This window comes from Duganella sp. GW821-FHT01E12, assembly GCF_059422325.1.
Genome location: NZ_JBWKWR010000008.1, coordinates 1 through 57,671, shown reverse-complemented (window position 1 = coordinate 57,671; position 57,671 = coordinate 1). Strand labels below are relative to the sequence as shown.

Genomic DNA, 57,671 nt, shown 5'->3' with positions numbered 1-57,671 from the left:
CCAACCGGGCTCGCGGTCGGCGTTACGCGATGGCGCGGTGGATGCGGGCGCGGCCTGTGGCTCGGGTGACGCCGGCGCCGATGCGACAGGCAGGGGAGGCGCAGCGGTGGGGACGGACATGATCGGAGCGCCCGGCGGGGCGGCAGGCGTTGCCGCGGACGCCTTCGCGGCGGCGATCAGTTCGTCGCGCAGGCGGCGCGCTGATTTGAAGGTCTTGTCGCCCGGGCGGCGAACGTATAAATCCTGCCATGCATTACGTGTCGAACGGGCGAACGACTGCGCGAACTGGTTAGGCGAAACGGCGCGGCCATTGTGGATGATCTGGTCGCCTTCGACGCGCGCGTAGTTGTTTTCACCGTAGCTCCACGATTTCAACACGGTGCCTTCGGGGAGGAACAGGGATTTCCATTGGTAGCCGTGCAGGCCCGACGGGTCCGCGCCCGGCTCGAATCGGGCCGGGTCCGACAGCCAGCATTCGATGGCCTGGGCCATGGCTTGCGACAGGTCTTGCGAGCCGCCACGGCGGCGCAGTTTCTCGATCAGCTTGAGCAGGGTATCGGTGGGCAGTTGCACGCTCATTGTGGTATTCATTCGATTTCCCCCCCTATTTTCTTCGGCCTTTTCATATTTAGACCGGGAAGTCCGGGAATAGTTCAAAGCTTGAAAAAATCGAAGAAAATCGAACAAAAAATCGAAGGTTTGCTAGAAGGAGCGCGGAGGAGCACCCCGAGTACATACTCTCGCGCCTGTGCTTGCTCAAACGCCGCCTGCGCGGGCCCGCCCTTCAAACTTTGCGCTTGCCCTGGCGGCCCAGCAGCTTGTAGAAGCTCTCCAGCTCGCGCCGCACCAGGTCCTGGCCGTTCTCGATCACGAAATCCTGGAACGCCGCCGCCACCTTGGGGATGGGCTGGCCGCTCAGGTGCATGATGTGCCAGTCCGCCTCCACCGGGCTCTCGTGCATCGGCAGCACCGCCAGCAGGCCGGCCTCGAACTCCAGGCCGCAGGCGTGCACCGACAGGAAGCCCAGCCCCAGCCCGGCCGACACCATGCGCTTGATCGCCTCGTTGCTCGACACCTCGGAACCGAATTCCAGCGGATGCCCCGCCTCGCGCAGCAGCTTCTCCACCGCCGTGCGCGTGCCCGAACCGCGCTCGCGCACCAGCAGGTTGGCGGCCATCACGTCGTTGAGCGTGATCTTTTTCTTCTTCATCAGCGGATGCGCGGGGCTGGCCACAAACGCCATCGGATGGCGGGCGAACTTGGCGGCGTTGGTGCGCAGCTCGCGCGGCGGCGTGCCCATGATGGCCAGCTCGATCTCGTGGCGCGCCAGCATCTGCACGATCTCCGCCCGGTTCCCCACCTGCAGCTTGAGGCGCACGTCGGGCCGCTTCATCGTGAACGGCACCAGCAACGGCGGCAGCAGGTGCTCCGCCGTGGTCACCGCGCCGATGCGCAGCGTACCGCTGGTGACGCCCTCCAGCGCGGCCAGTTCGTCGCTGGCCTGCTCCCACAGGCGCAGGATGCGTTCGGAGAACTCCACCATCACCTCCCCGGCCGCAGTCAGCTGGATGTTGCGGCCCACCTTGCGCGTCAGCGGAATGCCGGCGATCTCCTCCAGTGTGCGGATTTGCAACGAAACCGCGGGCTGCGTGACGTGCAGCGCGTCCGCCGCGCGCGACACGCTCTCGTGGCGCGCCACCAGTATCAGCGCCTGCAGCTGGCGAAAGCTGGCTGGATACATAAGCTTTTCCTTATCAATTATCGAATATGTTTAATTTTTCTTTTGTTCATTGTACCCGTATATTCATAATCATCTGACATCGTTTTAAGCGAGACCGACATGAGCATCGACGTGATCTTCCTGGGCCTGGACGGCGTACTGTTCGACACCGAAGCGCTGCACCTTGCAGCCTGCAACGCGGCGTTCGCCAACGCCGGCCTGTCGGTACGCTGGACGCTGCCGGCGCTGCGCGCAGCGGCCGCCACCCACGGCTACGCCCGCGCCATCGGTTCCGCCATCGCCTGCGAGCTGCTCTCGCGCGACAAGGCCCGCGTGGCCGAACTGTTCGCCGACAAGCACCGCCAGTTCCACCAGGCGATCAGCGCCCAGCCGCCCAAGGCCCTGCCGGCCGCGCTGGCCCTGATCGACGACGCGCTCAACGACGGCTGCAAGATCTGCGTGCTGACCGACCTGCCGGCGCCCGCCACCTCGGCGCTGCTGAGCGGCTGCTTCGGCGCCGACGTCAACAGCCTGTTCGCGGTGGTCACCGGCGGCGCCAATTTCGACGGCCCGGCGGGCACCGGCCCGTATGCCCGCGCGCTGAACGCCATGAGCGTGTCGCCGCAGGACGCGATCGCCATCGACACCGCCGTGCCGGGCCTGCGCGCCGCCGGGGAGGCTGGCCTGTGGACCGTCTCGGTGGCCCCGTACGGCAACGACGTGGTGCGGCCACGCCAGTTCATCACCTACGACGCGCTGCGCGAGCTGCGTTCAAGTCCCTACACGCCGGACCAGCGCGCCAAGCACGAACTGGCCGCGTAGGGCGATGCGGCCGCAGAGCCGCAGCACAGATTTCTTAACTATCTGGAGGCGCAATATGGAAACCATCGTCATCGTAGGAGGCGGTGCGGGCGGACTCGAACTCGCAACCCGCTTGGGCGACACGCTCGGCGCCCGCAAGCGCGCCCGCATCCTGCTGGTAGACCGCTATCCCGGCCACTTCTGGAAGCCTTTGCTGCACACGGTCGCTTCCGGCAAATGCGATCCCCGCGTGGAGGAACTATCCTTCCCGGCCCAGGCGGTCGAACATGATTTCGAATTCGTGCAGGGCGAAGTGCTGTGCATGGACCGCGCCCACCAAACGGTCACGCTGGCGCCAAGGGGCGGCTTCAACGCGGACAACGGCGGCGCCGGCGTATGCCGCACCATCGCCTACGACAAGCTGGTGCTGGCCCTGGGCGCCATCACCAATTTCTACAACGTGCCCGGCGCCGCCGAACACGCGCTCACGCTCGACAACGTGGACGACGCCGAGTCCTTCCGCCGCCGCTTCATCGACGCCTGCATCAAGGCCGGCGAGCAGGGAACCCAGGTGAACGTGGTCATCGTCGGCGGCGGCGCCACCGGCGTCGAACTGGCGGCGGAACTGAGCAACAGCGCCCGCGCGCTGGCCGCCTACCGCGTGCACACGCTGAACCCGGAAACCGACATCCGCATCAGCGTCGTCGAACGCGGCCAGCACCTGCTGCCGCAACTGCATCCGCAGCAGGCCAACCGCGCCGCGCGCGAGTTGCGCGCGCTCGGCATCGAGGTGCTGACCGGCACCGCCGTCGCCGAGGTGACGCCGGACGCCGTGATCGACGCCGCCGGCAACGCCCACCGCGCCGACCTGACCCTGTGGGCGGCCGGCGTGGAAGCGCCGCAGCTGTGCGCCACGTTTGGACTGGCCGTCAACAATCTGCGCCAGATTATTGTCGATTCGAGCCTGTGCTCGGCCAACGACAGCCAGGTGTACGCGCTGGGCGACTGCGCCAGCTACGTCTGCCCGATCCGGGGCGCGGCGCCGCCGCGCGCGCAGGTGGCGCACCAGCAGGCGATGTTCCTGGCCGACCTGCTGGCGCGCCGCAACGGCACGCCGCGTCCGGACTTCCGCTACCACGACTACGGCTCGCTCGTTTCGCTGGGGCCGCAGACCGCCGTGGGCGTGCTGACCGGCGCCATCACCGGCAAGAGCATCCGCGTGGCCGGCGCCACGGCGAGCCTGCTGTATCAGCTGCTGTACCAGAAGCACCTGCTTAATCTGCACGGCACCGCGCGCGTCGCCACCCAGGCGCTGGTCGACTGGCTGCGCGCGAAAATTCAGCCGCCGGTGAAGCTGTCGTGAGGAGTTATCGCCGTATAATGCGGTGATGACTACCTTAACCTCGTTAAGCAAAAACAGCCCGGCAGCGCCGCCGCCGGCAGCGGTGGCGCTGCCGGGCATTTCGTCGGCCAACGCAGTCGCCGCCGGCGCCGCGCCGGCCGCCTCGCCGGCCGCGGTGGTGACGCTCAGCGGCGGCGCGCAGAGCGCCGACGGCGCCGCGCGCGCGCCGCTGGTGTGGGAGCGCAGCGGCAAGGACGCCGTCTCCGCCCTCGTCGCCCGCAACTACAACTACCTGCCGGCCACCAGCAGTTTCAAGAACCTGGGCGCGGCCCTGCTGGAGCGCTTCAAGGCCGATGGTTCCGACTTCTCGCAATCGCTGCAGCAAGCGCCGCCTGACGCGCGCGCCGGCACCTACGACGCGCTGCTGTACGCGCAACTGCCGCCGCTGCACCGCGTCGGCGACGACCAGGCCGGCCTGACCGTCACCACCAAAAGCGGCGTCAAGGTCGCCCTGGCGCTGGACAGCTCGGACAAGGGCATCGCCGTGCAGGTGCAAAGCAGCGGCAAGCTCGGTGACGACGAACGCGCGGCGCTGGCCGGCCTGGCGACCGCCTTTCAAAAAGCGATCGACGGCCTGGCCGCCGTGCCGCCGAAAATCGACCTGGCCGGCCTGACCGGATTCGACCCGTCGGTGCTGGCGTCGGTGGACCTGCGCTCGACGCTCAAGCTGAACGAAACCGACACGCAGCAGCTGGACTTCCATGCCGACGCCAAACAGCGCACCGTGCGCTTCAACGGCCCGGCCGGCGAAGCGAAGATCAGCGTGGACCTGAGCCAGCCCGCGGGCTGGGGCAGCAAGGAGCAGCAGGCCAAGGCGCTGGCCAACTACCTGCGCCAGTTCGACCAGGCCAGCATGCGCGGCCACGGCGACGCCGAGCTGGCAGGCCTGTTCAAGGACGCGGTCAGCGAGATGCACAGCAACTACGGCCAGCCGCCGGCCGCGCCGTCGCAGCGGATCACGCTGGCCGACCAGGACCACGCCATGCTCACCGGCCTGGCCGACTTCAGCGCCTCGCTCACGCAGACCGAAACCTCGCCCAATCCGCTGCGTCCCGGCGAGCATGACACCTTCGACTACCAGACCTCGCAAAGCACCAGCGTGCAAGGCCGCACGCAGCTGGACCGTTCGATATCGCAGCAGCAGCAAGCGCAGCTCAAGGCCAGCTTCCACCTGCCCATCAAGCCGGGCGGCATACTGGACCTGATGATCGATCCGGCCACGCAGAACTACAACTACCTGACGGTCGACGACAGCGCCAGCAGCACCGCCGCGCTGGCGTACGACGAGGGCGCGCTGTCCAAGGCCACGCTGGAGCAGTCGGCCAGCCAGTCCACGCGCACCGTCAAATACCTGATGGACAAGGTGGTCGAGGACTACACCGTGCCGTTCAACGCGGCCCACACGCGCGACCTGCTGGCCATGCTGGCGCCGAAGGTCAAGCCCGACGCCGATCAACGCCGCCGCACGCTGGACGCGGTCAACCAGATGATCTTCCTGCAACCGGAACCAGGCTCCATCCCCAAATGACACCAGAATCCACCGTGCTGATGGCGGCCTACAACGCCTCGATGAACCAGAAGATGTACGCCACGGCGGCGCTGCTGCCGCCGGCGGAACTGACGGCCGACCGCAAGGCCTTCTTCGGCTCCATCCTCGGCACCATGAACCACCTGCTGGCCGCCGACACCATCTGGCTGCGCCGCTTCGCCACCCATCCGGCGCGCTTCGCCGCGCTGGCGCCGATGCTGGACGCGCCGCAGCCGTCCGGCCTGACGCACAGCTTCGGCGCCGACCTGCCGTCGCTGCTGGCGCACCGCCAGCGCCTGGACGCCATCGTCACGCAATGGGCGCCGCAGGTGAGCGCGGACCACCTGGCGCACACGATGGAATACCGCAGCACGAAGGGCGACCTGTATCGCAAGCACTTCGGCAGCCTGGTACAGCACTTCTTCAACCACCAGACCCACCATCGCGGCCAGGTCAGCACCCTGCTCACGCAGGCGGGCGTGGACATCGGCGTCACCGATCTGCTGGCGATGGTGCCCGACCTCGAAGCGCCATGAAGATCGCCGTCTACAGCGCCCAGCCCTACGACCGCCGCTTCCTCGACGAGGCGCGCCTGCAACACGCACACGCGGTGGACGCGGCCTACTTCTCCGACCCGCTGACGCTCGACACCGTGCCGCTGGCGCAGGGCTGCGCCGCCGTCTGCGTGTTCGTCAACGACCAGCTGGACGCCGCGGTGCTGCGGGCGCTGCACGCGCTGGGCGTGCGCGCCGTGCTGCTGCGCTGCGCCGGCTTCAACAACGTCGACCTGCGCGCCGCGGCGAGCCTCGGCCTGTTCATGGCGCGGGTGCCGGCCTACGCGCCGGAAGCGGTGGCCGAACACGCGCTGGCGCTGGCGATGACGCTCAACCGCCACACCCACCGCGCCTACGCGCGCGTCCGCGAGGGCAACTTCGCGCTGGACGGCCTGCTCGGCATGACGCTGCACGGCAAGACGGTGGGCATCGTCGGCGCCGGCCAGATCGGCACGGCGGCGGCGCGCATCTTCAAGGGCCTGGGCTGCGCGGTGCTGGTCAGCGATCCGGCGCCGACGCCGCAGCTGGACGGCGTGGCCACGCGCGCCAGCCTGGACGAACTGCTGGCCGCGTCGGACATCATCTCCCTGCATTGCCCGCTGCTGGACGCCACGCGCCACATGATCAACGCCGCCAGCCTGGCACGCATGAAGCCCGGCGCGATGCTGGTCAACACCTCGCGCGGCGCGCTGATCGACACCGCCGCCGTGATCGCCGCGCTCAAGTCGCGCCAACTGGGCGCGCTGGCGATCGACGTCTACGAGCAGGAGGCCAGCCTGTTCTTCCACGACCACTCCAGCGACATCATCGCCGACGACGTGTTCCAGCGCCTGATGACCTTCCCCAACGTGCTGGTCACCGGCCACCAGGGCTTCTTCACCATCGAGGCGATGCGCGAGATCGCCGCCGCCACCTTCGACAACCTGGCCTGCCACATGAACGGCACGCCGTGCGCCAACCTGCTGCCGGTCAGCTCGTGACGGGCAGCGTCAGGATGAAGCGGGTGCCGGCGCCAAGCTCGCTCTCGACGTCGATCTTGCCGCGCAGGACGCCGTACACGATGTTGTAGACGATGTTCAGGCCCAGGCCCGAGCCGCCCTTTCCCAGCTTGGTGGTGAAGAAGGGATCGTAGATGCGGCCCATGTTCTCCGGCGCGATGCCGGAACCGTTGTCGCTGATGACCACCTGCACCCGCTCCGCGTCGAGCATGCGGGCGCTGAGCAGGATCTCGCCCTCGCTGCGGCCCTCGAAGGCGTGCGTCAGCGCGTTGTTGATCAAGTTGATCAGCACCTGCCCGAACGGCCCCGGATAGCTCTTCATCTGTATCGTCGGCGGGATGTCCTGGCGCACCGTGAAGCCGCTCTTCTTGAACGTCGGCAGCAGCAGCAACAGGATCTCGTTGGCCAGGTCGCACAGCAGGAACTCGCGGCACTGCGAGGTGGTGCGGTCCACCGCCACCTGCTTGAAGCTCGACACCAGGTCCACCGCCCGGTGCAGATTGCGCAGCACGATCTCGCCGCCGTTGGCGACGTCGTTGACGAAGGCCTGCAGCGTCGAGCGCTTCATGCCCTCGGCGGTCAGGCGGGTGAAGGCGCGGGTCTGGTCGATCAGCGTGCTGACCGCCAGCAGGCTGTTGCCGATCGGCGTATTGAGCTCGTGCGCCACGCCCGCCACCAGCGACCCCAGCGCCGCCAGCTTCTCGCTGCGCACCAGTTCATCCTGCGCGTGGCGCAGCGTCTCCAGCGATTCGGCCAGCTCCTTGTTGGCCTCCACCATCTGCGCGGTGCGCAGCTGCACCAGCTCCTCGAGCTTGTCGCGGTACTGGATCAGCTCCACCTCGCTCTTCTTGCGGTCGGTGATGTCGGTCGAGATGCCGCCCATGGCCCAGGTCACGCCCTGCTCGTCGCGCAGGCAGAATTTTTCCGAGATATAGGTGCGCACCACGCCCTCGGCATCCGGCACGCCCTCCTCGTAGATGTAGGAATGGGTGGACTCCAGCGCGCGGCGGTCGCCCTCGCGTATCACCTGCACCGTGTCGTCGTCGAAGATGTCGGCGTCCCGGTGGCCGATCGGGTCGGGCGCGCCCGGCGGCAGCACCTGGCGCAGGCGCTGGTTGACCATCAGGTAGCGCCCCTCCAGATCCTTGACGTAGATGACGGCCGAGGACTTGTCGGCGATATTGGTCAGCAGCGACTGGCTCACCCGCAGCGCGGCGTCGCGCGCGGCCACCGTGGCGAGCATGGTGTTGAAGGCGGCCGACAGCCGCCCCACCTCGTCGTTGGAGAAGTGCGGCGCGCGCAGGTCGTAGCGCTGCTCGCGCGTGACCTGGTCGGCCACCTTCGACAGTGCCACCAGCGGCTGCGTCACCAGCCGGCGCAGCCCGACCGCCTGCAGCGCGCCGCCGATCAGCAGCGTCATCATCACCACCGCCAGCACCAGGCCGTACTTGCTCAGGCGCTCGGCCAGCGGCTGCAGCGCGTACTCCACCTGCAGCGAGCCGACCTGCTCGTGCTGGAAGCGCACCGGCGCCAGCATCGACAGGAAGTCGCCGTGGAAGCTGTGGCCCGACGGCGCCATCTCCTCCGGCCAGGCGCAGCGCGCCGCGCCGCGCCGCGCGTAGCTGGCGAAGGGCTGGTGCCGGGCGTCGAACAGGCAGGCGCTGTCGATGTCCGGCGTGCCGCGCAGCGCCGCCAGCGTGCGGGTGGCGGCGCTGCGGTCGCCGAAGTTCAGGTCGACGTCGAGGTTGAGCGAGACCAGGTCCATGCGGCTGGCCAGGTCCTGCACCAGCCGCACCCGCACCACGCTCAGGTCATAGGCGACCAGCGCCGCCAGCGCCACCAGCATGGCCGCCAGCGCCGTCAGCAGCGCGACGATCAGCAGCTTGCGCTGCAAGGCCAGGTCGTGCCAGCGGTGGGGGATCACGCTCACTTGGCGTCTCCGCCGACCACCCGTTCGGCCAGCGCCAGCATGCGGGGATTGAGGCCGACGCCGGAATGCTTGGCCGCCGTCAGGTTCACTTCGAAACGGATGCTGCCGTCCACCAGCAGCATGTTGATCATGCCGCCGTCGGCCAGGAAGGAGGCCGAGTCGCCGATGGTGAGGATGGCCTGCTCGCGCATGCGGGTCAGCCACGCGCTCTGGCGGCTGCGCTCGGGCAGCGCCAGGTAGACCGCGTGACAGGCTTCGGTGTCCTCCACGCGGCTGACGATGCGCAGTTCCAGCGGATGGCTGCCGGCCGCGCGCTTCTGCAGCTGGCGCGCCATGTCGGCCGCGCCGGCGCCCACCATGCACACCACCAGCGGCGCGTGCGGCTCGGCCAGCACCGGCGCCGGCCAGCTGGCGTAGCGGGTGAAGTTGAGGATGTAGGCGGCCTTGACCTGCTGCTCGGGCATGGCCTGCTCGGCACGCACGGAAACGCCGCCCAGGGCCGCCAGCTGGCAGGCCAGAACGGCCAGCATCCGGTATGCCACGGTGCCCTGTCGTTTCATCGTGCCTCCGCCTCAAGTCGCGCCAGCGCGTGTTGCCACGCCTCTCGATTTTATCCGAATAGCTCCTGGGGCAAGTTTTTTTCGCATGGCGGGATGGACTTGTTCTTGAAACACAACGGGTGAGTCCGGCGTCCCACTTGCAGCTTGTGATCGTTTCCGAATTGGTGAATACTTTGTTAAATCGTGCGGCATAGGGGAACACTCTTGAGCGATAGCACACAGCATCGCAGCACCGCGGCCCGGGCCGGGCTGGCGTGCGGGCGCCTGGCCGCACTGGCCGCGCTGCTGCTGCCGCTGGCCGCGGCGGCGGCCGACGGCGCCGGCGGCGACGACACGCTGTTCGACCTCAGCCTCGACCAGCTGCGCAACGTCAAGGTGCTCACCGCCACCAAGACCGCCACCCCGCTGTACGCCACGCCGGCCGTGGTCACGCTGGTCACGGCCGACGACATCGCCCGCTACGGCTACCAGAGCCTGGCCGAGGCGCTGTCCCACGTGGCCGGCTTCGTCGAGAGCGACGACCGCCTCAACCACAACTTCGGCGTGCGCGGCATCAACGCCGGCGCGCAGTCGGCCAGCCGCGCCATCAAGATTTTGCTGGACGGCCAGCCGATCGCCTTCCGCAGCACCCAGCAGCAGCTGACCGGGCTGGAATTCATCCCGATGAGCATGGTCGAGCGCATCGAGATCGTGCGCGGGCCGGTGTCGGTGCTGTACGGCGCCGACGCGCTGCTGGGCGCGGTCAACGTCATCACCCGGCGCGACGGCACGGAGCAGCGCCTGGCGCTGGGCCACGAATGGTCAGGCGGCGGCCGCAGCGCCGACCTGCTGGCCGCCAGCGGCAGCGCGCAGTTCGGCGCCGCGGCCGACGGCGCGCCGTCGCCCTACTGGCTGGCCTGGGGCCTGCAGGCCGCCAGGGCCGACCGCGCCGGCCTGGCGCTGCCGCGCATCTCGCCCGACTATAAACGCTACGCCGCCCTCAGCCCGGCCCCGGCCGACGACGCCGACCCGCGCAGCCTGTACCTGCGCGGCGGCTGGCGCGGCGCGGCCGACGAGCTGCAGGCGGCCGCCTTCTGGCAGCGGCAGGACAGCGACAATGTGTTCGCCAACCTCAATCCGCTGCTGCGCCCGCCCAGCCACGTGGTGCTGGAACAGGGCTTTGTGCACCTGGGCGCCAGCCACCGCTTCAACGAGCGGCACACGCTGCGCGCCAGCGTCAACTACGGCCAGGGCGAACCGGGCAGCGGCGACCGCCTGCGCACCGGCGCCGCCGACTACTACCTGCTGCGCGACTTCGGCTACAAGGCGGTGGACGGCAGCGTCGAATGGCTGTGGCAGGCGGGCCCGCAGACCAGCCTGCTGCTGGGCGCGGACGCGCTGCGCGACCGCGAGGCGCTGGAATCGTTCCGCCGCCACAGCCTGGCCGACGGCAGCGATTTCCAGCTCAGCCAGCCCGGCGAAAAGACGCTGCGCAACACCGGCCTGTACGCGCAGTGGCAGTTCCCGCTGGTCGGCCAGTGGCAGGCCATCCTCGGCGGCCGTCAGGACCGGCACTCGGTCTACGGCAGCCAGAAATCGCTGCGCGCCGGCGTGGTCGGCACGCTGCCGGGCGAGTGGGGCCTGAAGGTGCTGAGCGGCACGGCCTTCCAGGCGCCGTCGGCCGAGCTGCTGTACCGCACCGCCGTGCAGCCGGGCGACATCAAGGGCAACCCCGAGCTGGCGCCGCAGAAGTCGCGCACCGTGGAACTGCAGCTGAGCACGCCGCCGCAGCCGCACTGGAACGGCGCGCTGACCGTCTACCACACCAAGGTCAGCGAGCTGGTCACGCTGGAGCAGGCCTTCTTCAACCTGGTGGCGCGCAACACCAGCGACAGCAAGGTCAACGGCGTGGAGCTGGAGCTGCGCTACCAGCGCGACTGGTTCAACGGCTACGCCAACCTGAGCCGCGCCAACGGCAGCCGCGGCCTCAACCGCTACACGCTGGCGCCGCTGGCCCAGCGCAGCGACGGCGAGCTGTTCCCCACCAACAGCGCCAACGCCGGCGCCAGCGCCAGCCTGATGGGGCAGAAGCTGTTGCTCAGCCTGGACAACCGCTACGTCGGCCCGCGCCCGGCCGCCACCGCCAACGTGCTGCTGGCCAACCAGGCCTACCGCCTGGCCGGCTACGTCGACAGCACGCTGAGCGCGCGCTGGAGCCTGAGCGGGCGCGCCAGCCTGCGGCTGCAGGTGCGCGACCTGTGGAACAGCCGCTACGTCGACCCCGGCGTGGGCGGCATCGACTACCCGTCGCTGGGCCGCCGCTATGGAGTGCAATATGAATACCGCTACTAGCGGCCTGCTGGCCGCCGCCCTGCTCCTGCTGACGTCCTGCGGCGGCGGGAGCGGCGGCGACGCCGGCACGGCGCTGCCGGCCAAGCCGATCCAGGCCATGGTCGATCCGGCCGCCATCAACATCGCCTCGGTGGGCTGGCGCACCTCGACCCGCGACGCCTTCCTGCTGGCGGCCAAGCAGATCAACGACGCCGGCGGCGTGCTGGGCAAGCGGCTGAACGCCATCGCGCTGGTCGCGCGCGACAACGCCGAGGCGCAGGACATGGGCCAGCAGCTGCTGGACGCCGGCGTCATCGCGCTCAACGTCTCCACCTCCACCCGCGTGCTCAACCTGCTGCCGCAGGCGCTGGCCAAGGGCGTGCCCATCCTGACCGAATCGAGCTCCTCGCCCGCGCTGAGCACGGTGGCCGACAACGACCTGGTGTACCGCATCGGCGTCTCCGACGTCGACGCCACGCCGGTGCTGGCCAAGGTGGCGTGGGAAGCGGGCAAGCGGCGCGCCGTGGTGCTGATCAACGCCGGCGACGCCTTCGGCGCCGGCCTGTCCAACCTGTTCACGCCGGCCTTCCAGAAGCTGGGCGGCCAGGTGGTGGCCACGGTCACCATCCCGTTCGGCCTGAAGAACGGCTTCGCCAGCTATCTGCAGCAGGTGTACGACGCCAGGCCGGACGTGATCCTGAACGGCATCCTGGCGGCCGACATCTCGGCCAACGTGCTCAACGAATCGCTGCCGTTCCAGAGCGGCGCCATGTGGCTGCTGCCCGGCACCGCCGCCGGCAACCAGACCTTCCTCGACAACCTGGCCGATCCGAGCAAGCTGATGGGAGGCGCGCGCGGCTCGGCCGCCACCATCGGCGCCTACGGCAACAGTTCCTACCAGAGCTTCCGCACCGGCTACCTGGCCCAGTACGGCAGCGAGCCGCAGGACTTCACCGCGCCCACCTACGACATCGCGATGGTGATGGCGCTGGCCATCGAGCGCGCCGGCCTGGTCAACCACAGCCAGAGCCCCACCGGCCTGATGGTGCGCGACAGCCTGCGCTTCGTGATGAACGCGCCGGGCGAAAAGGTGCGGCCGGAAACCATCGGCGCCGCGCTGGCGCTGGTCAAGGCCGGCAAGGACGTCGACTACGCCGGCGCCTACGCCGACATCGACTGGGACGGCGTGGGCGACATCGTCGGCCAGGTGCCGTTCACCGTATTCCGGCTCGACACGGCGGCGCGCAGCTGGGACGCCAGCGAACAGCTGATCATCGGCCTGCCCCGCTGAGCGGCATCGGCGGCGCACAAAAAGTGATCGCCCGCCCCTCTTTTCCCCGGTAACATCAGCCTGCTGTTGTGCAGCCCTGGCCGGCTGGTTATACTGCACTGCAACATACGCCACTTTACGCAAGTCCGATCGCAGTCCACCCCGGGGAAGGTCATGTCTCTCGCATACCGCGCCAATGCCGATTTCGCCAAGTTGAACCATCCGATGCGGGTGCCGCTGTCGGCGGAAATCCACTCACGCCCCTTCCTGCAGCTGCAAGCGCCGGAGAGCCTGACCCATTTCGCGCTCTATGTGCAGCAGGACCAGCCGTCGCAGAAACAGCACCGCAGCACCCAGCACCAGATCCTGGAACAGCTGTGCCTGCACTACGGCGTGGCCGCGCCCGCCCCGCAGGCGCGCTACTTCTTCCACGACTTCGACCGTTTCCGCCTGAAGTGGGAATGCCACACCGAATTCGCCACCTACACCTTCGTCGAGCGCCAAGACCCGGTGGGGTCAAGTCTGACATTCGGACACGAGGTCGGCAGTAGCGACGACAACGGCAGCGCTCGTGTCCGAATGTCAGACTTGACCCCAGCCTTCGAGCGCATGCCGCTGCGGCATGTGCCGCAGGAGTGGCTGGCCGGATTGCACGGCAAGATCATCGTCGCCGCCCATGTGGTGCTGTGCCAGGGCGCGCCGGACGACAGCGGCGCGGTGGACGCCATCCGCGGCCTGTTCCAGGGCAAGTCGCTGGTGGGCAGCAGCGTCGGCAGCGGCGCCGAGGTGTGGACCGACTTCCTGATCCAGCCCGACGGCTTCAGCCGCTTCGTGGTGCGCGACCTGAGCCTGCGCGAGTTCCAGGCCGGCCGCCTGGTCGGCCGCCTGCTGGAGATCGAGACCTACCGCATGATGGCCCTGCTGGGACTGCCGCAGGCGGAGGCCAGCCAGCCGCTGCTCAACGGCATCGAGAACGAGCTGGCCGACCTGACCGCCACGCTGGTGCAGGGCGACCAGCCGGACGGCTTGGCCGGCGAGGCGCGCGAGGAACAGGCGCTGCTGCACCGGATCACCAGTCTGGCGGCGCGGCTGGAAAAACTGTCGGTCAACAACAGCTACCGCTTCGCGGCGGCGCAGGCCTACTTCAGCCTGGTGCAATCGCGCATCCAGGAGCTGCGCGAGGTGCGCATCGCCGGCATGCCGACGCTGGCCGAGTTCATGGGCCGCCGCCTGGCGCCGGCCATGCACACCTGCACCTCGGTGTCGCAGCGGCAGGAGACGCTGGCCAAGCGCATCGCCCGCAGCAACGACCTGCTGCGCACGCGGGTCGGCATCGAGCAGGAGCGGCAGAACCGCAAGATCCTGCAGTCGCTGGACGCGCGCGCGGCCCAGCAGCTGCGCCTGCAGCAGGCGGTGGAGGGCTTGTCGGCGGTGGCGATCTCGTACTACACGCTGGGCCTGATCGGCTACGCGGGCAAGGCCATGAAGGCGGGCAATGTGCCGATCAACCCGGACATCCTGACCGGCCTGGCCGCGCCGCTGGTGTTCATCGGCGTGTGGATGGGCCTGCGCCGGCTGCACAAGCAGCTCACCGCCAAGCCGGTCAGGATTGCGGCAGGCTGAAGCGGGCGGCCAGGAAGCTGGCGATGCGCTGCTGCGTCGCCTCCAGGTAGGGGATGTTCATGTGGTCGGAGTCGGGCACGATCTCGTCCGCGTGCAGCCGGCCCAGCTTCTCGACCAGCAGGTCGGTGTGCGAATGTGGCACCACGTCGTCGAAGGCGGCGCGCAGCACGTAGGTTGGCGCCGTCAGATGATGGGCGTACTTGACCGACTCGAACTTGTGCCGCAGCACATACTCGACCGGGATGGCCTTGAACTTGCGCTGGGCGAGGGCCAGGATGGAATCGTAGGGCGTGATCAGCACGATGGAATTGGCGTCGCGCTCCATCGCCACCTGCACCGCCACGCCCGAGCCCAGGCTGCGGCCGACCACGGCGATGCGCTTGGAGTCGACGTGATGACGCTCGCTGAGCCAGTCGAACAGCATGCGGCCGTCGTCGACGAAATGCTCCTCGGCCGGATCGCCGTGCGAATCGCCGTAGCCGCGGTAGTTCACCGCCAGCACCGCCATGCCGGGAAACAGCTTGCCGGCGTCGCGCGCCACCCAGGACACCTCCTCCGAGCGGCCGCCGAAATAAATCACGCCCGGATGCGGCCCCGCCACCGGCGGCGTCATCAGCCAGCCGGACAGGCGCGTGCCGTCGTTGGAGCGCACCACGATGGGCCGCGTGCGGTGGCCGCTGCTGTAGGGCTTGAGCACCTCGCGCTTGCTGCCCAGCGGATTGAACAACAGCCGCTTCTGGTTGGCCGCCACCGCGGCGGTCAGCCCCATCCACAGCACGCTGGCGATGCCGGCCAGGCCAGCGACTTTTTTTGTATGTTTCATGGCTCTACTTTACTCCCGTCGCCCGCATCCTCGGTACAAAAAATGAAGTCATTCGTGTTCCAAGCCACAGATGGGGGAACAGTGCCGGTTTCGCAAGTGCCGGTATAATATGCGCTCCGTTTTTTATGCAATGCCAATAATGAAACCTGCCGTCGTACTGCTGCATAGCTCCATGAGTTCCAAGGCCCAGTGGGCCGACCTGATGTCGCAACTCGAAGGCAGCTTCCGCTGCATCGCCGTCGACCTGCTGGGCTACGGCGCCTCGCCCTTCCCGGCCGACGTCGGCGCCGGCTACGTCCACACGCTGGCGCACGAAGTCGACGCCGTCAACGCCGCCATCGCCTCGCGCCTGGAGCCGGGCGAAGCGTTCCACCTGATCGGCCACTCCTTCGGCGGCGCCTCGGCGCTGCACATGGCGCGCCGCATGCCGGCGCGCGTGCTCTCGCTCACGCTGTTCGAGCCGGTGGCCTTCCACCTGCTGCCGGCGCGGCATCCGGCGCGCGCCGAGATCGTCGCCGTGGTGGAGCGCATCAACGCCTGCGGCCCGCAGCAGGACCGCGACGCCACCCGCATCTTCATCGACTACTGGAACCGCGCCGGCGCCTACGACGCCGCGCCGCCGGCGGCGCAGGACAAGATGGCCGCCATGATCGCCAAGGTGCGGCTGGACTTCCAGGCGCTGCTGGGCGAAGCGGCCACGCTGGACGACCTGTCGGCGCTGACCATGCCGTCGCTGGTGATGTCGGGCGCGCACAGCCCGGCCTCCACGCGCCTGCTGGCCGAGGCGCTGGCCGCCGCCCTGCCCGACGCCACCGCGCTGCAAACGCGCGGCGGCCACATGGCGCCGATCACCCACGGCGCAGTGGTCAACCCGGCCATCATCAACTTCCTGGCCGACGCCGAAGTCACCGCCGATTGACAAGGATGGCGGCGGTGTGACACTGTCGGTGCTTCGCCACCAGCCGGAAACGTCACGCATGCGCAGCCCATCCTTGCCGCAGTCCCTGGCCGCCGTACTGGCGGCAGCGTTCACCATCGCCCATGCCGCGCCCACGCAGGCGCCGGTGGAGGCACACGTCCCGCATGCGCCGCAGACAGTGGCCGGCACCGACGGCGTGCGCCGCCTGTACTATGAGCTGGACATCGGCAATTTCTACGCCGATACCGGCGTGCTGAAACTGACCGAGGCCGCCGTCTACGCCGACGGCGACACCCGGCCGCTGGCCACCTTCAGCGGCGTCGCGCTGGCAAGCCTGCTGCGGCCCAACAAGGAACTGGAAGCCGACAACAGCCTCGCCATCGCCGGCGGCACGCACGCGCTGCTGCTGATCGCCGCGCCTTTGCCGGCGGGCCGCAAGCCGCCGCTCACGCTGCGCCACACGCTCACCTTCAAAACCGCCAAGGGCGAAACGCAAACCGCCGGCGACATCCCGGTGCCGGTCGACGCCAGGCCGCCGGTCACGCTGGGCGCTCCGCTGCGCGGCGGCTTGTGGCTGGCCGACGAGGGGCCGGGCCACGCGCAATCGCACCACTGGGGCGGCGTGATCGCGCAGAACGGCCGCCTGACCATCCCGCAGCGCTACGCCATCGACTTCTTCGGATTGGACGCGCAAGGCCACGCCGTCCGCGCGCCGGTGGAAAAGCTGGCCGAGAGCCGCGTCGAAGACTGGGCAGGCTGGAACAGCGACGTGCTGGCCGCCGCCGACGGCGTGGTGCGGGACATGCGGGACGGCGTTGCCGACCGCAAGCCCCTGTCGCCGCAGGAAGAGCCGGCGGAACTGAGCGCCAGCGCCCTGTATGGAAATTTCGTCGTGCTGGAAGTGGCGCCGGGCGTGTTCGTCCACTACGCCCATCTGCGCCAGGGCAGCATTCAAGTCAGGCCGGGCCAGCGCGTCAAGCGCGGCGCGCTGCTGGCGCACCTGGGCCTGACGGGCGGCGCCGGCGCGCCGCACCTGCACTTCCACGTATCGGACAAGGCCAGCTTCGCCGACTCGCAAGGGCTGCCCTTTGTGTTCGACAGCTACACGCCCGCAGGCCACAGCAGCGAAGGCGAGGCGCTGAACAACGCCTCGACGATCAAGGTGTCGCCGCAAGCGCCCAAGCTGCGCCGCCGCATGCCGCTGGACGGCGACATCATCGGCTTCTAGAGGCGCTTCAGTTCCGCCTGCGGGCATTCATTGTTCGTGCAGGTTTCCTGTAACTTCCGCCGCGTGCACAGCAGCGACTCGCGCTGTGCGCCCAGCGTGGCCATCATCTGTTCGATCTCGCCCAGCCGCGCATCGAGGTTGTGCAGCAGGCTGTCGTGGAAGGCCGCGCCTTCGAGCGTGGTCACCGCGCGGATCGCCTCCAGCGTGAAGCCGAGATTCTGGCCGATCTGGATCAGATTCAGGCGCTCCAGCGCCGTCTCCTCATACCTGCGGTAGCCGTTGACGCCGCGCGCCGCCTTGGGCAGCAAGCCCGCCCGCTCGTAATAGCGGATCGCCGACGCCGCGATGCCCGAGCGCTCCGCCAGTTCGCCTATTTTCATATTTCGCTTGACCTTAAAGTGAACTTCAATCTTAGGATACATCATTTTCCACACCACGCCCGGACCCGACATGATGTACACCGCACTGACACTACCGAACGGCAGCCCCCTCCCCAACCGCCTGGCCAAGGCCGCGATGGAGGAAAACATGGCCGACGCCGGCCAGCTTCCCGGCCCCGCGCTAAACCGTTTATATCAAAGCTGGGCCGAAGGCGGCGTGGGCCTGATCATCACCGGCAATGTGATGATCGACCACCGCGCGATGACGGGCCCCGGCGGCGTGGTGCTGGAGGCGGGCACGCCGCTGGAGCCGTTCCGACGCTGGGCGCAGGTCTCGCGCCAGCAAGGCGCGCAGGTATGGATGCAGATTAACCACCCCGGCCGCCAGGTGATGGCCAACATGGGCGGCAACGCCTGGGCGCCGTCGGCGGTGGCGCTGGACATGGGTAAGCACAGCAAGCTGTTTGCGCAGCCGGTCGAGATGAGCACCACGCAGATCGAGGAAGTCATCACCCGCTTCGCCGCCACCGCGCACGCGGCCGAACAGGCGGGCTTCAATGGCGTGCAGATCCACGCCGCGCACGGCTATCTGATCTCGCAGTTCCTGTCGCCGCTGACCAACCGCCGCCGCGACAACTGGGGCGGCAGCCTGGCCAACCGGGCGCGCCTGCTGCTGGAGGTGGTGCGCGCGGTGCGGGCGCGGGTATCGCCCGGCTTCAGCGTGGCCGTCAAACTGAATTCGGCCGACTTCCAGCGCGGCGGCTTCTCCGAGGACGACGCCAGGCAGGTCGTGCTGCTGCTGAACGAACTGCCGGTGGACCTGATCGAGCTGTCCGGCGGCAGCTACGAAAGCCCGGCCATGCAGGGCCGCACCGCCGACGGCCGCACGCTGGCGCGCGAGGCCTACTTCCTGGAGTTCGCCAAGGAGCTTGCCGCCGTGGCGCGCATGCCGGTGATGACCACAGGCGGCATCGCCCGCAAGGCTGTGGCGGAGCAGGTATTGGCGAGCGGCGTGGCCGTGGCGGGCATCGCCACCGCGCTGGCCGAAGTGCCGGACCTGCCGCTGCAATGGCGCGCGGGCCGCGAACCGGCAGCGCTGCCGCCACCGGTGAATTGGAAGGACAAGACGATGGCGTCCGTCGCCTCGATGGCGCTGGTCAAGCGCCGGTTGCGCGCGCTGGGGAACGGCGCCGCGCAGGCGCGCAGCTACTCGCCGCTGGTGACGATGCTGCTCGGCCAGTTCCGCACGTCGCTGCTGACCAGGCGCTATCGGGCCTGGCTCGCCGCCGCAGGCTGATCGCACAGCATCACAGTTGCGCGGCCAGGCGCTTGCTCTCGCCGGCTTTCAGGTTCAATGGAACGACCTTGCCGCCGTAGCGCACCTTGCCAGGGCCGGAGCCCGCCGTGCGGCGTATCGTGGCCGAAGTCAGCTTGCCGCCGGCCCAGGCCACGTCCACCTCGTAGCCGCCGCGCGCGCGCAGGCCCTTGACCGCGCCGGCCGGCCACGCCGACGGCAGCGCCGGCAGCAGATGAATTTCGCCGGTCTGCGACTGCACCAGCATCTCGCAGATCGCCGCCACGGCGCCGAAGTTGCCGTCGATCTGGAACGGCGGATGCGCATCCAGCATATTCGGATAGGTTCCGCCGGCGTTATTGCCCTCGCTGCCCTTGCCACTTTGCTGCGCCGCGCGCGCACCGGGCTTGGCCAGCTGCCCGCGCAGCATCTTGTAGGCGTGGTCGCCGTCCAGCAGCCGCGCCCAATAAGCCGTCTTCCACGCCATCGACCAGCCGGTGCCGGCGTCGCCGCGTCCTTCCAGCGACTTGCGCGCAGCAGCAGCCAGTTCGGGCGTTTGCGTCGGCGATATCTGGCGGCCCGGGTACAGCCCGAACAGGTGCGACACATGGCGATGCGTATCGCCCGGGGTATCGAGCACCGGATCTTTTTTCTCGTCCATCCACTCCAGCAGCTGCCCCCAGCTGCCAACGCGCGGCGCGGCCAGCTTGTCGCGCATGGCGGCGACCTGCGCGCGGAAGGCCTGGTCGTCGCCCAGCGCATCCGCCGCTTCCACGGTGTTGTTGAACAGGTCCCAGATGATCTCCTGGTCGTAGGTGACGCCATCCTCGATCGGTCCATGCTCCGGCGACCAACCCAGCGGCGCGACCAGGCGCCCGTCCGGCAGCTGCTTCAGGTAGTCCTGCCAGAAGTGCACCGCCTCCTTCATCATCGGATAGGCGACGTTGCGCAGGAAGGCCTTGTCCTGCGTGTAGGCGTAGTGCTCCCAGAAGTGCTGCGCATACCACGCGTTGCCGGTCTTGTTCCACACATAGCCCATCGCGCCGAAGGGATTCGATTCGGTGCGCACCGTCCATCCGCGCACTGGCTTACCGGCGCCGCTGACGAAGGTCTCCTCGCGCTGCACGGCCTTGCCGCTCAGGTCAGGCTTGGACATCGGCACCGCCTCGGGATTGGCAAGCGCCCGCGCCGCCGTATCCGCCACCAGCTGGCGATACACCGGCGCCACGCCCTGCACCAGCGCGAAGAACGGCAGCGCGTTCCGCGACAGGTTGGCCGGTTCGGCCGGCCAGTAGTTCATCTGGATGTTGATGTTGGTGTGATAGTCCGACCGCCACGGCGGCGTGGGGTTGTTGTTCCACAGCCCCTGCAGATTGGCCGGCAGCGAATCGCGCGAGCTGGAGATCAGCAGGTAGCGGCCGAACTGGAAGAATTGCGCCTCCAGTCCTGGATCGCCGCCTTCCGAAGTGTAGGTGGCGATGCGCTGGTCCGTCGGCAGCGCGCGGCGTGCCGGCGTGGCCGCGCCGAAGTCCACGCTCATGCGCTTGAACTGCGCATCGAAATCCTTCTGGTGCTCCGCCAGCAGCGTCGCCCACGGACGCGCGGCGGCGCTCACCTGCGCCGTCACGCGCGGCAGCGGATGCTCACCCTGGAATTTTTTAGATGAGTCGAGGACGTAGCTGGTGCCGGCGCCCAGTATCAGGGTCACCGCGTCGCAGCCGGTGAAGGTGATCCGGTTGCCGTCGACCGCGATCGCTCCGCCGTCATTCAGCACCTGTAGTTCGCTAGCGTAGTCCATCGCATTACTGGAGGCGTCCCCCTTGCCGCTCAGCGAACCCGTTGCGACGATCCGGTCGCCCACCACATTGATCTGCGCGTCGTGCATATCGGTCAGCTCTATCGAACCGGTGTACTGCCCGCGCTTGTCGGCGCTCAGGCGCATCGCGATCACCTGCGCCGGAAAGCTGGCGAAGGCCTCGCGCTTGAACCTGACGCCGGCGTGCGTGTAGCTGACACTGTGCAGGCTCTGGCCGATATCCAGCTGGCGCGCGTACGCCGTGGTGGCCCGATCGTGGCCCGGAAGGTTGATGTAGACGTCGCCGAACGGCTGGTAGGAACCCATCACCTTGTCGTCGCCGGTCCACAGCGTGATGTCGTTGAACTGGATACGCTCCCGCGCCAGCTGGCCGAAGATCATCGCACCGATGCGGCCATTCCCGATCGGCAGCGCCTCCTGCTCCCAGCCTTGCGCCGTATCCGGCGCTGGCCGGTCGTAGCGCAGCGCCAGGTCGCGGACCTCCGCTGCGTAGCACAGCTGCGCGGCGAGCAAGCCCGCCGCCACCATCGCGCGTCGAAACATCTTATTTCCTGACCGTGACCGGCTTGCCCTCGTATGCGACCACCTTGTCGGCAGCATCGAAATCATCCGAACTCGATACGCCGCCCTTGATGAAGCGCAGCTTGAACTGGCGCTTGGCCACCATGCCCTTGTACTGTCCCACGCGCTCGCCGATGGTGACCACGCCGGTCTTGTCGTTGTAGCTCAACGGGATACGGCTGAACTCTCCGCGCAGGTAGGCATTGCTCACGCCATCATCCTCATAGAGACTGAACTTGCCGTCGGCGCCGGTGTAGATGTTGAGGGTGATTGGCGCATCCGGCTTCTCATCCACATACTGAGTCACTGGCCCCAATGGCAGTATCGAGCCGGCCTTCACCAGCAGCGGCATGCGGGTCTCCGGCGCCTTGATCGCGGCGGTGCTGCCGCCCTTGTGCACTTCGCCGGTGTAGAAGTCGTACCAGCTCGCGCCCTTGGGCATGTAGACGTTGCGTTCGCGCGCACCGTACACGTACACCGGCGCCACCATCAGGTTATGCCCGAACAGGTACTGGTCCTTGATGTCCTTGACCGCCTCGTCGTTCGGGAAGTCCATCACCAGGCCGCGCATGATCGAGCCGGATTCATAGTGGATATCGGCTGCGGCCGAGTAAATATAAGGCATCATGCGATAGCGCAGCTTGTCGTACCAGACCATCGAATCGCGCATCGGCGAACCTTCCGGTGCGATCTCGTGGATCTCGCGCTTCACCACCTCGCCGTGGGAGCGGAACAGCGGCGAGAATGCGCCGAACTGGAACCAGCGCAGATTCAGCTCGCGCCATTCCTTCATGTCTTCCTCGGTACCCTTGGCCGCGCCGGTGACGCGGTTCTCCTGTGCCGAACCGACCGCGCCGACCTGGTAGCGCGTCTCCTGCGCGTAGCCGCCGATATCGTGCGTCCAGTTCGGAATGCCCGACATCGAAATGCTGACGCCAGCCGAAATCTGATCGTACAGGTTGTTCCAGCGGCTGGCCGTATCGCCGCTCCACACGGCGGTGGCGTTGCGCTGGATGCCGGCGAAACCGGAACGGGACAGGATGAACTGGCGCTTGTCCGGCTGGTCGCGCTTCAGGCCCTGGTAGAAGCCTTCGGTATGCGCCAGACTATACGGATTGAAGGTGATCTCGCCGGCGCCATACACGGTGGGCCCGATCAGCTTCTTGAAGTCCTCCGGACGGGAATTGGACAACACGTCCGCCTCGGTGTTATCCATCCACCAGGCGTCGAAGCCAAGGTCGATCAGCTTCGGCTTCATCTGACGATAGTAGATGTCGCGCGCCTCCTGAGTGTATGGATCGTAGTGGCTGTTCTTGTAGCCTGGGCCTACCCAGTCAAGCGCGCCGTCTTCGACGTTCTTGGTCCACATGTGGCCCTTGGCTGCAAGCTCCTTGTAGTTGTCGGTGTTCGAATAGAACTTGCCCCAGATCGAAATCATCACCCGCGCATGGGCCTTGTGGGCCTCGTCCAGCATCCCCTTCGGATCCGGGAAACGCGCCTTGTCGAAATCGTGCGAGCCCCACTGGTCCTGCGGCCAGTAGAACCAGTCCTGCACCATGTTATCCACCGGCCAGCCCTGCTTGCGGTACTCGCGCAGAACGCCCAGCAGCTGCTCCTGCGTTTCGTAGCGCTGGCGCGACTGCCAGAAGCCGTAGGCCCACTTCGGCATCATAGGCGCCTGGCCGGTCAGGTGGCGGTAGCCGGCGATGACCTTGTCCATGCTGTCGCCGTTGATGACGTAGTAGTTGATGCTCTGCGCGACTTCCGACGAGAAGGTCAGCGAATGGCGTTCCGGCTCGGGCAACGGATCGTTGTGCGTGATGGCGACCATGCCGCCGGACGGCTTCCACTCCAAATGCAGCTTGACCGGCTTGCCGGCCTCGAACTTCACCTCGAAATTGTGATACCACGGATTCCAGCCCTGGCGCCACACGTCCATCACCTGCTTGCCGTCGATCGACAGCGTCGCGTAGTCCGACGAATACAGCTGCATCTTGTGCACGCCCGGCTTATCGGAGCTCAGCGTCGCATCCCAAACCACCTTGACGTCGTTGAGCGTCTTCGGATCGCCCAGTTCCTTCGGCCAGTTCTCGGCCACGTCCTTCAGGTACTGGTAGGCGATGTCCTTCTCGTGGCGCGTCAACGCCAGCTTGCCGCCGACGTAGTAGCGCGCCGTCAGGCCGCCGGCCTTGCCCTCGTCGTCGACCAGTTTCAGGTCGCGCACCATCGGGCCATACGGCTTGGCGTCGCCGAAGCGCGAGATCGAATTGTTATCCCATAAAACGCCGTAGTTCTTGTCCGAGACCACGAACGGCACGGCGATCGCCATGTTGTGCTGCATGAGCAGCACGTCCTCGCCGTTCAGGTTCATCTGCGCGTTCTGGTGCTGGCCCAGGCCGTAGTAGGCGTCCCTGGTGCCGTGGTTGAAGCCTTCCTTGACCGCCATGAACGGCTTGCCGCCGATATCGACCGGCGCCATGTTCTCCGACGCCTGGCTCAGGAAAGCCTTGCCGGCCGCGTTGAAGAACTGGACCTGCCCGGTCGCCAGCGACACCGCCACCGACATCTTCTTCGCCTTCAGCGTGATCTTGTCCTTGCCAGATGCCGCAACGCTGAAGGTACCGCTAACAGGAGCGGCCACCGTCATCAGCGACGGCGTGAGTTCCTTGCCCGACCGGTCGAGCTTCACGACGTGGATGATGTTGTCGGCCATAACCTCAAGGCGCACCTCTTTCGCCGCACCCGAATCGGGCTTGACCACCACGCCGGTGGCGGTCTTCTCAAACGTGCCGGCCAAGGCCTGGCCCGACACCATCACCGCCAGGCACGACGCCGCAGGCACCATCGATTTGAATCGCATTTAATCTCCGTATTTTTAGTAGGTACCCAGTTTGACCTTGAGAACCACCGGATTGCCGGTCAGGTTCAAGCCGTAATCTGTCTGGTCGCCGTTCCAGTTGCGCTCCATGATCCATTTGCCGGACGGGTCGAAGTGTCCCTCTTCCACGCGCGCCAGCATGGACGGCTTGCCATCGCGGCTGGCGAAGCTCACGCGCGCGTGCTGCCCCACCACGATAAATTCGTTGTCGCCGGTCTGCGCGATCGACACGCCGCCGTTGGGTTGCTCTGTGTCCGCCGGCAGATCCTTAACCTTGGCCAGCCAGTCGGCATCGCCGAACTGCCACATGCGGAAGCTGACGGTGGCCGTCCAGTTCTTCATCGCGACGGTCTGCGGCTTGCGGTCATCGCCCTCGGCCACGCCGTAGGTGCGGCCTTCAAACGCCCACTTGGCCCATTGGCGCTCCATCGGCCGGAAGGCTGCGTAGATTTTCCCGAACGGCGCGACCATCGTCTTGTCGGTCGCCTTGGAGCCCAAGGGGAAGTTGCTGTAGTCAGCGTAGTCGATGCCGAACGGCGAGAACGCCAGCGAGCCGCGTCCCAGCACCAGATAGGCGTAGCGCACATACTGCGGCGCGTTGCTCATCTCCGGCACCATCAGCGCATTGTCGGCGCGTTGGAAGCGGTCCAGCGTGGCGTGGAACTTGTTCGACTCCGGCGCGTAGACATCCGGCGCGGCCAGGTCGATATGCGGCGCGGCGGCCTTGTAGATATCGATGACGTCGAAGGTCGGCCCGCCGCTGGAGAAGTTGCCCTTCCACGGCATCACCGGCGACTCCAGCGGATCGCGCAGCGCGTTGTTGACGTACATCGGCAGGTTGTAGACGGCGCGGCCGGCCTTGGCGATTTCCTCGATATAGCTGGCGATGGAATAGGCATGGAAGTATTCGTCGGCGTAATCGCCGTAGACCTGCTTCCAGCTGCCGCTGGCAGCCAGCGCCACCGGCGATTTTTTATGATCCAGCACGGCCTGCGGCACGTTCTGCTCGAACGCGGCCTGCGCCTTGGGCGCGAAGTCGCGCACGAAGCCGTAGGTGCCAACCTCGTTCTCGACCTGCATCATGATGACGGTGCGCTGCGCCGAATCGGCTTTCTTGATGTGCTCCATCAGCGCCACAAAGGCCTTTTTATCGGCCTTCATCGTTTCCTCGCTGTTCGGCGACAGGCAGTAGATAGTCTTGCCGTCCTTGTCCACCATGCGCGGGAAACGCTGGTTATTAAACTTGACCCACTCCGGCGTGTACTGCGGGCCGGTGTTCTTCCAGGTGCCGAACCACAGCAGCACCAGGCGCACCTTGTGCTCGCGCGCCTGCGCCAGCAAGGTGTCGACATAACTGAAATCGAATTTCCCTTCGACCGGCTCGATCTGCTCCCAGGCCACGGGAATCTCGACGGTGTTGGCGTTCATGTCTTTGATGGCTGGCCACACTTTGTTCAGCGCCAGCGGATAATTGCTGGAGTTGTGCACCTGCGCGCCGAACATCACAAACGGCGCGCCATCGACCATCAGGGCGTAGCGGCCGTCCTTCTTCACAAGCTGCGGCAGATCGGCAGCCGCCGCGCCAGTTGCGGCCAGGGCCGCGAAACTCAAAACGGAGAAAAACTGGCGGGCGGTATGCTTCATCTTGTCAAAGCCTTTCGTAGTTTAGAAGTCGTAGCTCAGTTTTGCGACCACACGGCGGCCGGTCTTGAACCATGCACGTCCCATCATACCGGTCGATTGCTGCATCAGCTGCTTGTAGGTCGAATCGGTCAGGTTCTGCGCTTCCAGGCCGAGTTGCACCTTGTCGCTGAATTTGTAGAACACCGACGCATCCAGCTGGCCGTATGAATCCGACCAGGTAGGCAGCGCCCACGCTACATTGGTCTGGCCGTAGGTCGGGCTGGCCGGATTGCTATCCAGGCCATCCCCGCCCTTGGTGCCGTTGACGTTCACGCCTTGCAGCGACTTGGAGCGCCAGTTGTACGCCAGTCGTGCCGACACCGGGCCTTTGTCGTACAACAGCGCCAGATTGTACGATTGACGCGACAGGTTTTCCAGCGGCAGGTTGCCGAAGGTGGTGCCGTTGGTGTCGCAGCCGTTCAGGTTCAGGTTGACGTTGGTGGCGCTGTCGCCGCCGGTGCAGTATTTCGAGTAGACCGGGTTATACAGATCGCGCTTGCTGTCGACGAAGGTGAAGTTGGCTTGCATGCCAAGGCCGGACCATGCGCCAGGCAGCTTGTCGAAGTACTGCTGGAAGGCCAGCTCCACGCCACGCGCATGGCCCTTGGCGCCGTTGATCGGACCAGTCACGGTGAAGTTCTGAGGCTTGCCGCTGGTGTCGGTCAACTGGTAGTTGTACACCTGATTGATGATGATGTCTTTCAGGCTCTTGTTGAACACCGCTGCGGTGAACGAACCAGTCGGCGCGAAGTACCACTCCATCGTCAGGTCGATCTGCTTGGAGGTAGTCGGACGCAGATTGGGGTTGCCCGATCCGGTGCCGCTCTGATTCAAGCTGTTGATGGTGGTGACACCGTTCTTGGTCGTCGAATCGGCCGTCTGCGACAGCGTGGTGTAAGCCTGCAGCTGGCTGAAGTCGGGACGGGACAATGCCGATGCAGCGGCAAAGCGGAACTGCAGCGTATCGGATGCCTTCAAGCGCAGGTTCAGGCTAGGCAGGAAATTGTGATAGCTGTTGTCGAAATCCTGCGCCTTCGAGAACGGAGCGATGACCGGAACCGGCACACCCTGGGTGGCGCCGGTCGGCGCGGTCGAGCTGAACACGGTGTAGCCGTGCGCGGTCGAATCGGTTTGCACGTAACGCAGGCCGATGTTACCGTCCACCGGATATTTCAGGTTGTCCCAGCCGAAGCGCAACTGGCCGTACAGCGCCTTGGTTTTTTCCGTCTGATCGTTGGTGCCGGCGGGATCGGTGCCGAAGCTGGCCGGCGTCCATGGCGAGCAGGTATTGCCCTTCTCCGCGCACAGGATGTCGTGGTAGGTATGCAGCGCGGCGTAGGAACTCGGATAGCCCTGCGCCAGCGAGACGTTCGGGAACACCACCGACGGCACCGACACGCCGCCATTGAAGAAGTTATCGAAGCTGTGCAGATTGGTATTGCCGGCGAAGCGGGGATCGCCAAGGTAGGCCAGGTGCGAAATCTCGCCCTGCCATGGCTGGGTGATCGGCGACCAGTTGTAGTCAGGGTTGGATTTCACCGTCGTCGCCGAACGATCCGTCAGGCGCACGCCGAAGCGCACATCGCGCAGCACCGGATGATCGAAGTCGTATTTGACGTCGGTCTTCCACGCGGTTTCATCGGCCTTGCTGCGGTCCAGGTGTTCCATCGTGAACGCCCAGTAGTAGTTGTTCGGGTTCGCCAGGTAGGCGCGATCCGACGCATCGAAGATCAGCTTGGGCACGCTGCCGGTCAGGTCCAGCTGCTCCTTCGGCATCTGCACACCGGTCGCCACGGTCGAATCGAAGCTGTTGGTCTTGGCCTTGATGTGCTGCAGATCGGTGGTGACGGTCCAGCTGTCATGGCGCCAGCGCAGGTTCCACGACAGGTCGGTGGTGTCGGACTTGCGGTTGGCGGCGCGGGTGTCGTCGCCGAAATTGATGCCGGCGCCGGTGGAATCGGTCAGCGTGCCGGTCATCAGCGCACCGTGCGAATCAAAAGTCGAATTCGGCGAGAGGCGGATGTTGTACGGGCTCGATTGCGCGAAGATCGCCTGCTCGTCCCACTTCATCTCGTACTTCGATTTGAAGTAGGTCAGGGAACTGGACCAGTCGTCCTTCTTCCATTGCAGCGCGCCGTAGGCGCCTTCGCGTTTGCGGTTGAATTCCAGCGTGCGCCATTGCGCGCCCTTCGGTGCGTAGACCGGGTTGCCGCTTGCGTCTTTCAACGGGTAGTATGGCTCGACCTGGAAGGCGTCGGTGCGGGTGGCGCTTTCCGAGTAGGCCAGGTCCAGCAAGGCGCCGATTTCACCGGCCGGGGTTTTCCAGCGGTTGGAGACCAGGCCGGAATACGATGGCGAGGTCTTGCCCTTCTTCAGTTCCGACCAGGTGCGGTCGGCCGAGACGGCGGCCTTGAAGCCCTTGTAATCGAACGGCATCGCGGTGCGCAGGTTAACCAGGCCGCCGACGGCGCCTTCGATCTGCTCGGCCGACGGGTTCTTGTAGATGTCGACGCCGGCCACCAGCTCTGGCGGCACGTCTTCAAAGTTCAGCGAACGGCCGCCGTTGGCGGAGAACGAATCGCGGCCATTGAGCTCGGAACGCACGTAGCTCAAGCCTCGGATCGACACGCCCGAGCCTTCGACCGAGAAGTGCTCCGGGTCGCCCTTGGCCATGGTGCGGTCGATGGTCACGCCCACGATGCGCTGCAACACCTCCGTCACCGAACGATCCGGCAGTTTGCCGATATCGTCGGCGACGATGGAATCGACGATTTCGTCGGAATTCTGCTTGATCTTCTGCGCCGACTGCAGCGCTGCGCGCTGGCCGGTCACGATCACCGTCGCGCCGGTGTCGGTTGCAGGAGCGGTCTGCGCGATCGCCATGGACGCCATCTGGGCCAGGCCCAACGCGATCGCCGTTTTCTTGAACTGTTTCATTTACACTCTCCGGGGTTGTGCGAGTTATTCACGGCTCTTTGGCCATTTACTATTTATGTGTTTAGTGTTTGTAGTGCCGGTTTGAAAAATCGTCAGGCGAACGGGCCCACTGGCGCTGAATAGCGCAGAATTGTGATGTTCATTTGATAGTGTCTCGCTCTTGGTTTTTTATCGTTATGGCTTACTAGCGGGGCGCCAGGTCATACGATGTTATAGAACCATTTTGCAAGTTACGACTGCGAGCCGCAATTGCGAAATTCACCAAGCCGGCGAATGATAATGAGCAAGCGGCGCGGTTCGGCATGGCGAACCGCGCTAGAAAAAACATCAGCGGCGGCCAGAGCGCGTCGCCACATCGACCCACACGGCCAGCGTCAGGATGCAGCCCTTGACGATCATCTGCCAGTAGGTGTCCACGTCCAGCATGGACATGCCGTTATCCAGGCTGGCCATCACCAGCGCGCCGATCAAGGCGCCATAGACGGTGCCTGAGCCGCCGCGCATCGACGTGCCGCCGATGAAGCAGGCCGCGATGGCATCGAGCTCGCCCGAGGTGCCGGCCGAAGGCGATCCCGCCGCCAGCCGCGCCGTGTTGACCAGCCCCGCCAAAGCGCACATCAGGCCCATGATCCCGAAGATCCACAGCTTCACCGCCTGCACGTTCACGCCGGACAGGCGCGTCGCCTCCATATTGCTGCCCACCGCGTAGATGCGGCGGCCGAACACGGTCTGCGTGGCGACGTAGCTGAAGGCGCCCAACAACACCAGCAAAAGCAGCACCGGCAGCGGTATGCCCTCGTAGCTGTTCAGGGTCCGCACGAAGGCAAACAGCACCGCGCCGATGGCGGCCAGGCGCACGCCGTCGCGCCACAGCGGCGGCACCGGCAGGCCGTGGCGGCCCAGGTTCAGGCGCTGCCGCCAGGTCAGCACGGCGGCCAGCGCGAACAGCGCCACGCCCAGCGTCACGCCCAGTTCCGGCGACAGATAGCCCTGCCCCACCTGCACCATCGCCTCCGACACCGGCGCCACCGTCACGCCGTCCGTCACGCCAAGCACGATGCCGCGATAGGCCAGCATGCCACCCAGGCCCACAATGAAGGACGGGATGCCCTTGTATGCCGTCAGGTAGCCGTTGAACAGGCCAAGCAGCAGGCCGCAGGCCAGCACCGCCGCCACCGTCGCGGGCAGCGGCATGTGGTGCGTTACGTCGAGCACCGCCGCCACGCCACCCAAAAGGCCAAGCAGCGAGCCAACCGACAGGTCGATTTCGCCGGAGATGATGACGAAGGCCATGCCGCAGGCCACCACGCCGGTCACCGACATTTGCCGCATCAGGTTCGACAGGTTGCGCGCCGAGATGAAGCCGCCCTCCGTCTTCCAGCTGAAGAAACTCCAGATGATGGCGATGGCGATCAGCAGCGCCAGGATTTTGTACTGGGTGAACAGCTGTTTGAGTTTGTTGGTTTGCATAGGGTTCCAAAAACGCTTCACGAGTGGTCGAGCGCCGCGGACAGCAGCATTTCCTGGGTCAGGTCCCGGTTGACGAAGTCTCCGCGCAGCTGGCCTTCACCCATCACCAGCACGCGGTCGGACACGCCCAGCACCTCGGCCAGCTCGGACGACACCATGATGATGGACACGCCCTGGCTGGCCAGTTCCAGCATCAGCTTGTAGATCTCGTACTTGGCGCCGACGTCCACGCCGCGTGTGGGTTCGTCGAGGATCAGCACCTTGGGCCGCGTCAGCAGCATCTTGGACAGCACCGCCTTCTGCTGGTTGCCGCCAGAGAGCGAGGTAATCGGCAGGAAGGGACTGGCCGTCTTCAGGCCCAGGCGCGCGATCTCCTCGCCGACGGTTTTCAGCTCGGCCTCGCGGTCGATGCGGGTGAAGCGCGCGTAGCGGCCCAGCACCGCCAGCGTGATGTTCTGGCCCACGTCCAGGTCGCGGACGATGCCGTGCTGCTTGCGGTCCTCCGGCACCAGCGCCAGTCCGGCGCGGATGGCCTTGAGCGGCGTGCGGGTATCGATCTTCTCCCCGTTGAGCCATACCTCGGCCTCGCTGCGGCCGGTGTAGGCGCCGAACAGCGCCGACACCAGCTCCGTGCGGCCCGCGCCCACCAGCCCCGCGATGCCAAGGATCTCGCCACGGCGCAGCGTGAAGGAGACGTTGTCCACCTTCCTGCGGTCGGGCTTTTCGGTGTCGTAGCAGATCACGTTGCGGGCTTCGAATATCACCTCGCCCTGCGTGCGTTCCAGCTTGGGATACAGCTGGTTCATCTCGCGCCCCACCATCTGGGAAATGATCTGCCGCACATCCATCTGCTGCATCGGCGTGGTGGCGATATGCTTGCCGTCGCGGATGACGACGATGGTGTCGCAGATCGCCTCCACCTCATCGAGCTTGTGCGAGATGTAGACGCAGGCTACGCCCTTGGCTTTCAGGCCGCGGATGATATCGAGCAGCACCTCGATTTCCGACGCCGTCAGCGACGACGACGGTTCGTCCAGGATCAGCAGGCGCGCGTTCTTGTTGAGCGCCTTGGCGATTTCGATCAGCTGCTGATGGCCGCCGCCGTAGTTCATCACCGGCAGCACCACATTGACGTCGTTGAGTTTGAGTTCCTTGAGCAGCGTCTCGGCGCGCCGGTTCATGGCCGGATAATCCATGCGGCCGCCGGGCAGCGTGATCTCGTTGCCGAGGAATAGATTTTCCGTCACCGACAGTTCGGGCACCAGCATCAGCTCCTGGTGGATGATGACGATGCCCGCCGCCTCGCTCTCGCGTATCGATTGCGCGCGCAGCGGCTGGCCGTCCATCAGGATCTCGCCGTCCCAGGTGCCGTGCGGGTAGACGGCGGACAGCACTTTCATCAGCGTGGATTTGCCTGCGCCGTTCTCGCCGCACAAGCCGATGCACTCGCCGGGGCGGACTTGCAGGTCGATGCCGTCGAGCGCAGGAACGCCGCCGAACTTCTTGACGATGCCCTTCATTTCCAGCAGATAGGCGGACATGCGGTATCTCGCCGCTTACTTGGCCGCGAGCTGCGCTTTGGTGTAGAACCCGTCCGTCACCACCAGATCGATATTCGCCTTGGTCAGCATGGTCGGTTTCAGCAGCAGCGTGCTGACCTGCTTGAAGCCGTTCTGATACTCCGCGTTGTAAGCCGGCTTCTCGTTACGCACCAGCTGAATCGACAACTTGGCCGCCTCGGAAGCGATCAGCTTCAACGGCTTGTAGACCGTCATGGTCTGCGACCCGGCGATCACCCGCCGCACCGCCGCCAGGTCCGCGTCCTGCCCGGACACGGCCACCTTGCCATCGAGCTTTTGCGAAGCCAGCGCCTGGATCGCGCCGCCGGCGGTGGCGTCGTTCGACGCGACCACCGCATCGAGCTTGTTGCCGTTGGCCGTCAGCGCATTCTCGACGATGGACATGGCCTCGGAAGGACTCCAGTCCTTGACCCACTGCTTGCCCACCACCTTGATGTCGCCCTTGTCGATCAGCGGCTGCAGCACCTTCAACTGGCCCTCGCGCAGCATCTTGGCGTTGTTGTCGGTCGGCGCGCCGCCCAGCAGATAGAAATTCCCCTTCGGCTTGACCGCCACCACACCCTGCGCCTGCATCTCGCCGACCAACTTGTTATCGAAGGAGATGTAGGCGTCGATATCGGCGTTGAGGATCAGGCGGTCGTAGGACACCACCTTGATCTTGGCCTTCTTGGCCTCGCGCACCGCGTTGTTGAGCACCGTGGCGTTGTAGGGCACGATCACCAGCACATCGACACCGCGCGAAATCAGGTTCTCGATCTGCGCGATCTGGCGCTGCTCGCTGGCGTCCGCCGACTGCACGAAGACCTTGGCGCCCTGCTGCTCGGCGGCAGCGACGAAGTAATCGCGGTCGCGCGCCCAGCGCTCCAGCCGCAGGTCGTCGATGGAAAAACCGATCTTGGGATTCTTGGCGTCCGCCATGGCGTTCCCGCCGGCGCACACCAGCATGACGGCGACTGCCGCAGCGCTCAGTATTTTCTTCATTCTTGCGGTCTCCTGTTCGTTAGGTGGATCTTTGTCCAACTAGTGATTGTGGCGCGCCTGGTTTTCGGCCACTCCGCGATATGGTACAGCCAGTTCCATGCAAGCGCCGTTTTCCATCTGCCCAACGGTGCTGCGGTAGATTTCCTGCCACGGCGTCTGGCTGGCGGGGATGGGCGGGACGCCGCCCTTCTTGCGCTCCTCCCACTCCGCCTCGCCGACCTGCACATCGCAGCGGCCCGCGTTCAGGTCCACGCGGATACGGTCGCCCGTGCGCAGCCACGCAAGGCCGCCGCCGACCGCGCTCTCCGGCGACGCGTTCAGTATCGACGGGCTGTCCGAGGTGCCGGACTGGCGGCCGTCGCCCAGCGTCGGCAGCGCGTTGATGCCGCGCTTGACCAGCGCGTCGGGCGGCTGCATGTTCACCACCTCGGCCGAACCGGGCCAGCCCACCGGGCCGGCGCCGCGTATCACCAGCATGCAGTCCTCGTCGATGTTCAGCGCCGGATCGTTGATGCGGGCGTGGTAGTCGCCGGAGCCGTCGAACACGATGGCGCGGCATTCGAAGATGTTCTCGCTGCCCGGCGTGCTCAGATAGCGGGCGCGGAAGGCGTCCGAGATCACGCTGGTTTTCATGATGGCGAAATCGAACAGGTTGCCCTTCAGGACGAAGAAACCGGCGTCCTTCTTCAGCGGCTGCTCGAACGGATAGATCACCTCGCGGTCGTGCGTCTCGCGGCCGGCCAGGTTGTCGCGCATGGAGCGGCCGGTGACGGTGGGACGGTCGGAGCGCAGCATGCCCTGCTGCTCCAGCTCCCACATGACGGCCGGCACGCCGCCGGCGCGGTGGAAGCGCTCGCCGAGGAATTTACCGGCCGGCTGCATGTTCAGCAGCAGCGGCACGGCGTGGCCGTATTCCATCCAGTCGCCAGAATGCAGCTCGACGCCGGCGTGGCGCGCCATCGCCATGATGTGCTGCTGCGCGTTGGTGGAGCCGCCGATGGCCGCGTTGACGATGATCGCGTCAAGGAAGGCTTCGCGGCTCAATATGCTGGAAGGCCTGATGTCCAGCCGCGCCATCTCGACGATGCGCCGCCCGGTCTCATACGCCATCTGCCCGCGTTCGCGGTACGGCGCGGGAATCGCCGAGCAGCCGGTCAGCGACATGCCCAGCGCCTCGGCCATCGCGTTCATGGTGGAGGCGGTGCCCATGGTGTTGCAGTGTCCCGCCGACGGCGCCGAGGCGGCGGCGATCTGCAGGAATTTGTCGTTGTCGATCTCGCCGGCGGCCAGCTGGCGCCGGCCCTTCCAGATCGCGGCGCCGGAACCCGCCAGCTCGCCTTCGAACCAGCCGTCCAGCATCGGCCCGCCGGACAGCACGATGGCGGGAATATCCACCGTCGACGCGGCCATCAGCTGCGCGGGCGTGGTCTTGTCGCAGCCGGTGGTCAGCACCACCGCGTCGATCGGATAACCGTGCAGGATTTCCACCAGCCCGAGATAGGCCAGGTTGCGGTCGATGGCGGCGGTCGGGCGGCGGCAGTTTTCAAAGATCGGATGCAGCGGGAATTCCATCGCGATGCCGCCCGCGTCGCGGATGCCGTCGCGCACGCGCTTGGCCAGCTCCAGGTGGATGCGGTTGCACGGGCTGATGTCGCTGCCGCTCTGCGCGATACCGATGACGGGACGCCCGGAGCGCAGCTCCTCCGGCGTGATCCCGTAGTTCATGAAGCGCTCCAGGTAGAGCGCCGTCATGTCGATATGGTCGGGATTATCGAACCAGTCCTGCGAGCGGTAGCGGCGTTGAGTGCTCATGCGCCGTACCAGCCTGCGTCGACGAAGTAATCGCGGCCGGTGCAGCGGCCGGCGTTGTCGGAGGCCAGGAACAGCGCCAGCGCGGCCACGTCGTCCACCTGCACGCGCTGCGGCAGGCACTGGCCGGCCAGGATGCGCGCTTCCTCTTCCGGCGTGTGCCACAACGCCTCCTGGCGCGGCGTGCGCACCGCGCCGGGGATGATGCAATTGACGCGCACATTGTGCGGGCCAAGGTCGCGCGCCAGGCCGCGCGTCATGCCTTCGATGGCCGCTTTCGCCGTCATGTACAAGGTCAGTTCCGGCAGCGCCAGGTGCCACGAGATCGAACCGAAGTTCAGGATCACGCCACCGCCGCGCTGCTGCATGCCTTCCGCGACGGCCTTGGCGCAGAAGTACTGGTGGCGCAGGTTGACGGCCATGCGCTCGTCCCAGTATTCGGGGCTGACGTCGGCCAGCTTGTGGCGGTCGTCGTTGGCCGCGTTGTTGATCAGCACATCGACCGCGCCGATGGCATTGAAGGCCGCCACCACCGCATCGAGATCGGTCAGGTCGCAGCGCACGAACACCGGCGGCGTCGCCAAGGAGCCAAGGCGGCTTTGCAGCGCCAGCGAATCCTTCTCGGCCACGTCGAGGAAGTGCACCAGCGCGCCCTGCTGCGCGAACGCCTCCACCATGCCCGCGCCTATGCCGCTGCCGCCGCCCGTGACCACCACGCGCTTGCCGGCCAGGCTGGGATAGCTCGCCTGCTGCATCTTTGCCTGCACCGGCGGCACTGCGCGCACGGCCGGCGCGCCGCGTACGCGGCCCATCAAGGCGCGCACGCCGAAGGTCCATGGCGCGATGGCGTCGCTGCGCTGCACGTGGTTCACCAGCTTGCCCAGCGACGGCGTCGAGATGCTGACACGGTCGCCCAGGTGGTGCGTGAAACCGCCGCCGGCCGTGTCGCGGTCTTTGATCGGCGAGAACATCGTGCCGAGGAAGAGCATGAAGCCGTCCGGGTATTGGTGGTGGCGCCCGCACACCTGACTCACCAGGTCCAGCGGATCGCGGCTGATCTCGCGCATGCGGCTGGCGCCGGCCAGGTGGAAGTCGTCGTCCAGCCCTTCGATCAGCATGCTCACTTCCGCGTTGCGGATGGTGTCGATGGTGAAGTGTTGGTCGAACAGGCGGATGAACGGGCCGATGGCGCAGGAGCCGTTGTTGTCCTTGGCCTTGCCCAGCAGGAGGGCGCTGCGCCCTTCGATGTCGCGCAGGTTGACGTCGTTGCCCAGGGTGGCGCCCAGCACGCGCGCCTGGCTGTTGACCGCCAGGACGATCTCCGGCTCCGGGTTGTTCCATTTCGAATCGGGATGCAGGCCCACGTCCGCGCCCTGCCCCACCGCCGACATGGGCTGCGACTTGGAGAACACCTCGGCGTCCGGGCCGATGCCCACCTCCATGTAGGGCGACCACAGGCCGCGTTCGATCAGGTCCGCCTTCAACCGCGCCGCTTCCGGCGAACCGGGACGGATGGCCGACAGGTCGGAGCCGATGATGGACTGGATTTCGGCGCGCAGGGCGCTGGCGCGGGAGGCGTCGCCGCCGGCCTGTTCCTCGATCACGCGCTCCAGCAGGCTGACCGCGAAGGTCACGCCGCACGCCTTGATCGCTTGCAGATCGCATGGCGCCAGCAGGCGCGGTGTGCCCACGCTGGCCTTGGCATCCAGCGCATGCGCCATCAGTTGCTGCACGCTGCCCAGCGGTTCGCCGGGCGCGGAGCGCGCCACGTCGAGGGCGTCGTCGCGTTCCAGCAGATCGGACATGGTGGGCGCGTGGCCGGTGATGTCGAACACCTCGCCGTTGCGCACGGCGACCACGCAAGGCCCGTTGATGACGCCATCGCGCCATACACGGCCCACCAGAACCGCCCGTTCGATATCGTCGGGCAGCATCGTATTCATATTATTTTCCAAGGTCTCTCTCTCCAGGCTGGCAAGCAAACTGCGTGGAGGATTTTGACCCTATTCACCCATGTCGGCAATTATGAAACTCACCAATCACGGTCATGTTTTACGCCGTGCGTCCGCTCAGGCGACGCTGCGCAGATCGGCCACGGCGCCGTCGCCGGCCGGCTCGCTCTCGCGCTCCTGCAGCGCGCGGTCCTGGTAGGCGCGCGGCGTGCAGCCCAGCTCCCGCTTGAACACCGCGTGCATGTACTGCACCGACGTGAAGCCGCAGCTGAGCGCCACGTCGGCGATGCTGCGCTCCCCGCGCGCCAGGATCTCGGTGGCGGCGTCCAGCTTGAAGCGCAGGATCACGTCGTGCACGCTGCAATCGAGCTCCTGGCGGAAGTACGATTCCAGCGACGAGCGCGAGATGCCGACATACTCGGCCACCTGGTGCGTTTTGATGCCCTGGCAGGCGTACTGGCGGATGAAGTGGCGCGCCCGCATCACGTGCGGGTGCTTGGGCGCCTCGTGGCGGGTCGAGGTCAGCATGTTGATGCCGACCGGCGGCACCAGGATGCGCGTGCCGCCCAGGCGCACGCCGTGCAGCATCTGGTCCAGCAGGTGGGCGGCGGTGCGCCCCATCTCCTGCGCGCCCTGCATCACGGAACTGAGCGGAATGCGGGTGAGCATGCGCGCCAGCGGATCGTTGTCGATGCCGATCAGCGCCACCTGCTCCGGCACCTCGATGCCGGCCATGATGCAGGCTTGCAGCAGCTGGCGCGCGCGGGCGTCGGTGACGGCGATGATGCCGACCGGCTTGGGCAGGCTGTGCAGCCACTTGATCTGCTGCTCCACCGCCTCGTCCCACGACGGCGCGCTGGTGCCCAGGCCGCGGTAGACGTGCGGCTCCATCTTGTCCTTGCGCATCAGCGTGCGGAAGGCGGTCTCGCGCTCCTGCGCCCAGCGGTTTTCCTGCGCCTCCGGCAGGCTGAACATCGCGAAGTTGCGCAGGCCGGCCTCGATCAGGTGGTCGTGGGCCAGCTTGATCAGCTTGAAATTGTCGGTGGCGACGTAGGGCACGGAATCCGGGTAGCTGCTGTCGTCGGCGTAGGAGCCGCCCACCGCCACCACCGGGATGCGGCTGCGGCTGAGCGCGGCGGCCACGGCGGGATCGTCGAAGTCGGCGATGATGCCGTCGCCCTGCCAGTGCTCGATGCCGGACAGGCGCAGGCGGAAGTCTTCTTCCAGGAACAGATCCCAGGAGGCGCGGGTGCTGCTCAGGTGGGCGGCGATGCCGGAAATGACCTCGCGGTCAAAGATTTTATTCGCGTTGAACAGCAACGCAATACGGTGGGACTTCATCGACATTTTCAACGACCTCAATCTCGGTACAGCACGTCTCGACACATCCTCTGCGGGATGTGCCGGGTATTGTGGCATGTTTCCGATCATACACCGATGAAAAAGGCGAACCCGTCCCTATTTGGCGACAATCGGCTTGCCAGTCGCGATGCCCCGGCCCGCCGTGCTCATGTACACCACGCCATAGGTGTTGGCGTCGCCGATAACGAATTGGGCATCGCCCGGGCCGCCGTATTGATGATTATCGTCATTAATCCGCAGCCAGCTGGCGCCGCTGTCGATGGAGCGGAACAGGCCGCGCACGCCGCCCACCGAGCCCCATATGTACACCGCCGGGTAGTTCGCGCCCGGTGCCGCCTTGCCGAAGCCGACCGCCGCCGCGTAGCCGACATTGGCCAGATTGACGAAGCTGGCGCCGGAATCGGTGGAACGGGCCAGGCCGCCGTCGTACAGCGCGACCCAGACGTCGCCTTCGCGGCCGGGCGCCGCCCGCACCAGCGGCGAGCCCTTGGCGCCGGCCAGGCGGCCGGCCGGCGCGAAGCTGGCGCCGGCGTCGGTGCTGACCAGCATCGTGGCGCCGTTCAGGGCGTAGAACTTGCGGGCGTTGACCGGATCGGCCACCGGCCGCGCGCCGTTCAGGCCCCGGGCCACGCGCCAGCTGCCGCCGCTGTCGTCCGACACATAGCTGGTGGCGGATTTTTCCGGGCTGTGCACGATCACCTTGCCGTCCGCGCTCAGCGCCAGCTGGCCCTGCTTGCCCTGCAGGCTGGCGGTCTTGTTCCAGCTCACGCCCATGTCGCGCGACAGGTACATGGCGCTGCCCACGCGCGCCACCACGCTGGGATTGGCGGCCGCGTAGTCCAGGCCCCAGGTGGTGCCCATGGTCGGCGTGTGGATGGGCGCGTACTGGCTGGTGTCGGTGTGGCGGAAGCCGTCGTAGTCGCCGATGGCGGAAACGGCCGGGCCGCCGGGGATGCTGACCATGTTCAGCGGCACCGACTCCTCCAGCCCCTTGTCCTCGAACTTCCACAGCGCCGGCGCGGCGTGGATGTCGCTGGTCTTGAAGATGCCGTTGCCCGACACGACCATCACGGTGCGGGTGTCGAAGGGATCGAACTCGATGCTGGCGGCCCAGTGCATGAAGCTGCCCGCGATCCAGCTCACGCCGTTGGGATCGATGCGCACGCCCTGGTCGACCACGCTCTTCCAGCTCTTGCCGCCGTCCAGCGTTTCAAAGAACTGGTCGCCCATCGCGCCGGGCTGGCGGTAGTAGTTGATGGTGGAGACGAGCATGCGATCCTGCCGGCCCGGATCGACCGTGATGCCGGCATAGGCGCGGTTCAGCGGCGGCGAGATATTGCTCCACCTGGAAGCGGCGATGTCGTACTTCCACACCTGGCCCTGGTCCATGGGCTCGTCATGCGCCGCGTCGCCGTGCGGTCCCGCGCCGTTAGCGTAGGTCACCACCAGGCTGCCGTTGGCCAGCACCGCGCGCTGCGGCATCAGCGCGGACGGGCCGCCGCGCATCGGCGCGAAGGTCTTGCCGCCGTCGTTGGAGAGATACATATTGTCGCCCACCGAGCCGTAGCGCGACACGCCGGCAAAGATGCGCTGCGTGGCGCCGCCGGCCGCGCTGGCCGGGTCCAGCACCACGAAGCTCACGCCGTTCCGGTTGGGCGTGGCCGCCACCGGCAGGCCATCGACGTGTTGCCAGCTCACGCCTTCGTCCGCGCTCCGGAACATGCCGTCGGCGCGCGTGCCGATGTAAAGTATCTTGCCGTTGGCCGGGTCCACCTGCAACTTCTCGCCGTTGCCGCGACCCATGCCGTTGCCGTGGACCTTGAACTGGCCGCTCACGTCCACCCTGGTGAAGGTCTTGCCGTAGTCGTTGGATTTGAGGATGGCGCTGGCGCCGCCGTTCAGATAGGCGATGCCGGCCGACAGGTACACCTTGGACGGCGCGCCCGGATCGATGGCGATCGACTCCACGCCGAGCAGGCCGGTGTCCTGGTCGGACACCGAGTCGAGCAACGGCATCCAGCGCCGCGCCGCGCCGTCCCAGCGATAGGCGCCGCCGACGTCGGTGCGGATGTAGACCAGGCCCGGCTCGGTCTTGCTGGTGACGATGCCGGAGACGAAACCGCTGCCGCCGATGGCGACGTTGTCCCACGCGTAGGCGTCGCCGCCGGCCATCAGTTCTTTCAGCTTCGGCGCCATGGCCTTGGCCCAGATCTCGTAGCCCTGCTCGTTCGGGTGCAGCAGGTCGGGCATGATGTCGCGCGACAGCGTGCCGTCCGCCGCCAGGAAGGACTGGTTGATGTCGAGGAAGTAGATGCTCCGGTTGTCGGCAAAGCCGGCGACGATGGCGTTGACCTTTTCGTTCAACTGGCGCAGGTAGTCGTCCGGCTTCTCGCCGCGCGGGAAGATCGCCAGCAGCAGTATCTTGGTGTTGGGCAGGCGCTGGCGCAGCTCGTCGATATTGCGCCGGATGCCGGCGGCCGTGGTCCTGGGATCCTCCTGCCGATGGCCGGCGTTATTGGTCCCGAACATCAGCACCGCCACCTTGGGCGCCAGGCCGTCCACTTCGCCGTGCAGCAAGCGCCACAGCACGTTCTCGGTGCGGTCGCCGCCGAAGCCCAGCGCCAGGCCGTGCATCGGCTTGTAGTAGCGCTCCCAGACCGGCGCACCGCTCTTTTCCCAGCCCTCGGTGATGGAATCGCCGATGAACACCACCTCGGCCGACTTGCCCAGCGCCTGCGCCTCGGCCAGCTTCTGCTCGTGACGCGGCGTCCACCACTTGATCGACCAGGGTTCGTTCAGCTTGTCCGGCGTGACCGAAACAGTCCGGGAATCCGGGCAGCTGGCGTTGGGCGTGCCGCTGGCCTGATACTTGATGTTGGCCACCGACACTTCGCCGCTGCCGTTGGCATTGAGCACGAAGGGCTGCGTGACGGCGCCGAAGTCGTCGCCATCGCGCACGAAACAGCTCATCGCAAACACCACGTGCTGCCAGCCCTTGCCGGCGAAGGCGCGCGCCGGCGCCATGTATGGCACGTTGCGCTCGCAGTTCTTGCCGCAGCCGAGCGCGATGCCGATGCCGCCTTCCGCCATGTCCTTGACGTTGATATCCAGCGCCAGCACGCCGTGCGCCAGATAGGGCCGCAGATCGAGCGGCTTGCCGCCTTCCACGCTCAGGCCGGCATACCAGGAATCCTTGAAGCGCAACGTCAGCGCCTTGCCGTCCTGGCTGGCGCTGACGTGGCTCGCCGGTATCGCGGCCGACGGCGGAATCACCGCGCTGGCGCCGTCCATCGGCACGCGCACATCCAGGCCGGTGAGGGTCAGCTGCCATGAGGGCTGCGGGCGGCCGGCATACACCTTCAGGTCGTGGGCCGGCGCCGCGCAGGCGGAGGCGGAGAGCGCAGCCAGGCAAAACGCCAGGCGCCAGTGGGTAAAAGTCATGGGGGGATGTCTCGCCGATAGGTTTTATCGGCACATTCTGCAAGCAAGCCGGGTGGCTAGCAATTACGAAATTCACCAACCGCGCCAATGATATTCACAGCGTGTCAGCCGCCCAGCGACTTTTGCACGCGGTACGACAAGGGCAGCGTCAGCAGCAGCAAGGCCGCCAGCGCCATCAGCGCGTCGGGGACGCCGGCCACGTCGCCAAGCCGGCCGAACAGCACCGGCGCCAGCGCGCCGCCGCCGATGGTGCCGGTATAGAAATGCGCAAACGCCTGCTCGCGCTTGCCCGCCGCCGCCAGCTCCGGCACCGTGCCGTACAGCACCGACGAGGTGCCGTTCAACGCCAGACCCAGCAGCGGCAGCATGGCCATCATGGCCGTCAGCGGCAGCCACACCGACAGCAGGATCAACATCGCCGTGGCGGACTCGGTGATCCACACCGTCTTCATCATGCCGATGCGCGCGCCCAGGTAGCCGCAGGAGAGCTTGCCGAAGGCGCCGCCCACGAACAGCAGCGACAAGGCCAGGCCGATGCCGGCCGTGCCGGCGCCCTTGCTCTGCAACAGAAAGGGCAGGAAAGTCAGGAAGCCCATGCGCACCGCGCTGTCGAGCGTGCCGGTCAGGATCAGCGCGCGCAGGCCGCCGGCCGAGCCCTTGCCGGCCACGGCCCTGGGCGACTGCGCCTGATGCCGGGCCGCTTCCGCCGCGGTCGGCAGCAGCCACCACAGCAGCGCCGCAGCCGCCAGGCCCAGGCAGCCGATCAGCGCCACGCTGGCCTGCCAGCTCACCACCACCAGCAGCAGGCCGACGGCGCCGGGCACCAGCGTCTTGCCGATGTCGCCGGCGAAGTTGTATTGCGCCAGCGCCTCCTTCACGCCGCCGCCCGCCTCGTGCGTGTCGGTGATGATGGACGAGGCCAGCGGATGCTGGGTGCTCGCGCCCAGTCCGCCGAGCAGCAGCGACACCAGCAGCACCGCCAGGCCGCCGGCCATGCCCGCGATCAGGTAGGCGACGCCGGCCAGCGCGGTGCCGCCGATCAGCATGCGCTCGCGGCCCCAGCGCTTCGCCAAGCGGCTCGCCAGCAATTGGAAACCCGCCATCATGCCCGAGTAGGCGCCGCGCAGCAGGCCCACCATCGCCAGGCTGATCGCAAATTGCGCCTGCCACACCGGCAGCAGCACGTAGATCACATCGGTCAGGCCATCGTGGATGGCGTGGGCGCTGCACGCGGCGATCAGGGAACGGCGCCGCACATTGGTGGATTGGGTCATTATTGGCGAGATGTCGATATTGCCCCGATTGTAACGGATTGCAGAAACTGCGCGACATTACCAGCCCGGAGCGCGTACATTGGAAGGGTATCGCCAGCCAACGCGGAGGTAACCGTGCCAACCAAGTACATCGACAACTTTGAAATCGAGTTTTCAGCGGAACGCTTGGAGGGCTGCAAGCAGTGGGGTGCCTATGTCGCGGTGTTCGCGCCGTCCGGTACGCCCATGCATCGATTGAATGTCCGGCGCAAACACCGGGTGGCGGTGGTCCAGCAGTTCGCCGACGCCGAAAGCGCCTGCGCCGCGGCGGAAGCGGCGGCGCAGGATATCGTGGCCTCGATCAAGTCGGGGCCGGCGGGAAGGAGCTGACGGCATCGCTCAGTAACGCACAAACTGCGATTCGTCCGGCGCCTCGGCGTTGATGGCGCGCAGGGCCGCCGGCCGCATGCGGCCGGTGTTGGCCGCGTCCCGGTGGCGCGCCGGACGCGGGCTGGAACCGCTCAGGATGAAGAAGCCCATGGTCTGTTGCAGCTCCTCCGCCTGGCTGCTCATCTGCTCGGCCGTGGCCGCCAGTTCCTCCGAGCCGGAGGCGTTCTGCTGCGTGGTCTGGCTCAGCTGGCTGATCGCCGAATTGATCTGCGCCAGTCCCGACGATTGCTCCTCCGACGCGGCCGTGATCTCCTGCACCAGGTCGGAAGTCTTCTTAATGTTGGGCACCATCGCGCCCAGCATCTGCCCGGCCCGCTCGGCCAGTTCCACGCTGCCGCTGGCCACCTGGCCGATCTCCTGCGCCGCCACCTGGCTGCGTTCGGCGAGCTTGCGCACCTCCGCCGCCACCACCGCGAAGCCCTTGCCATGCTCGCCCGCGCGGGCGGCCTCGATGGCCGCGTTCAAGGCCAGCAGATTGGTCTGGTAGGCGATGTCGTCGATGATCAGGACCTTGGCGGCGATCTGCTTCATGGCCGCGACCGTCGAGCGCACCGCGTCGCCGCCCTCGCTGGCCTCGTTGGCGGCGCGGCTGGCCATGGCGTCGGTGACCTTGGCGTTGTCGGTGTTCTGCGCCACCGAGGCGGTCATCTGCTCGACCGAGGCCGAGGTCTCCTCCACGCTGGAGGCCTGCTCGCTGGCCGCCTGCGCCAGCGACTGCGAGGTCGCGCTGACCTCCTCGGAGGCGGCGGCCAGGCCCTCGGCACTGTTGTTGACTTCGCTGACCACCTGCGCCAGCTTGGCCACCGTGTTGTTGGTGTATTCCTTCAGCTCGCCAAACGCGCCCTCGTAAGGCTTGTCGATGGTCTTGGTCAGGTCGCCCTCGGACATCGCGCCCATCACCCGCACCACGTCGGCGATGCTGGCGCCGGTGGTGATGGCCAACTGGTTCAGGCTCTCGCCCATCTCCTGCTGGAAGCCGGCCATGCCGGCCAGGTCCACGCGCACATCGAAATTGCCGCGGTTGGCGGCGGACACCAGCGCGCGCTGGCCCTCGACCACCCGCCGCAGCTTGGCGATCATTTCGCTGACGGCGTACAGCATGCTGCTGCGGTCGTCGGGCTTGAGGCGCACTTCGCAGCTCAGGTCGCCCTTGGAGACGCGTTCCATCAGGTCGGCCGCATAGACCGGCTCGCCACCGAGGCGCTTGACCAGGTCGCGCGTGATCAGCCACGCGATCACGCTGCCGATCAGCACCGCGGCGATCGACAGCAGGATCACCACCCTGCGCGTTTCCAGATAGGTCGCGTTGGCCGCCTGGGCTTCCGAATCCATCAGGTCGCCCTGCAGCTTGGAAAACGTCTCCAGCGAATTCGCATAGACGTTATTGGCCTCGGCGAAATCGGCCTTGATGAACTCGACCGCTTTCTTCGGGTCGCTCTTGGACAGCGCATACAGCTGGTCATACTTGCCGGTCATCGCCTCGCTCTTGGTGGTGACGTCCTTGAACAACTGGCGCCCCTTTTCGCTGCTGATGAGCTTTTCGATCTTGTCCATCGCCTCGGCAATCTTGCCCCGGTTGATCTCGACCAGCCGGCGGTATTTTTCGCGTTCTTCGTCATTCGTGGCGAGCAGCATGCTGCGCAGCTGGCGGCCGCTGTCTATCGTATAGCGGATGTTATCTTTCGCCATCACCACCTTGGGATAGCGGTCTTCCATGATGCGCCGGAAGCCGTCGTTGACGGCCGCCATCCGCATCGTGCTCACCACCGCCAGGACCAACAGCAAAACCAGCACAGCGCCAAAACCCAGACCCAGACGGGTCGCCACCTTCATATTTGCAAACATCATGTCTCCCTGGTAGGAACGTTATGTCTTGAGAGATGGTTCGGGCGCGCGCCGGCGTGCAGGAGGAGTGGTTGGAATGTGCGCGCTCATCTCGACTTTCTGATCAAAAAGTAAAAGCTGACGTCAGATCAAGTTTGACGCCTTGCCACGTCTGACTTTTTTATGTACGAGTTGCTTGCTGCTGCCGGAGATTGTCCGCCAGCACATTCCTCAGGTCAATCATTTCGATGTCGACCGCGTGGCTAAAATTCACATGCCATCGGGCGCGCGGCGGTGCCGCGCGCCATGACGTGCTAACCGCGCTGGACGCCTATCATCGGGTCCGTGCGACTGGCGCGCCCTGTCTCCACATGGCCCGCTGCGCGGCGCAGCCATTGTGAATCGGCGTCGCTGGTAACACTGAAGTCGTACCAGCCGAAGCTGCCCGACAGGTTGCGCAGAACCGACAAGGTAGCGCCCGCCGCCACGCGGTAGGTGGCCGGCCGCGCGCCGTAGGCATTGTCGGTGATGGTGAAACTGCAGGCATGCAAGCCTTCCTGGTTCGACAGCACCAGCGCGATGCCGCCCTGGCTGCGGTCGTAGCTGGTGTGCACTTCCGGCCGCGCGCCGCCGGCGCCGATGAACGCCCCCTTGAACTGGCGCAGATAGCCATTGGCGCCGCGCACGCTGAGTTCGTAATTGCCGCCGCTCCAGTTCCACACCTCATGCTCGATCCGCTTACCGGCCTCGACCGTGTAGTACCAGGGGCCGTCCGCGCGCAGGCTGGAATACACGATGAAAGCCGCGCCGGCCTTGCCGCTGTTGGCGAAGCTCAGTTCGAACTGGCGGGCGCTGGCCACGCGCCCCTGCGTCGCCAGCTCGTACGGCAGCGCGCACGCCACGCGCGGGCCGGCCGGGTTGACCTCCTGCTGCGGCAGGCTCTGCACCGCCGGCGGCATCGGATACGGCTTGCCGGACACGCGCTGATAGGCCGCCGTCTTCGGCACGCTGGCCGGCCAGTTGCTGTTGGGCGCGCCGAAGTCGAAGGCCGAGGTGAGGTCGCCGCACACGGCGCGGCGCCACGGCGAGATCAGCTCGCACTGGACGCTGGCGCGGTCCTTGCCGAGCCCGGCCACCAGCCACTCCTCCAGGAAGCGCAGCTTGGACGTGTGGTCGAACAGCTGCGAGCAGACGCGCCCGCCTTTGCTCCACGGCGAGATCACCAGCATCGGCACGCGCGGGCCCAGGCCCACCGGCACGCCCTGGTAGCTCTCGTAGGCGCCGATGTCGGCCAGCGTGGTGCGGCCCATGCCGGGGTTGAGCGGCGCCAGGTCGGACGGCACGTGATCGAAGAAGCCGTCGTTTTCGTCGTACATCAACAGGAACACGGTCTTGGACCAGACCTCAGGATTGGCCACCAGCGCCGCCAGCAAGCGCGCCGTGATGTTCTCGCCGGCGTTGGGCGAATTGGGCGCGTGCTCGGTGTAGTCGTTGGGCGAACAGATCCACGAGACCTGCGGCAAGCGCTTGTTGCGCACGTCGTCGGCGAAGGCGTTGACCAGCCAGTCGCCGGTGGTGCCGGTGGAGTTGGCGGCGGTGGAACCGGGCGCCAGCGTGCGGGCCTTGCGGTACAGCGGCGCGTCGACGTCAAGCCGGCTGCCGTCGGGGTTGACGCGGTAGTTGCGGAAGTAGGCCAGGTAGTTGTCGCCATAGTTGTCCCACTCCTGGTAGACCTTCCAGCTGACCTGGTTCGCCTCCAGCACTTCGGCGTAGGTGCGCCAGGTGGGCGCGCTGGCGGTGACGTTGGGCGCGATGTTGTCCAGCGCCGGATCGCCGTTGTAGTAGCCGGCCGCGCTGATGTTGTACAGGCTGCCCATGTCGCCCAGCCAGCCCTGGTTGCTGCCGGTGAGCGAGTACATGCGGTTGGGATCGGTGGCGCCGAACACCGAGCAGTGGTAGGCGTCGCAGATGGTGAAGGCGTCCGCCAGCGCGTAGTAGAACGGCAGGTCGCCGCGGTCGAAGTAGCCCATCGTCTGCGGCGTCTTTTGCTTGACCCACGCGTCCCAGCCCTGCCAGGTGCTCTGCGATCCCTTCCACGTGTGGTTGGTGCCGACCGACAGCGCGCTGGTGTTCTTGGCGTCGAAGTGGAACGGCAGCACGTAGCCGCCGGCGTTGTCGGGCTGGTACCAGACCGGCCGGCCGCCGGGCAGGTCGATGGCGCGCGGATCGCCGAAGCCGCGCACGCCGGACAGCGTGCCGAAGTAATGGTCGAAGGAGCGGTTCTCCTGCATGAAGATGACCACGTGCTCGACGTCGGCCAGCGTGCCGGTGGCGTTGTTGGCGGGGACCGCCAGCGCCTGCCGTATCAGGTCGGGGAACATCGAGGTGGCGCCGGCGCCGGCGGCGTAGCGGAGGAATTTGCGGCGGCTGACGGTCATCGGATGGCTCCCTGGTTCGCGGACCAGAGATCATAGCCGGGAAATATGACGGCGTCGTTGCACGTCCCTGATAAAGATTCACTTTTCGATGGGCTTCAGTTTCTCCGCGTCGTAGTAGTAGCCGTCCCACTGGACCACGATGCGGCCCGGCGCCTTGAGGTAGATATGCGTGCAGCGGGCGTCGATGGCCGTGACCGGATCGGGCAGGCCCAGGTTCGCCGAGCTCACATGGCCCTGCTCGCGGAACGACCTGGGCAGGTCGTCGACGCTGCGTTCGTAGCTGGGGTGCTTGCAGGTCCGGCTGTCGATCACGAAGCGGTCCTGCGCGATGACGACCTGCGTGCCGACCAGCGCCCTCGCCTCGCGCTCCGGCATCGCGGCGATGTCGGCCGAATCGAGCATGCGGGTGAGGCTCCAGCGGCCGTAGATGTCGGCGTTGTCCGACCCGGCGGGCCGGGCGGCGGGCGGCGCGCCCAGCAGCGGCGCCAGCAGGCACAGGCCGGCGAGGCGGCGGCGGATCGGCATCCGGCTGAGGCCAGGCATATCGCCCCCTTAGTTCGCCGGCACCCGGAACGGCGCGCTCTCCTCCGCGCGCCGGGGGATGAGGCCGTGGGCGATGACCTTCTTCGCCCCGCGCCGGGTCCGGACGGTCATGTAGATGGTCCGGGAAATGGCCGCCGCCGCGCCCCGGAAATCGCCGTCGTCGACCAGCGAGAGGACATTGCCGGCGCCGGTCGCGCCGACGTTGTAGACAAAGCTGACCAGCGCGTCGAACTGGTTCTGGCTCAGCGCCCGGCTGCTGACCTCGCGCCGCACGGCGCGTTCGGCCTCGGCGATGCGGGAAGCGAACACCGCCTCAACCTGCGTCGTCTCCACCTTGGTCTTCAATTCGGCCACGCTGCACGGCCCCTTGTGCGCCAGCGTTCCCACGCCCCAGGTGCAATTGCCCCGGCCGGGTTTGCCGCCGTCGTCGTAATAGTAGTACCGGGGATTCTCATACCTGCGTATGCGGGCCTTGGCTGCGGCGCTCAGGCGCAGCATGGAGTTGTCTGTGGTGGGCGCTTTCAGGGCATCGTCCGGCATGGCTTCCTCGCGGGTGGGTGACGGGAGTGCGGTCGGCCGCAGCTGGGTCAACCTTCGTTCACTCTAGTCCGCCCGCAGCGCCGGACTCTGAGCGCGCGCAAAGTTGCCTGTGCTGTCTTCGGGTAACGTTTTTCCCCGTCACCTCACCCCGCCAGCTCAGAAGCTGAAAAATCGTTTCATATCGTGAAAATCTGCGCGCAATTTGATCGCCACTTTTCGCTCACTTTTTGAAAAATCATTTTGCATAATGAAATCAATAAGTTAAGTCGTTGAAATTAAAGAAGTAAATTTTAGTTATATGTCTTATATAAGACCTTGATGCAGTGCACCAGAATGGCCTACTATTTAGTCATGCAGTTTGCTTCGACACGACGTAGCGGCGCACTCAAGATTTTCTCAAACTTGCTTTATTCTTTAGGAGATACACATGTCCCAATATCAAGACGACATCAAGGCGGTTGCTGGTTTGAAAGAGCAACAAGGCAGCGCCTGGAACGCCATCAATCCTGAGTCCGCCGCCCGCATGCGCGCCCAGAACAAATTCAAGACCGGTCTGGACATCGCCAAGTACACCGCCAAGATCATGCGCGCCGACATGGCCGCCTACGACGCCGACTCGTCCAAGTACACCCAGTCGCTGGGTTGCTGGCACGGTTTCATCGGCCAGCAGAAAATGATCTCGATCAAGAAGCACTTCAACAGCACCGACCGCCGCTACCTCTACCTGTCGGGCTGGATGGTCGCCGCGCTGCGCTCCGAGTTCGGCCCGCTGCCTGACCAGTCGATGCACGAAAAAACCGCCGTCTCGGCGCTGATCAAAGAGCTGTACACCTTCCTGCGCCAGGCCGACGCCCGCGAACTGGGCGGCCTGTTCCGTCAGCTGGACGCCGCCGAAGGCCCGGCCAAGGCAGCCATCCAGGCGCAGATCGACAACCACGTCACCCACGTCGTGCCCATCATCGCCGACATCGACGCCGGTTTCGGCAACGCCGAAGCGACCTACCTGCTGGCCAAGCAATTCATCGAAGCGGGCGCCTGCTGCATCCAGATCGAGAACCAGGTATCCGACGAGAAGCAATGCGGCCACCAGGACGGCAAGGTCACCGTGCCGCACGAAGACTTCCTGGCCAAGATCCGCGCGATCCGCTACGCCTTCCTGGAACTGGGCGTGGACGACGGCATCATCGTCGCCCGCACCGACTCGCTGGGCGCCGGCCTGACCAAGCAGATCGCCGTGACCGCCAAGCCTGGCGACCTGGGCGACCAGTACAACTCCTTCCTCGACTGCGAGGAAGTGTCGGCCGACGCGCTGGGCAACGGCGACGTCATCATCAAGCGCGACGGCAAGCTGCTGCGTCCTAAGCGCCTGCCGAGCAACCTGTTCCAGTTCCGCGCCGGCACCGGCGAGGCGCGCTGCGTGCTCGACTGCATCACCTCGCTGCAGAACGGCGCCGACCTGCTGTGGATCGAAACCGAAAAACCGCATATCGCCCAGATCGGCGGCATGGTCAGCGAAATCCGCAAGGTCATCCCGAACGCCAAGCTGGTGTACAACAACAGCCCATCGTTCAACTGGACCTTGAACTTCCGCCAGCAGGTGTACGACGCGATGAAGGCGGAAGGCAAGGACGTATCGGCCTACGAGCGCGCCCAGCTGATGAGCGTGGAATACGACCAGTCCGAACTGGCGCTCGCCGCCGACGAGAAGATCCGCACCTTCCAGGCTGACGCGGCCCGCGAAGCCGGCATCTTCCACCACCTGATCACGCTGCCGACCTACCACACCGCCGCGCTGTCGACCGACAACCTGGCCAAGGAATACTTCGGCGACCAGGGCATGCTGGGCTACGTGGCTGGCGTACAGCGCAAGGAGATCCGTCAAGGCATCGCTTGCGTCAAGCACCAGAACATGTCCGGCTCGGACATCGGCGACGATCACAAGGATTACTTCAGCGGCGAAGCGGCGCTGAAGGCCGCCGGCAAAGACAACACCATGAACCAGTTCTAAGCACAGGTTCCGGCGTCACAGAAAAGCTCGCTTCGGCGAGCTTTTTTTCGTTGGTGCTTATCCGAGTTCGAAACTCGTGATGCCGTACTGCCCGCCCATATTGAGCCCGGGCTGCTCGCGCGTGTACATGCGCGCCGTTTCAAAACACCGCTGCATCCGATGACGCTCGGCCAGCGCAACGGCCGCGGAGTTCAGCTCCGGCACGTCAAGAAACACCGGCACATCCGGTGCCAGCTTGCCCAGCACGCTGGCGAACAACTGCTCCGCCACGGCGGGCGTATCGGCGAACAGCGGGCCGACTTTGTAACCCGTGCGGCACGGCCGCGCCACCGCGTAGCCGGCCAAGCCCTGGGCGCCCACCACGCCAAGCGCGATATGCTGCCGATGTCCCACCCACTCGTGCAGAAAGCGGTCGCGCCGCTCCGGGAAGAAGCTGCGATCGTATCTGCGGATTTCCTCATCGCCCAACGTGGACAGCGGTATCGTTGGACAGGCATCCATGGGCCGCCCGCTCCCCCGCCCCTCATACCGGAAATTGCGATGCGCGAGACGGAAGCCCGACTTGGCATAGTTGGCCTGCTGCGCCACCACACCGTCGAGCCCGACGTTACGCCCGGCCAGCCGCGCCATCGCGGCCTGCCACAACGCCCAACCATGGCCACGGCCACGCCAACCCGGCTTGACGATATAGCCGCCGATGAAACCGAACCCCGCGCCATACCTGACCGCGAAGATGCTCGCTATCGGTTCCCCATCCAACACCCCAATCAGAAAGCCACCAGGGTCCGCCGCGTAAAAACACGCGGCATCATGCAGGCCGGGGTTCCAGCCTTCGGCGGCAGCCCAGTCCAAAACAATATCGAGCTCAGCCTCGCTCATCTGACGTATTTCCAGCGACGTTGCATCCATGGTCGGCTCCCGCTTGTTAAGTTCCTGCGGCCCAGTGGCGGCTCAAGCCTTGCCGGCAAGAGCCCTGCGCAGCCAGAACGCTGCGGCGGCCGCAATCAACAATACTACAACCAGCGAACCTTCCACGCCGAATACACCACCGGTCAACACCACATTGCCTACCAGCTCGCCGCGCAGCAGGCCATCGCTGGCCGCGTGGCCCGACACGGTCGACGAGAACACCGTGCTCACGCAATAGTTCCATGCGATGTGCGTGCCGATGCAAATCCACAGACGGCGCGTCCTCATGTACAGAGCCGCCTGCAACACGCCATACGCGGCAAGCGAAGCCATCGCCAGCACCGAGACGCCCTCGTTCGGCAAGTGGCTCAAGCCAAACAGCAGCGCGGAAATCACCATCGAAGGCTTGCTGCCCAGCGAACGTTCGATGACGCCGAAGATCACGCCACGGAACATCATCTCTTCCGCCATGCCGACCAGCACCAGCTCGGCCAGCGGCAACAACATCTTGAAGCTCAGCGGATTGACGCCGCCGAAGCGATAAACGCCAAGCACCGCCAGCACGGCAAAGCTCGACACCACCAGGCCAACGCCCATCATCAGGCCCATGCCCATTTCGCGCCCCATGGCCTGCATCGCCAACTCGGCCGGCTGCCGCTTTTCGATGCGGCGCACGTAAAAGCGATAACCCAACCACACGAACACTGCCGCCAGCAACTGCGGCCACGCCACGCGATACGGCTTAGCAACCAGCTGCGCGGCGACGATCATCGTCAGCGGCACAGCGGCAAAGGTCAGCACCAGGCCCAGCACAATGCGAACCGCCGGGTTCGCCATCAGGCGCGATGCCAGGGTCGGTTTATTCGCCACCATGTTCAGAGTCGTATCCATAATCGCTTTCATTAAGGTCGTACTTTCTTGTTCGCCGCGCGGATGCGGTCGCCGAAGGAGCGCTGCTCAAGCACCGCGATCGCCTGGGCCAGGCATTCGGACAACGGAAACTCCAGCTCCGCATCCAGGCTGTCGGCCGCGCGCTTGGTCGCCTTCCAGCACGCCTGCAGATGCGGCAACAAGGCCTGCCCCTGCTCGCTGAGACGCACCACGCGCTGCCTGCCGTCCTCGTCGCTGGCTGCCACCAGCACCAGGCCTTCCTTCTTCATCAGCGCCACCGTCTGTGTAGCCGCCGGTTGCGTGATGCCAGCCAGCTCTGCCAGCTCGCCGACGGTCGCACTTTGTTGCTGCGACAGTGCCTTCATCACCGGCGTGTAGCGCGGCCGGTAATCGAGACCAGCGTCCGTATAGGCTTGCTGGACCGCGCCATCGAGCAGTTCGATCAAGTGCCGCAATTGAGTTCCGAGTCCTTGTTTCATGTGGCGATAATAGCATTAATTCCATAATCGCTTATGTATTTTCTTAGAAAATAATTTATATAATTTTTCATGGGCGACCACCAACCAAAAACAGCAGCTCACAGGCAATCATCAGTCTGCGTCACAGGAAAGCTTCATTGGGGACCAGTCGGTCCCTGTTAGTTCGGTCGCGGTTCCGGTATCATTCGGCATGAATACGATTTCCTTCCAACCGTTTATTATTGGCGTCGCAGGCGGTAGCGGCAGTGGCAAGTCCACTGTGTCCCAGAAAGTGTTGGCTGCGTTTGGCGCTGACATGGTCTCGGTGGTAATGCAGGACGATTACTACTGCGACCAAACCCATCTCCCCCCTGAAGTCCGCCCCCAGCAGAATTACGACCATCCGCAGGCTTTCGAATGGTCATTGCTTGTGCAGCATATCCAGGCCTTGCGCAATGGCCAGGCGATCGAGATGCCGGAGTACGACTTCACGCTTCACAACCGCTCCGACCGGACCATTCCGGTCAAGCCAGCCCCGGTGATCGTGATCGAAGGCTTGTTTGCCCTTTACGACGCGGACTTGTGCGACATGATGTCGCTGAAGATCTATGTCGACACTGCCTCCGATATCCGCTTCATCCGCCGTATGCAAAGGGATATCACTGAACGCGGCCGTTCGGTGGAGAGCGTCGTCAGCCAGTATCTGGAGACTGTACGGCCGATGCACAAGCAATTCATCGAGCCGACTAAGCGCAACGCCGATATCATCATCCCGCACGGCGCCAATGGCCCGGCGGTTGATATGATTACCACCAAGGTGGCTAGCGTTATCGACCAGCTGAAGCGCCCCTGATTTTTTCGTCTGGAACCCGCCCGGCAGCCACTTTAAGCGTCTGTCCGGTCAAGGGCGATCTTGGGTTGTGCCCCAGGTCGCCCTTTTCTTCGTTTTGATTTCCCCGATTCTGGTATTGCCCCCCCTTCCGCCTGCGGGTTTAGAGGCCGTTCGGGCTGTTTTTAGTGTGGAATAGTGCAGATAGGAAATTTGCGCTGCGCGCTGCGCCTCCGGCGCGCCACCGCACAGCGGTGGCAATTGGACGATTCGGAGAGGCTCGCCCCAGTAGGGGCGATGCCTTCGAATCCCCCGCAGCCCGCATAAATCCTCAATTTATGCTATTGTCAAAGCCTAGATACCCTCACCCATACCCTCAAAACTAAAAGCTTCAATAGACGCCCTGCGGGCAGATCAGTACGGTCAAACATTTTTAACATCTCGCATAAAAATGTATCTAGTTTGCAACTAATACTGCAGCCATCGCCTATCCCTCTATAAGGTTTGAAGCCGGAGAGGCCGAAGTTGATGAAAGCCCCCCCCCGTGACGGGCAACGTTTTTTTCTAGGACTCCTTGTGCAACGCCCCTATCTCATCCCAGAGTGCGTCGCCGCAAAGTGCAAGTTGTCCCTTAATGCGTGCCATCCTATGGGTATGTTTACGTATCGGTTCATAGACATATCCATCGCGCCCTGTTTTTCGCACTACCAACGATTCTCGAAGTAGGATGTTAAGAATTTTTTGCAATAATTTATTATCGTAATGCTGCCCATACCCTCCTTTCAGTAGCGCCCGCTCCTCTCGTCCCTGTCCTGATTGGAAGAAGATTTTATGGATTACAGAAAGGAATAAGCGGTGAACCGCTGACAGTTCGCTTTTCATTATCCGACTAGAAGTCGAAAGCGACTCATACCGCTCGATTTCACAGTTTTCAATCCATTTAGGCAACCCTTCGTCACTCGTAACTCCATATACGTCCAGTATCTGGCAGTCATTTAACCGTATTTCCGACTTTTTATTCTCCGATTCCGCAATGAGCTCAAGATTTCGAATATACGAATTTTCAATCTGCAAACTTGAAAATCTACGTTGACCGACTTGAAGAGAATAAATATCAACATCTTTGAAGGCCGCCGCGTTGATTTGTAGATCATTACCTTCTACAGCCAACAAAGTAGATAAAATTTCCGCACTTGCCTGATCATTTTCACCTCGCAGGAAATTCGCAAGCGAATGACGATAGGTTCCCTCTTTGTCCTGATTTACGAGTCTGCTGAAAATAAGTCCCCAGCCGAATCGGGAGAGTGGTTGCCGCCATTTTTTATCCGTGACGGTTTTATCGCCAATATCAATAATTTGGGTCAAATCTTCGGCACGAAGTCCGTCAACGATGTAGCTGTCAACAAATTGCCGCTCAGGGGATTCAGGCGCAACTCGACCAAGCATACAGAGGCGCATGAGCATTTGTTCACCAGCTTGATCCGGCGTATCCTGAATTGCGTGTTCGTATGCTTCCCGAACGTTTCGCACCGAAAGGCGACCTAGATAACTATCACCCTCGCGCGTAAACGAAGCTAATTTGATCAGGATTTGTCGCACTGCTTCAGCCTTGAGCGAACCGTGAATATTAGCTTCGCGTTCGGAAACTGTTGTCAAGAACTTGTCCCAAAACGCAAATTCTCCGTCCTCTGCCTGGAGCAAACCCTGCGCAGCGGCTGGAGCGATGGTCGAGAGCACTTGAAATATAAGCGGTTTTCGAGGAAGCCATTCTGGTACTATTGCTGGCAAATTGATTTGCTGCAGATAGGCATTGGCTTCGGTAATCGAAAACTCTTCCTGTGACCGCAGAACTATTGGCTCCCCACCGACTCCCAGTCCCAATGCGTCGATCATTTCATCATCGCTGTCGAAGTAGTGAGAACGGCTAGTAAGAAACACGCCCCCCTTATTGGCTTTAATCAGTTTTCGCACCCCTTCAAGCGCGGCTTTTCGAACCGATTTTCGGCTTTCACGATTTGCACCAAAGGTTTGCGCGCCAACCTCATCAACGCCGTCTAACAAGAGAATTGCGCCTCCGGTACGAATAATCTGCATGGCGTTATCAATCGCCCCAGAGAACCCCAGTTCCTCTAAGTGTCCTGCAATAATCTCACTTGCGGTCGTTGCGCCCCAGTGCTCTCGCAAATTGATTGCAAATACCTGCTTGCCAAGCACCCTATCACTCCCCGATAAGCTCGAAAAAATGTTCTGAGTAGCACGTGACTTTCCAGTTCCATAATCGCCAATGAGAATAACTCTTTCGCCATTTCGTAAACAATCAGCTATTTCATTAATTCCCAATGTTTCACCATCATCATCGCGGGTGTAAGCCACTGGCACATACTGCACTTGATCGGGCAGGCCCGTAATGGGGTTAATAGCACTTCCGAATGCAGCGCGCATTCGAGCGGCTATGTAGCCGTCGTATTGAAAGAATTCGTTGAGGAAAGTTTGAGCCGACATGACTTTAACTTTATTGTGCGTCCCGGTTTCGATCATGGACGACGTTGGCTCGTCTTCAACGATCATATAGCCCCGAACGATCACGCCTTGAGTCAGCATCTGCAGGCGATAACTATTTATCTTAATAATGTCGTCTCGAACTTTTGCGAGGTCACCTCGTTTTGTAATCTCGATCAAAATAATCTCATCAGAATTCGGCCGCAAGACAGCATCGAAATCAACTCCACCCAGATGCTCGGGAACCGCAATAGTATTCCATTTAATACTTGCAATTGCTCGCACTGATTCTTCAAGTGTCTTCCAAGAAGTATTCATTTTTATTCTTTCTAGATTTATTCTGGACTAGTACAGATACGGAGAAAAGTTCGTCATTCATGGCCGCCCACTGAGGAAGTGGGCCATTTTTCGTTAGCGTATAGGAGCCATACTTGTACGGTGCTACGTAGAATATCATCTTGCCCACATGAAAAATGCGCAAATTCTCACACCCTAGAATGGTGCGCATTTTTTAAGCATTAGTTCTCGCAGGTTGCCGATTGAGGGGTGACAACTCGTACGTTTTGAAGGGAGACGTCTATTTTGCGAACAGTGGCGCAATGTCCAGTTCCGATTCTTCACCGGGCTGCGCACTTCAGAAGCGATAGCGCTTGAATGGTCGAATGTCGATCTGAACAAGGGCGAGATATTGGTTGACTCGGCCGTGGTCTACGAAGAGGAGCAGGATTCGACGAAGACGTCCATGAGCCGTATCGTCAAGCTTCCCAGGGAGGCCCTATCTGCCCTGCTGCTACAGACTCGCTTCACGCGTAGCCAAGGCGGCAAAGTATTCCACGCCCCTTACTACAACGAACCATGGCTGTATCAACGCATCACTAGCGCGGCGTTCTGGACAACAACCCTTAAGCGCCTCGGCATCCGGCATCGGCGCGCTTACAACACGCGGCACACTTATGCCACCATAGGCCTTATGGCCGGAGTGAATCCGGCCTTCATGGCCCGCCAGTTGGGCCACAGTCTGGAAATGTTTTTCAAGGTCTACACGAAGTGGATCGACGGCCAGCACGATGACAAGGAAATGGCCAAGATCGAAGCGGCCTTACAAGAAGTCAGCCTCACCTAATAGCAAAAGCCGACTCAGCTGAACTGACCCCAAATAGTTGGACGGTATAGTTTGCTAAGCAGCCAAGGGCTGAGTTCTGTATTGCACAGGACTCAG

At 64.9% G+C, this 57,671-nt stretch carries 40 protein-coding genes and 1 pseudogene (1 of these 41 running past the window's edge); 15 read left to right on the top strand and 26 right to left on the bottom strand.

What is annotated here, in order from left to right:
- Positions 1–591, bottom strand: the 5' portion of a protein-coding gene (locus AC07WS_RS21205) for a hypothetical protein (RefSeq protein ID WP_494730999.1). It extends 54 nt beyond the left edge of the window; 591 of the gene's 645 nt are visible here — the first part of the coding sequence; the start codon lies at positions 589–591; its stop codon lies off the left edge, out of view.
- 193 nt (positions 592–784) lie between these two features.
- Positions 785–1,741 (bottom strand): LysR family transcriptional regulator, encoded by a 957-nt coding sequence (locus tag AC07WS_RS21200; RefSeq protein ID WP_494730998.1) that lies wholly within the window; start codon positions 1,739–1,741, stop codon positions 785–787.
- Positions 1,742–1,840: 99 nt separating this feature from the next.
- Here AC07WS_RS21200 and AC07WS_RS21195 point away from each other — a divergent pair, with 99 nt between their 5' ends.
- The 5 genes from AC07WS_RS21195 to AC07WS_RS21175 are packed head-to-tail and all read left to right on the top strand — an operon-like array spanning position 1,841 to position 6,985.
- The gene (locus AC07WS_RS21195) at positions 1,841–2,542 is read left to right on the top strand and encodes an HAD family hydrolase (RefSeq protein WP_494730997.1); all 702 of its coding nucleotides are present in this window, start codon (positions 1,841–1,843) and stop codon (positions 2,540–2,542) included.
- Between the two features lie 55 nt (positions 2,543–2,597).
- Positions 2,598–3,884: an NAD(P)/FAD-dependent oxidoreductase gene (locus AC07WS_RS21190; RefSeq protein WP_494730996.1), complete on the top strand. Its 1,287-nt coding sequence runs from the start codon at positions 2,598–2,600 to the stop codon at positions 3,882–3,884.
- 25 nt (positions 3,885–3,909) lie between these two features.
- Positions 3,910–5,451, top strand: coding sequence for a hypothetical protein (locus AC07WS_RS21185; RefSeq protein ID WP_494730995.1), 1,542 nt, complete (start codon positions 3,910–3,912; stop codon positions 5,449–5,451).
- Positions 5,448–5,987, top strand: a complete 540-nt coding sequence (locus AC07WS_RS21180; RefSeq protein WP_494730994.1) for a DinB family protein — start codon at positions 5,448–5,450, stop codon at positions 5,985–5,987. The genes AC07WS_RS21185 and AC07WS_RS21180 overlap by 4 nt, the downstream gene beginning before the upstream one ends.
- Entirely contained in the window at positions 5,984–6,985 is a 1,002-nt protein-coding gene (locus AC07WS_RS21175) for a 2-hydroxyacid dehydrogenase (RefSeq protein ID WP_494730993.1), read from the top strand. Before AC07WS_RS21180 ends, AC07WS_RS21175 begins: the two co-directional genes overlap by 4 nt.
- Here the strand turns inward: AC07WS_RS21175 and AC07WS_RS21170 are convergent.
- Entirely contained in the window at positions 6,975–8,933 is a 1,959-nt protein-coding gene (locus AC07WS_RS21170) for an ATP-binding protein (RefSeq protein ID WP_494730992.1), read from the bottom strand. The genes AC07WS_RS21175 and AC07WS_RS21170 overlap by 11 nt on opposite strands.
- Positions 8,930–9,493: a TOL_0243 family YfiR-like periplasmic protein gene (locus AC07WS_RS21165; RefSeq protein WP_494730991.1), complete on the bottom strand. Its 564-nt coding sequence runs from the start codon at positions 9,491–9,493 to the stop codon at positions 8,930–8,932. The genes AC07WS_RS21170 and AC07WS_RS21165 overlap by 4 nt, the downstream gene beginning before the upstream one ends.
- Positions 9,494–9,697: 204 nt before the next feature.
- On the opposite strand from AC07WS_RS21165, the gene AC07WS_RS21160 reads away from it, so the two are divergent.
- From AC07WS_RS21160 to AC07WS_RS21150, 3 genes are all read left to right on the top strand, one after another.
- Positions 9,698–11,824 (top strand): TonB-dependent receptor plug domain-containing protein, encoded by a 2,127-nt coding sequence (locus AC07WS_RS21160; RefSeq protein WP_494730990.1) that lies wholly within the window; start codon positions 9,698–9,700, stop codon positions 11,822–11,824.
- Positions 11,808–13,094 carry an ABC transporter substrate-binding protein gene (locus AC07WS_RS21155; protein ID WP_494730989.1) on the top strand — a complete coding sequence of 429 codons (1,287 nt, stop codon included), beginning with the start codon at positions 11,808–11,810 and terminating at the stop codon, positions 13,092–13,094. Before AC07WS_RS21160 ends, AC07WS_RS21155 begins: the two co-directional genes overlap by 17 nt.
- Positions 13,095–13,247: 153 nt before the next feature.
- Complete coding sequence (locus AC07WS_RS21150) at positions 13,248–14,696, top strand: DUF3422 family protein (protein ID WP_494730988.1); 1,449 nt, start codon at positions 13,248–13,250, stop codon at positions 14,694–14,696.
- On the opposite strand, the gene AC07WS_RS21145 is transcribed toward AC07WS_RS21150, so the two are convergent.
- Positions 14,677–15,519, bottom strand: a complete 843-nt coding sequence (locus AC07WS_RS21145) for an alpha/beta hydrolase (protein WP_494730987.1) — start codon at positions 15,517–15,519, stop codon at positions 14,677–14,679. The genes AC07WS_RS21150 and AC07WS_RS21145 overlap by 20 nt on opposite strands.
- Positions 15,520–15,589: 70 nt before the next feature.
- Here AC07WS_RS21145 and AC07WS_RS21140 point away from each other — a divergent pair, with 70 nt between their 5' ends.
- A complete protein-coding gene (locus AC07WS_RS21140) occupies positions 15,590–16,438 on the top strand; it encodes an alpha/beta fold hydrolase (RefSeq protein ID WP_494730986.1) in 849 nt (282 codons plus the stop codon).
- 58 nt (positions 16,439–16,496) lie between these two features.
- Entirely contained in the window at positions 16,497–17,666 is a 1,170-nt protein-coding gene (locus AC07WS_RS21135; RefSeq protein WP_494730985.1) for a M23 family metallopeptidase, read from the top strand.
- Here AC07WS_RS21135 and AC07WS_RS21130 read toward each other — a convergent pair.
- Positions 17,663–18,046: a MerR family transcriptional regulator gene (locus AC07WS_RS21130; RefSeq protein WP_494730984.1), complete on the bottom strand. Its 384-nt coding sequence runs from the start codon at positions 18,044–18,046 to the stop codon at positions 17,663–17,665. The two genes, AC07WS_RS21135 and AC07WS_RS21130, sit on opposite strands and share 4 nt — an antisense overlap.
- A gap of 70 nt (positions 18,047–18,116) precedes the next feature.
- On the opposite strand from AC07WS_RS21130, the gene AC07WS_RS21125 reads away from it, so the two are divergent.
- Entirely contained in the window at positions 18,117–19,343 is a 1,227-nt protein-coding gene (locus tag AC07WS_RS21125; RefSeq protein WP_494730983.1) for an NADH:flavin oxidoreductase/NADH oxidase family protein, read from the top strand.
- A gap of 10 nt (positions 19,344–19,353) precedes the next feature.
- Here AC07WS_RS21125 and AC07WS_RS21120 read toward each other — a convergent pair whose 3' ends face one another.
- From AC07WS_RS21120 to AC07WS_RS21065, 12 genes are all read right to left on the bottom strand, one after another.
- Positions 19,354–21,699: a glycoside hydrolase family 95 protein gene (locus tag AC07WS_RS21120; protein ID WP_494730982.1), complete on the bottom strand. Its 2,346-nt coding sequence runs from the start codon at positions 21,697–21,699 to the stop codon at positions 19,354–19,356.
- A 1-nt stretch (position 21,700) separates the two neighbouring features.
- A complete protein-coding gene (locus AC07WS_RS21115) occupies positions 21,701–24,577 on the bottom strand; it encodes a glycoside hydrolase family 31 protein (protein WP_494730981.1) in 2,877 nt (958 codons plus the stop codon).
- 15 nt (positions 24,578–24,592) lie between these two features.
- Entirely contained in the window at positions 24,593–26,239 is a 1,647-nt protein-coding gene (locus AC07WS_RS21110) for a GH35 family beta-galactosidase (RefSeq protein ID WP_494730980.1), read from the bottom strand.
- Between the two features lie 21 nt (positions 26,240–26,260).
- The gene (locus AC07WS_RS21105) at positions 26,261–29,215 is read right to left on the bottom strand and encodes a TonB-dependent receptor (RefSeq protein ID WP_494730979.1); all 2,955 of its coding nucleotides are present in this window, start codon (positions 29,213–29,215) and stop codon (positions 26,261–26,263) included.
- A 327-nt stretch (positions 29,216–29,542) separates the two neighbouring features.
- Positions 29,543–30,685 carry a sugar ABC transporter permease gene (locus AC07WS_RS21100; RefSeq protein ID WP_494730978.1) on the bottom strand — a complete coding sequence of 381 codons (1,143 nt, stop codon included), beginning with the start codon at positions 30,683–30,685 and terminating at the stop codon, positions 29,543–29,545.
- Between the two features lie 17 nt (positions 30,686–30,702).
- Positions 30,703–32,226 carry a D-xylose ABC transporter ATP-binding protein gene (xylG, locus tag AC07WS_RS21095; RefSeq protein ID WP_494730977.1) on the bottom strand — a complete coding sequence of 508 codons (1,524 nt, stop codon included), beginning with the start codon at positions 32,224–32,226 and terminating at the stop codon, positions 30,703–30,705.
- A gap of 15 nt (positions 32,227–32,241) precedes the next feature.
- Positions 32,242–33,246 (bottom strand): D-xylose ABC transporter substrate-binding protein, encoded by a 1,005-nt coding sequence (gene xylF, locus AC07WS_RS21090; protein ID WP_494730976.1) that lies wholly within the window; start codon positions 33,244–33,246, stop codon positions 32,242–32,244.
- 39 nt (positions 33,247–33,285) lie between these two features.
- Positions 33,286–35,058 (bottom strand): IlvD/Edd family dehydratase, encoded by a 1,773-nt coding sequence (locus AC07WS_RS21085; RefSeq protein WP_494730975.1) that lies wholly within the window; start codon positions 35,056–35,058, stop codon positions 33,286–33,288.
- Positions 35,055–36,998 (bottom strand): D-xylose 1-dehydrogenase, encoded by a 1,944-nt coding sequence (xylB, locus tag AC07WS_RS21080; protein ID WP_494730974.1) that lies wholly within the window; start codon positions 36,996–36,998, stop codon positions 35,055–35,057. Before xylB ends, AC07WS_RS21085 begins: the two co-directional genes overlap by 4 nt.
- A gap of 126 nt (positions 36,999–37,124) precedes the next feature.
- Entirely contained in the window at positions 37,125–38,348 is a 1,224-nt protein-coding gene (locus tag AC07WS_RS21075; RefSeq protein ID WP_494730973.1) for a XylR family transcriptional regulator, read from the bottom strand.
- A 117-nt stretch (positions 38,349–38,465) separates the two neighbouring features.
- The gene (locus tag AC07WS_RS21070; protein ID WP_494730972.1) at positions 38,466–41,810 is read right to left on the bottom strand and encodes a GDSL-type esterase/lipase family protein; all 3,345 of its coding nucleotides are present in this window, start codon (positions 41,808–41,810) and stop codon (positions 38,466–38,468) included.
- A 104-nt stretch (positions 41,811–41,914) separates the two neighbouring features.
- The gene (locus AC07WS_RS21065) at positions 41,915–43,084 is read right to left on the bottom strand and encodes an MFS transporter (protein WP_494730971.1); all 1,170 of its coding nucleotides are present in this window, start codon (positions 43,082–43,084) and stop codon (positions 41,915–41,917) included.
- Between the two features lie 114 nt (positions 43,085–43,198).
- Between AC07WS_RS21065 and AC07WS_RS21060 the strand changes: the two genes are divergently transcribed.
- Complete coding sequence (locus AC07WS_RS21060; RefSeq protein WP_494730970.1) at positions 43,199–43,453, top strand: hypothetical protein; 255 nt, start codon at positions 43,199–43,201, stop codon at positions 43,451–43,453.
- 9 nt (positions 43,454–43,462) lie between these two features.
- Here AC07WS_RS21060 and AC07WS_RS21055 read toward each other — a convergent pair whose 3' ends face one another.
- The 4 genes from AC07WS_RS21055 to AC07WS_RS21040 all read right to left on the bottom strand — a co-directional run bounded on the left by AC07WS_RS21055 (position 43,463) and on the right by AC07WS_RS21040 (position 48,858).
- Positions 43,463–45,358, bottom strand: a complete 1,896-nt coding sequence (locus tag AC07WS_RS21055) for a methyl-accepting chemotaxis protein (RefSeq protein ID WP_494731194.1) — start codon at positions 45,356–45,358, stop codon at positions 43,463–43,465.
- 293 nt (positions 45,359–45,651) lie between these two features.
- Positions 45,652–47,775 (bottom strand): phosphocholine-specific phospholipase C, encoded by a 2,124-nt coding sequence (locus AC07WS_RS21050; RefSeq protein WP_494730969.1) that lies wholly within the window; start codon positions 47,773–47,775, stop codon positions 45,652–45,654.
- Positions 47,776–47,853: 78 nt separating this feature from the next.
- Positions 47,854–48,318, bottom strand: coding sequence for a hypothetical protein (locus tag AC07WS_RS21045; RefSeq protein ID WP_494730968.1), 465 nt, complete (start codon positions 48,316–48,318; stop codon positions 47,854–47,856).
- 9 nt (positions 48,319–48,327) lie between these two features.
- Positions 48,328–48,858 (bottom strand): lysozyme, encoded by a 531-nt coding sequence (locus tag AC07WS_RS21040; RefSeq protein ID WP_494730967.1) that lies wholly within the window; start codon positions 48,856–48,858, stop codon positions 48,328–48,330.
- A 427-nt stretch (positions 48,859–49,285) separates the two neighbouring features.
- On the opposite strand from AC07WS_RS21040, the gene AC07WS_RS21035 reads away from it, so the two are divergent.
- Complete coding sequence (locus tag AC07WS_RS21035; RefSeq protein ID WP_494730966.1) at positions 49,286–50,866, top strand: isocitrate lyase; 1,581 nt, start codon at positions 49,286–49,288, stop codon at positions 50,864–50,866.
- A gap of 57 nt (positions 50,867–50,923) precedes the next feature.
- Here AC07WS_RS21035 and AC07WS_RS21030 read toward each other — a convergent pair whose 3' ends face one another.
- Genes AC07WS_RS21030 through AC07WS_RS21020 form a run of 3 tightly spaced genes read right to left on the bottom strand, consistent with a single transcriptional unit; the run spans position 50,924 to position 53,112 of the window.
- Positions 50,924–51,775, bottom strand: coding sequence for a GNAT family N-acetyltransferase (locus AC07WS_RS21030; protein ID WP_494730965.1), 852 nt, complete (start codon positions 51,773–51,775; stop codon positions 50,924–50,926).
- Positions 51,776–51,817: 42 nt separating this feature from the next.
- The gene (locus tag AC07WS_RS21025; RefSeq protein ID WP_494730964.1) at positions 51,818–52,666 is read right to left on the bottom strand and encodes a CPBP family intramembrane glutamic endopeptidase; all 849 of its coding nucleotides are present in this window, start codon (positions 52,664–52,666) and stop codon (positions 51,818–51,820) included.
- Between the two features lie 11 nt (positions 52,667–52,677).
- Positions 52,678–53,112: a MarR family winged helix-turn-helix transcriptional regulator gene (locus tag AC07WS_RS21020; protein WP_494730963.1), complete on the bottom strand. Its 435-nt coding sequence runs from the start codon at positions 53,110–53,112 to the stop codon at positions 52,678–52,680.
- A 223-nt stretch (positions 53,113–53,335) separates the two neighbouring features.
- Here AC07WS_RS21020 and udk point away from each other — a divergent pair, with 223 nt between their 5' ends.
- Positions 53,336–53,977 carry a uridine kinase gene (gene udk, locus AC07WS_RS21015; RefSeq protein WP_117013271.1) on the top strand — a complete coding sequence of 214 codons (642 nt, stop codon included), beginning with the start codon at positions 53,336–53,338 and terminating at the stop codon, positions 53,975–53,977.
- A gap of 540 nt (positions 53,978–54,517) precedes the next feature.
- On the opposite strand, the gene AC07WS_RS21010 is transcribed toward udk, so the two are convergent.
- Positions 54,518–56,770 carry an NACHT domain-containing protein gene (locus AC07WS_RS21010; RefSeq protein ID WP_494730962.1) on the bottom strand — a complete coding sequence of 751 codons (2,253 nt, stop codon included), beginning with the start codon at positions 56,768–56,770 and terminating at the stop codon, positions 54,518–54,520.
- 301 nt (positions 56,771–57,071) lie between these two features.
- Here AC07WS_RS21010 and AC07WS_RS21005 point away from each other — a divergent pair.
- Positions 57,072–57,575: pseudogene (locus tag AC07WS_RS21005) on the top strand (site-specific integrase); the annotation flags it as partial.
- Between the last annotated feature and the right edge of the window lie 96 nt (positions 57,576–57,671).

Excerpts from the sequence above, each read along its gene's own strand:
- AC07WS_RS21200 (WP_494730998.1), bottom strand. The coding sequence starts at position 1,741 with ATGTATCCAGCCAGCTTTCGCCAGCTGCAGGCGCTGATACTGGTGGCG.
- AC07WS_RS21195 (WP_494730997.1), top strand. The coding sequence starts at position 1,841 with ATGAGCATCGACGTGATCTTCCTGGGCCTGGACGGCGTACTGTTCGAC.
- AC07WS_RS21190 (WP_494730996.1), top strand. The coding sequence starts at position 2,598 with ATGGAAACCATCGTCATCGTAGGAGGCGGTGCGGGCGGACTCGAACTC.
- AC07WS_RS21185 (WP_494730995.1), top strand. The coding sequence starts at position 3,910 with ATGACTACCTTAACCTCGTTAAGCAAAAACAGCCCGGCAGCGCCGCCG.
- AC07WS_RS21180 (WP_494730994.1), top strand. The coding sequence starts at position 5,448 with ATGACACCAGAATCCACCGTGCTGATGGCGGCCTACAACGCCTCGATG.
- AC07WS_RS21175 (WP_494730993.1), top strand. The coding sequence starts at position 5,984 with ATGAAGATCGCCGTCTACAGCGCCCAGCCCTACGACCGCCGCTTCCTC.
- AC07WS_RS21165 (WP_494730991.1), bottom strand. The coding sequence starts at position 9,493 with ATGAAACGACAGGGCACCGTGGCATACCGGATGCTGGCCGTTCTGGCC.
- AC07WS_RS21155 (WP_494730989.1), top strand. The coding sequence starts at position 11,808 with ATGAATACCGCTACTAGCGGCCTGCTGGCCGCCGCCCTGCTCCTGCTG.
- AC07WS_RS21150 (WP_494730988.1), top strand. The coding sequence starts at position 13,248 with ATGTCTCTCGCATACCGCGCCAATGCCGATTTCGCCAAGTTGAACCAT.
- AC07WS_RS21145 (WP_494730987.1), bottom strand. The coding sequence starts at position 15,519 with ATGAAACATACAAAAAAAGTCGCTGGCCTGGCCGGCATCGCCAGCGTG.
- AC07WS_RS21140 (WP_494730986.1), top strand. The coding sequence starts at position 15,590 with ATGGGGGAACAGTGCCGGTTTCGCAAGTGCCGGTATAATATGCGCTCC.
- AC07WS_RS21135 (WP_494730985.1), top strand. The coding sequence starts at position 16,497 with ATGCGCAGCCCATCCTTGCCGCAGTCCCTGGCCGCCGTACTGGCGGCA.
- AC07WS_RS21130 (WP_494730984.1), bottom strand. The coding sequence starts at position 18,046 with ATGAAAATAGGCGAACTGGCGGAGCGCTCGGGCATCGCGGCGTCGGCG.
- AC07WS_RS21125 (WP_494730983.1), top strand. The coding sequence starts at position 18,117 with ATGATGTACACCGCACTGACACTACCGAACGGCAGCCCCCTCCCCAAC.
- AC07WS_RS21120 (WP_494730982.1), bottom strand. The coding sequence starts at position 21,699 with ATGTTTCGACGCGCGATGGTGGCGGCGGGCTTGCTCGCCGCGCAGCTG.
- AC07WS_RS21115 (WP_494730981.1), bottom strand. The coding sequence starts at position 24,577 with ATGCGATTCAAATCGATGGTGCCTGCGGCGTCGTGCCTGGCGGTGATG.
- AC07WS_RS21110 (WP_494730980.1), bottom strand. The coding sequence starts at position 26,239 with ATGAAGCATACCGCCCGCCAGTTTTTCTCCGTTTTGAGTTTCGCGGCC.
- AC07WS_RS21105 (WP_494730979.1), bottom strand. The coding sequence starts at position 29,215 with ATGAAACAGTTCAAGAAAACGGCGATCGCGTTGGGCCTGGCCCAGATG.
- AC07WS_RS21100 (WP_494730978.1), bottom strand. The coding sequence starts at position 30,685 with ATGCAAACCAACAAACTCAAACAGCTGTTCACCCAGTACAAAATCCTG.
- xylG (WP_494730977.1), bottom strand. The coding sequence starts at position 32,226 with ATGTCCGCCTATCTGCTGGAAATGAAGGGCATCGTCAAGAAGTTCGGC.
- xylF (WP_494730976.1), bottom strand. The coding sequence starts at position 33,246 with ATGAAGAAAATACTGAGCGCTGCGGCAGTCGCCGTCATGCTGGTGTGC.
- AC07WS_RS21085 (WP_494730975.1), bottom strand. The coding sequence starts at position 35,058 with ATGAGCACTCAACGCCGCTACCGCTCGCAGGACTGGTTCGATAATCCC.
- xylB (WP_494730974.1), bottom strand. The coding sequence starts at position 36,998 with ATGAATACGATGCTGCCCGACGATATCGAACGGGCGGTTCTGGTGGGC.
- AC07WS_RS21075 (WP_494730973.1), bottom strand. The coding sequence starts at position 38,348 with ATGAAGTCCCACCGTATTGCGTTGCTGTTCAACGCGAATAAAATCTTT.
- AC07WS_RS21070 (WP_494730972.1), bottom strand. The coding sequence starts at position 41,810 with ATGACTTTTACCCACTGGCGCCTGGCGTTTTGCCTGGCTGCGCTCTCC.
- AC07WS_RS21065 (WP_494730971.1), bottom strand. The coding sequence starts at position 43,084 with ATGACCCAATCCACCAATGTGCGGCGCCGTTCCCTGATCGCCGCGTGC.
- AC07WS_RS21055 (WP_494731194.1), bottom strand. The coding sequence starts at position 45,358 with ATGTTTGCAAATATGAAGGTGGCGACCCGTCTGGGTCTGGGTTTTGGC.
- AC07WS_RS21050 (WP_494730969.1), bottom strand. The coding sequence starts at position 47,775 with ATGACCGTCAGCCGCCGCAAATTCCTCCGCTACGCCGCCGGCGCCGGC.
- AC07WS_RS21045 (WP_494730968.1), bottom strand. The coding sequence starts at position 48,318 with ATGCCTGGCCTCAGCCGGATGCCGATCCGCCGCCGCCTCGCCGGCCTG.
- AC07WS_RS21040 (WP_494730967.1), bottom strand. The coding sequence starts at position 48,858 with ATGCCGGACGATGCCCTGAAAGCGCCCACCACAGACAACTCCATGCTG.
- AC07WS_RS21035 (WP_494730966.1), top strand. The coding sequence starts at position 49,286 with ATGTCCCAATATCAAGACGACATCAAGGCGGTTGCTGGTTTGAAAGAG.
- AC07WS_RS21030 (WP_494730965.1), bottom strand. The coding sequence starts at position 51,775 with ATGGATGCAACGTCGCTGGAAATACGTCAGATGAGCGAGGCTGAGCTC.
- AC07WS_RS21025 (WP_494730964.1), bottom strand. The coding sequence starts at position 52,666 with ATGGATACGACTCTGAACATGGTGGCGAATAAACCGACCCTGGCATCG.
- udk (WP_117013271.1), top strand. The coding sequence starts at position 53,336 with ATGAATACGATTTCCTTCCAACCGTTTATTATTGGCGTCGCAGGCGGT.
- AC07WS_RS21010 (WP_494730962.1), bottom strand. The coding sequence starts at position 56,770 with ATGAATACTTCTTGGAAGACACTTGAAGAATCAGTGCGAGCAATTGCA.